This is a genomic window from Aeromonas sp. QDB63, assembly GCF_027707425.1.
GTDB lineage: Bacteria > Pseudomonadota > Gammaproteobacteria > Enterobacterales > Aeromonadaceae > Aeromonas > Aeromonas caviae.
The window spans coordinates 1-55,793 of the sequence record NZ_JAPCIS010000028.1; the positions used below are offsets into that span (position 1 = coordinate 1).

General features: G+C 64.1%; 49 protein-coding genes (1 of these 49 running past the window's edge). 24 read left to right on the forward strand and 25 right to left on the reverse strand.

Annotated elements, in window-relative coordinates:
- Positions 1–176: 176 nt before the first annotated feature.
- Complete coding sequence (locus PG879_RS15600) at positions 177–509, reverse strand: cupin domain-containing protein (RefSeq protein ID WP_270830384.1); 333 nt, start codon at positions 507–509, stop codon at positions 177–179.
- A 206-nt stretch (positions 510–715) separates the two neighbouring features.
- On the opposite strand from PG879_RS15600, the gene PG879_RS15605 reads away from it, so the two are divergent.
- From PG879_RS15605 to dhaM, 4 genes are all read left to right on the forward strand, one after another.
- Positions 716–2,074, forward strand: coding sequence for an NCS2 family permease (locus PG879_RS15605; RefSeq protein WP_010675944.1), 1,359 nt, complete (start codon positions 716–718; stop codon positions 2,072–2,074).
- A 228-nt stretch (positions 2,075–2,302) separates the two neighbouring features.
- Complete coding sequence (gene dhaK / locus PG879_RS15610; RefSeq protein WP_270830386.1) at positions 2,303–3,373, forward strand: dihydroxyacetone kinase subunit DhaK; 1,071 nt, start codon at positions 2,303–2,305, stop codon at positions 3,371–3,373.
- A 9-nt stretch (positions 3,374–3,382) separates the two neighbouring features.
- Entirely contained in the window at positions 3,383–4,012 is a 630-nt protein-coding gene (gene dhaL, locus PG879_RS15615) for a dihydroxyacetone kinase subunit DhaL (RefSeq protein WP_005306235.1), read from the forward strand.
- 2 nt (positions 4,013–4,014) lie between these two features.
- Complete coding sequence (gene dhaM / locus PG879_RS15620; protein WP_270830387.1) at positions 4,015–4,731, forward strand: dihydroxyacetone kinase phosphoryl donor subunit DhaM; 717 nt, start codon at positions 4,015–4,017, stop codon at positions 4,729–4,731.
- A 60-nt stretch (positions 4,732–4,791) separates the two neighbouring features.
- Here dhaM and dhaR read toward each other — a convergent pair whose 3' ends face one another.
- Entirely contained in the window at positions 4,792–6,693 is a 1,902-nt protein-coding gene (gene dhaR, locus PG879_RS15625; protein WP_270830407.1) for a dihydroxyacetone kinase operon transcriptional regulator DhaR, read from the reverse strand.
- 72 nt (positions 6,694–6,765) lie between these two features.
- Positions 6,766–7,659 carry a LysR family transcriptional regulator gene (locus tag PG879_RS15630; protein ID WP_270830388.1) on the reverse strand — a complete coding sequence of 298 codons (894 nt, stop codon included), beginning with the start codon at positions 7,657–7,659 and terminating at the stop codon, positions 6,766–6,768.
- A gap of 116 nt (positions 7,660–7,775) precedes the next feature.
- Between PG879_RS15630 and PG879_RS15635 the strand changes: the two genes are divergently transcribed.
- The 4 genes from PG879_RS15635 (at position 7,776) to PG879_RS15650 (ending at position 12,104) form a co-directional block, all read left to right on the forward strand.
- Complete coding sequence (locus PG879_RS15635; RefSeq protein ID WP_183149024.1) at positions 7,776–8,828, forward strand: agmatine deiminase family protein; 1,053 nt, start codon at positions 7,776–7,778, stop codon at positions 8,826–8,828.
- A gap of 132 nt (positions 8,829–8,960) precedes the next feature.
- Entirely contained in the window at positions 8,961–9,860 is a 900-nt protein-coding gene (gene aguB / locus PG879_RS15640; RefSeq protein WP_270830389.1) for an N-carbamoylputrescine amidase, read from the forward strand.
- Positions 9,857–10,966, forward strand: a complete 1,110-nt coding sequence (locus PG879_RS15645; RefSeq protein WP_201927725.1) for an extracellular solute-binding protein — start codon at positions 9,857–9,859, stop codon at positions 10,964–10,966. Before aguB ends, PG879_RS15645 begins: the two co-directional genes overlap by 4 nt.
- Before the next feature lie 16 nt (positions 10,967–10,982).
- Complete coding sequence (locus PG879_RS15650; protein WP_042016492.1) at positions 10,983–12,104, forward strand: agmatine deiminase family protein; 1,122 nt, start codon at positions 10,983–10,985, stop codon at positions 12,102–12,104.
- A 90-nt stretch (positions 12,105–12,194) separates the two neighbouring features.
- Here the strand turns inward: PG879_RS15650 and PG879_RS15655 are convergent, their stop codons facing one another.
- The 3 genes from PG879_RS15655 to PG879_RS15665 all read right to left on the reverse strand — a co-directional run bounded on the left by PG879_RS15655 (position 12,195) and on the right by PG879_RS15665 (position 15,736).
- Entirely contained in the window at positions 12,195–12,899 is a 705-nt protein-coding gene (locus tag PG879_RS15655) for an SDR family oxidoreductase (protein WP_270830390.1), read from the reverse strand.
- A 365-nt stretch (positions 12,900–13,264) separates the two neighbouring features.
- Positions 13,265–14,350, reverse strand: coding sequence for an AI-2E family transporter YdiK (ydiK, locus tag PG879_RS15660; protein WP_161646895.1), 1,086 nt, complete (start codon positions 14,348–14,350; stop codon positions 13,265–13,267).
- A gap of 9 nt (positions 14,351–14,359) precedes the next feature.
- Positions 14,360–15,736, reverse strand: a complete 1,377-nt coding sequence (locus PG879_RS15665; RefSeq protein ID WP_270830391.1) for a bifunctional NUDIX hydrolase/phosphatase PAP2 family protein — start codon at positions 15,734–15,736, stop codon at positions 14,360–14,362.
- A gap of 172 nt (positions 15,737–15,908) precedes the next feature.
- Here PG879_RS15665 and PG879_RS15670 point away from each other — a divergent pair, with 172 nt between their 5' ends.
- Positions 15,909–16,286 carry a hypothetical protein gene (locus tag PG879_RS15670; protein ID WP_270830392.1) on the forward strand — a complete coding sequence of 126 codons (378 nt, stop codon included), beginning with the start codon at positions 15,909–15,911 and terminating at the stop codon, positions 16,284–16,286.
- A gap of 80 nt (positions 16,287–16,366) precedes the next feature.
- Here PG879_RS15670 and PG879_RS15675 read toward each other — a convergent pair whose 3' ends face one another.
- Complete coding sequence (locus PG879_RS15675; RefSeq protein WP_270830393.1) at positions 16,367–17,728, reverse strand: hypothetical protein; 1,362 nt, start codon at positions 17,726–17,728, stop codon at positions 16,367–16,369.
- A gap of 219 nt (positions 17,729–17,947) precedes the next feature.
- On the opposite strand from PG879_RS15675, the gene PG879_RS15680 reads away from it, so the two are divergent.
- On the forward strand, positions 17,948–18,265 hold the full coding sequence (locus PG879_RS15680; RefSeq protein ID WP_039040821.1) for a DUF1496 domain-containing protein: 318 nt from the start codon (positions 17,948–17,950) through the stop codon (positions 18,263–18,265).
- A 700-nt stretch (positions 18,266–18,965) separates the two neighbouring features.
- On the opposite strand, the gene PG879_RS15685 is transcribed toward PG879_RS15680, so the two are convergent.
- Positions 18,966–20,414 carry a catalase gene (locus PG879_RS15685; RefSeq protein ID WP_270830394.1) on the reverse strand — a complete coding sequence of 483 codons (1,449 nt, stop codon included), beginning with the start codon at positions 20,412–20,414 and terminating at the stop codon, positions 18,966–18,968.
- Positions 20,415–20,566: 152 nt separating this feature from the next.
- Here PG879_RS15685 and PG879_RS15690 point away from each other — a divergent pair, with 152 nt between their 5' ends.
- Together PG879_RS15690 and PG879_RS15695 are read left to right on the forward strand one after the other, a co-directional pair.
- On the forward strand, positions 20,567–21,055 hold the full coding sequence (locus tag PG879_RS15690) for a GNAT family N-acetyltransferase (RefSeq protein WP_202043441.1): 489 nt from the start codon (positions 20,567–20,569) through the stop codon (positions 21,053–21,055).
- Positions 21,052–21,909 (forward strand): AraC family transcriptional regulator, encoded by an 858-nt coding sequence (locus PG879_RS15695; protein ID WP_270830395.1) that lies wholly within the window; start codon positions 21,052–21,054, stop codon positions 21,907–21,909. The genes PG879_RS15690 and PG879_RS15695 overlap by 4 nt, the downstream gene beginning before the upstream one ends.
- 69 nt (positions 21,910–21,978) lie before the next feature.
- Here PG879_RS15695 and PG879_RS15700 read toward each other — a convergent pair whose 3' ends face one another.
- Both PG879_RS15700 and PG879_RS15705 read right to left on the reverse strand, forming a co-directional pair.
- Positions 21,979–22,878, reverse strand: a complete 900-nt coding sequence (locus PG879_RS15700; RefSeq protein ID WP_041214059.1) for a DMT family transporter — start codon at positions 22,876–22,878, stop codon at positions 21,979–21,981.
- A gap of 109 nt (positions 22,879–22,987) precedes the next feature.
- Positions 22,988–23,428 (reverse strand): DUF2214 family protein, encoded by a 441-nt coding sequence (locus PG879_RS15705; protein WP_039040139.1) that lies wholly within the window; start codon positions 23,426–23,428, stop codon positions 22,988–22,990.
- A gap of 110 nt (positions 23,429–23,538) precedes the next feature.
- Between PG879_RS15705 and PG879_RS15710 the strand changes: the two genes are divergently transcribed.
- Positions 23,539–25,143, forward strand: coding sequence for a sensor domain-containing diguanylate cyclase (locus tag PG879_RS15710; RefSeq protein WP_052815311.1), 1,605 nt, complete (start codon positions 23,539–23,541; stop codon positions 25,141–25,143).
- A gap of 23 nt (positions 25,144–25,166) precedes the next feature.
- Here the strand turns inward: PG879_RS15710 and PG879_RS15715 are convergent, their stop codons facing one another.
- The 6 genes from PG879_RS15715 to PG879_RS15740 form a co-directional block, all read right to left on the reverse strand.
- The gene (locus PG879_RS15715) at positions 25,167–25,826 is read right to left on the reverse strand and encodes an HAD family hydrolase (RefSeq protein WP_010675920.1); all 660 of its coding nucleotides are present in this window, start codon (positions 25,824–25,826) and stop codon (positions 25,167–25,169) included.
- A gap of 65 nt (positions 25,827–25,891) precedes the next feature.
- Entirely contained in the window at positions 25,892–26,899 is a 1,008-nt protein-coding gene (locus tag PG879_RS15720; RefSeq protein ID WP_270830396.1) for an ABC transporter ATP-binding protein, read from the reverse strand.
- Positions 26,900–26,905: 6 nt separating this feature from the next.
- Entirely contained in the window at positions 26,906–27,682 is a 777-nt protein-coding gene (locus tag PG879_RS15725) for an ABC transporter permease (RefSeq protein WP_042648076.1), read from the reverse strand.
- A complete protein-coding gene (locus tag PG879_RS15730; protein ID WP_270830397.1) occupies positions 27,675–28,571 on the reverse strand; it encodes an ABC transporter permease in 897 nt (298 codons plus the stop codon). The genes PG879_RS15725 and PG879_RS15730 overlap by 8 nt, the downstream gene beginning before the upstream one ends.
- On the reverse strand, positions 28,571–29,404 hold the full coding sequence (locus PG879_RS15735) for an alkaline phosphatase family protein (protein WP_270830398.1): 834 nt from the start codon (positions 29,402–29,404) through the stop codon (positions 28,571–28,573). Before PG879_RS15735 ends, PG879_RS15730 begins: the two co-directional genes overlap by 1 nt.
- A 10-nt stretch (positions 29,405–29,414) precedes the next feature.
- Entirely contained in the window at positions 29,415–30,461 is a 1,047-nt protein-coding gene (locus tag PG879_RS15740; protein ID WP_010675915.1) for an ABC transporter substrate-binding protein, read from the reverse strand.
- 183 nt (positions 30,462–30,644) lie between these two features.
- Here PG879_RS15740 and PG879_RS15745 point away from each other — a divergent pair, with 183 nt between their 5' ends.
- Entirely contained in the window at positions 30,645–31,457 is an 813-nt protein-coding gene (locus PG879_RS15745; protein WP_270830399.1) for a UTRA domain-containing protein, read from the forward strand.
- A gap of 46 nt (positions 31,458–31,503) precedes the next feature.
- On the opposite strand, the gene PG879_RS15750 is transcribed toward PG879_RS15745, so the two are convergent.
- Positions 31,504–32,268, reverse strand: a complete 765-nt coding sequence (locus PG879_RS15750) for a helix-turn-helix domain-containing protein (RefSeq protein WP_010675913.1) — start codon at positions 32,266–32,268, stop codon at positions 31,504–31,506.
- Positions 32,269–32,711: 443 nt separating this feature from the next.
- Entirely contained in the window at positions 32,712–33,626 is a 915-nt protein-coding gene (locus PG879_RS15755) for a LysR family transcriptional regulator (protein ID WP_010675912.1), read from the reverse strand.
- 257 nt (positions 33,627–33,883) lie between these two features.
- Between PG879_RS15755 and PG879_RS15760 the strand changes: the two genes are divergently transcribed.
- From PG879_RS15760 to recD, 6 genes are all read left to right on the forward strand, one after another.
- Positions 33,884–34,216: a hypothetical protein gene (locus tag PG879_RS15760; RefSeq protein ID WP_041211883.1), complete on the forward strand. Its 333-nt coding sequence runs from the start codon at positions 33,884–33,886 to the stop codon at positions 34,214–34,216.
- 30 nt (positions 34,217–34,246) lie between these two features.
- Entirely contained in the window at positions 34,247–34,933 is a 687-nt protein-coding gene (locus PG879_RS15765; protein WP_010675910.1) for a pirin family protein, read from the forward strand.
- A gap of 83 nt (positions 34,934–35,016) precedes the next feature.
- Positions 35,017–35,409, forward strand: coding sequence for a DoxX family protein (locus PG879_RS15770; protein WP_010675909.1), 393 nt, complete (start codon positions 35,017–35,019; stop codon positions 35,407–35,409).
- A 232-nt stretch (positions 35,410–35,641) separates the two neighbouring features.
- Positions 35,642–38,998, forward strand: a complete 3,357-nt coding sequence (gene recC, locus PG879_RS15775; RefSeq protein ID WP_270830400.1) for an exodeoxyribonuclease V subunit gamma — start codon at positions 35,642–35,644, stop codon at positions 38,996–38,998.
- Positions 38,998–42,612: an exodeoxyribonuclease V subunit beta gene (gene recB, locus PG879_RS15780; protein WP_270830401.1), complete on the forward strand. Its 3,615-nt coding sequence runs from the start codon at positions 38,998–39,000 to the stop codon at positions 42,610–42,612. Before recC ends, recB begins: the two co-directional genes overlap by 1 nt.
- An 8-nt stretch (positions 42,613–42,620) precedes the next feature.
- The gene (gene recD / locus PG879_RS15785; protein WP_270830402.1) at positions 42,621–44,672 is read left to right on the forward strand and encodes an exodeoxyribonuclease V subunit alpha; all 2,052 of its coding nucleotides are present in this window, start codon (positions 42,621–42,623) and stop codon (positions 44,670–44,672) included.
- A 27-nt stretch (positions 44,673–44,699) separates the two neighbouring features.
- Here the strand turns inward: recD and PG879_RS15790 are convergent, their stop codons facing one another.
- From PG879_RS15790 to glnK, 4 genes are all read right to left on the reverse strand, one after another.
- Positions 44,700–45,071, reverse strand: a complete 372-nt coding sequence (locus PG879_RS15790) for a hypothetical protein (RefSeq protein ID WP_270830403.1) — start codon at positions 45,069–45,071, stop codon at positions 44,700–44,702.
- The gene (gene drt2, locus PG879_RS15795; RefSeq protein ID WP_270830404.1) at positions 45,068–45,994 is read right to left on the reverse strand and encodes an antiviral reverse transcriptase Drt2; all 927 of its coding nucleotides are present in this window, start codon (positions 45,992–45,994) and stop codon (positions 45,068–45,070) included. The genes PG879_RS15790 and drt2 overlap by 4 nt, the downstream gene beginning before the upstream one ends.
- 835 nt (positions 45,995–46,829) lie before the next feature.
- A complete protein-coding gene (locus PG879_RS15800) occupies positions 46,830–48,071 on the reverse strand; it encodes an ammonium transporter (RefSeq protein WP_042864817.1) in 1,242 nt (413 codons plus the stop codon).
- 25 nt (positions 48,072–48,096) lie between these two features.
- The gene (gene glnK / locus PG879_RS15805; RefSeq protein ID WP_039040122.1) at positions 48,097–48,435 is read right to left on the reverse strand and encodes a P-II family nitrogen regulator; all 339 of its coding nucleotides are present in this window, start codon (positions 48,433–48,435) and stop codon (positions 48,097–48,099) included.
- Between the two features lie 386 nt (positions 48,436–48,821).
- Between glnK and PG879_RS15810 the strand changes: the two genes are divergently transcribed.
- Positions 48,822–49,823, forward strand: coding sequence for a sensor domain-containing diguanylate cyclase (locus PG879_RS15810; protein WP_039040121.1), 1,002 nt, complete (start codon positions 48,822–48,824; stop codon positions 49,821–49,823).
- Positions 49,824–49,953: 130 nt separating this feature from the next.
- Positions 49,954–50,367 carry a hypothetical protein gene (locus PG879_RS15815; RefSeq protein ID WP_010675902.1) on the forward strand — a complete coding sequence of 138 codons (414 nt, stop codon included), beginning with the start codon at positions 49,954–49,956 and terminating at the stop codon, positions 50,365–50,367.
- Positions 50,368–50,429: 62 nt separating this feature from the next.
- On the opposite strand, the gene PG879_RS15820 is transcribed toward PG879_RS15815, so the two are convergent.
- On the reverse strand, positions 50,430–52,424 hold the full coding sequence (locus PG879_RS15820; RefSeq protein ID WP_270830405.1) for a methyl-accepting chemotaxis protein: 1,995 nt from the start codon (positions 52,422–52,424) through the stop codon (positions 50,430–50,432).
- Between the two features lie 407 nt (positions 52,425–52,831).
- Positions 52,832–53,188 carry a hypothetical protein gene (locus tag PG879_RS15825; protein WP_010675900.1) on the reverse strand — a complete coding sequence of 119 codons (357 nt, stop codon included), beginning with the start codon at positions 53,186–53,188 and terminating at the stop codon, positions 52,832–52,834.
- Positions 53,189–53,387: 199 nt separating this feature from the next.
- Here PG879_RS15825 and PG879_RS15830 point away from each other — a divergent pair, with 199 nt between their 5' ends.
- Entirely contained in the window at positions 53,388–54,110 is a 723-nt protein-coding gene (locus tag PG879_RS15830; protein ID WP_270830406.1) for a response regulator, read from the forward strand.
- Between the two features lie 7 nt (positions 54,111–54,117).
- Positions 54,118–55,503, forward strand: coding sequence for an ATP-binding protein (locus PG879_RS15835; protein ID WP_010675898.1), 1,386 nt, complete (start codon positions 54,118–54,120; stop codon positions 55,501–55,503).
- Between the two features lie 177 nt (positions 55,504–55,680).
- Here PG879_RS15835 and cspE read toward each other — a convergent pair whose 3' ends face one another.
- A protein-coding gene (cspE, locus tag PG879_RS15840) for a transcription antiterminator/RNA stability regulator CspE (RefSeq protein ID WP_010675897.1) crosses the window boundary here: on the reverse strand, positions 55,681–55,793 show its 3' portion. The gene runs 97 nt beyond the window's last position; 113 of the gene's 210 nt are visible here — the last part of the coding sequence; the start codon falls outside the window, past its right edge; the stop codon is at positions 55,681–55,683.

The following is a 55,793-nucleotide window of genomic DNA, read 5'->3' on the forward strand; positions in this document are numbered from 1 at the left end:
GCGGTAGTTCAGTCGGTTAGAATACCGGCCTGTCACGCCGGGGGTCGCGGGTTCGAGTCCCGTCCGCTCCGCCACTACTTAAGAAGCCCAGTCGACAGACTGGGCTTTTTTTCGTCTCCACGGTCTCCTCTTCGATCTTCGCAGCAGAAGCATTGCCTTCTTGAGCCGTGAGCTTGCTAGTAATAGACGCAGAGCCAGACGGTTGTCTCGGTCGGATGGGTCCACTCCACCCTGTGCTGAAGGTGCGCCGGGATGTTGATGTAATCCCCCGGCCCCAGATGGACGCGTTCCTGTACCTCGGTATCCGGTGTGATGAAGACCAGGATGGCCTCTCCCTGCACCAGCAATACCCATTCGTGTTCATCCTGATCGAACCACTCTCCGGTAGGGGTCTGCTGTCCCTGGGAGAGAATGCGCTCGATACGAACATTGTTGGTGCTGACCAGATCCGCGAACACTTCACTGGGCAGGGGGGAGGGGATCTGGCCAAGCAGGTTGCCTGTGTGCATGGGCTTCTCTCCGGTAGATGGGAACGTGGCTAGCTAAGAGTGTAGAAGCTTGGGATGGGCCGCTCTCATGGAAAATGAGGCCTCCAACGAGCCCTTTTATGAAAAACTTCGGGGAAATGGAGGCTTATCCGCTGCAATCTCGCCAAATTCTTGCTATTTTGCGCGCCAGCAAGCAAACGATTTCCTTCACATTTTCAGGATGAACTATGGCAACGCAACAAACGACGGCCCGCGCCGGCAATGGCGGGTTTCTGGATTCCTATTTCTCCATCAGCCAGCGTGGCAGCACGGTGCGACAGGAGCTGCTGGCCGGGTTGACCACCTTCCTGGCGATGGTCTACAGCATCATCGTCGTGCCGAACATGCTGGGCGCAGCCGGTTTTGAGCAGGGCCCGGTGTTTGTGGCGACCTGTCTGATCGCCGCCTTCGGCTCCCTGCTGATGGGGCTCTGGGCCAAGCTGCCGATGGCCATCGGTTGTGCCATCTCTCTCACCGCCTTTACCGCCTTCAGCCTGGTGCTGGGTCAGGGGCTGAGCATTCCGGTTGCCCTTGGCGCCATCTTCCTGATGGGGGTGCTGTTCACCCTGATCAGTGTCACCGGCGTGCGCCAGTGGATCCTGGACAACCTCCCCTCCGGCATCGCCCACGGTACCGGCATCGGTATCGGCCTGTTCCTGCTGCTGATCGCCACCAACGGGGTCGGCATGGTGATCAAGAATGAAGGGGCTGGCCTGCCGGTGCAGCTCGGCGAGATCACCGCCTTCCCGGTCATCATGACGGTGCTGGGTCTGGCTGCCATCTTCGGCCTGGAGCGCCGCAAGGTGCCGGGCGGCATCCTGATGGTGATCATCGCCATCTCCATCCTCGGCCTTATCTTCGATCCGAAAGTGACCTGGCAGGGCTTCTTCGCCATGCCGAGCCTGAGTGGCGAGAATGGCTCCCTGGTGGGCAGCATGGATCTGCTGGGCGCCCTCAATCCGGTAGTGATTCCGACCGTGTTGGCCCTGGTGATGACCGCCGTGTTTGACGCCACCGGCACCATCCGTGCCGTGGCCGGTCAGGCTGGCCTCATCAACGAGCGTGGTCACATCATCAGCGGTGGCAAGGCCCTGACTGCGGACTCCGTCAGCAGCATGGTGGCGGGCGTGGTAGGTGGTGCTCCGGCAGCCGTCTACATCGAATCCGCCGCAGGGACCGCTGCCGGCGGCAAGACAGGTCTGACCGCCACTCTGGTCGGCGTGCTCTTCCTGCTGATGATCTTCCTCTCCCCACTGAGCTATCTGGTACCGGCCTACGCCACCGCACCGGCCCTGATGTATGTGGGCCTGCTGATGCTGGGCAACGTCACCAAGCTGGACTTCAACGACTCGGTCGATGCCCTCTCCGGCATGCTGTGCGCCGTCTTCATCGTGCTCACCTGCAACATCGTCACCGGCATCATGCTGGGCTTCGTGGCCCTGGTGGTCGGCCGCCTGTTTGCCGCCGAGTGGAAGAAGCTCAACATCGGTACCGTCATCATCGCCGTGGCCCTGGTGATCTTCTACGCCGGTGGCTGGGCCATCTAATCTTCATACTATCGAGAAGGGCCCTGCGGGGCCCTTTTTCATGGCTGTGAGGCGGCTAACACTTTCCCGGATCTTCCCCATCCGCTCGTTTCAGATTGAAACGTCAGGCTTTGTTTGCTGTTTCAGATCCGAACCGAAACCCCTGTCATTTTTATCCCCCTATGGCTCGCTAGACTGGCTCCATCAACCATCTGTCCACCCGTGTGGTGGCAAGCCAAGGAGTGAGCCATGAAGAAGCTGATCAATGCCGTCGATGCCGTGGTCCGTGAACAACTGATGGGGGTGGCCGCTGCCCACCCCGAGCTCAAGGTGCGAATCGAACCCCACTACATCACCCGCGCCGATTCCCCCGTGACGGGCAAGGTGGCGCTGGTCTCCGGTGGCGGCAGCGGCCACGAGCCCATGCACGGTGGCCTGGTGGGCAAAGGAATGCTGGATGGTGCCTGCCCCGGCGAGATCTTCACGTCCCCGACCCCGGATCAGATGTACGAGTGCGGTCAGGCCGTCGACGGCGGTGCCGGCGTGCTGTTTCTGGTGAAGAACTACACCGGCGACGTGCTCAACTTCGAGACGGCGGTCGAGCTGCTGCACGGTGACGGGGTCAAGGTGGGCTTCGCCCTCATCGATGACGACGTGGCGGTGAAGGACAGCCTCTACACCGCTGGCCGCCGCGGGGTTGCCACGACAGTGCTGTGCGAGAAGCTGGTCGGTGCCGGCGCCGAGTCGGGCTACGATCTGGCGCGCTGCGAGGCGTTGGCCCGCCGGATCAACAACCAGAGCCGCACCATAGGCGTGGCCATGCACGCCTGCACCGTCCCTGCTGCCGGCAAGCCCTCCTTCACCCTGGCTGACAACGAGGTGGAGTTCGGCGTCGGCATCCACGGCGAGCCGGGCATCGAGCGCCGTCCCTTCACCGACCTCAACGCTCTGGTGGACGACATGTTCAAGGAGCTGACCGACAACAGCCCCTATGGCCGCACCCTGCGTCACTGGGATCGTGCCTCCGGCAGCTGGCAGGAGGAGCACACCTTTATCGAGCCGCTCAATGGGGGTGACAGGGTCATCGTCCTGGTCAACAGCCTCGGCGGCACCCCCATCTCCGAGCTCTACGGCGTCTATGGTCGCCTCGCCACCCTGTGCGAAGAGGCGGGCATCCATCTGGTGCGCAACCTCATCGGCCCCTACTGTACCTCCCTCGACATGACCGGCATCTCCATCACCCTGCTCAAGGTGGATGACGAGCTGATGACCCTGTGGGATGCCCCCGTTCACACCCCGGCCCTGCGGCGCGGCTGCTGAGGAATATTCATGTTAAGCAAGCATCAGATCGTCAACTGGCTGCTCGACTGCGAGCACATCTTCACCGAGCAGCGTGACTACCTCACGGCGCTGGATACCGACATCGGCGACGGCGACCACGGCCTCAACATGCAGCGCGGCTTTGCCAAGGTGGCGGAGAAGCTGCCCGCGGTGGCGGACAAGGACATCGGCCAGGTGCTCAAAACCACCGGCATGACGTTGCTCTCCTCGGTCGGCGGCGCCAGCGGACCCCTCTACGGCACCTTCTTCATCCGGGCCGCGGCCAGCAGCGATGCCTGCCAGAGCCTGACCCTCGGCCAACTCGGCAAGATGCTGAGCGACGGGGTGGAGGGGATCGTCTCCCGTGGCCGCGCCGAGCCGGGTGACAAGACCATGTGCGACGCCTGGTGGCCCGCTCTGGCTGCCCTGCAGCAGGCGGAACAACAGGGCCTGCCGCTCCCCGAGGCGCTGGACAAGGCGGTGGCTGCCGCCGCAGCCGGCACCGAGGCCACCATCCAGATGCAGGCCCGCAAGGGGCGCGCCAGCTATCTTGGTGAGCGCAGCATCGGCCATCAGGATGCGGGGGCCACCTCGACCCTGCTGCTGCTGACCGCCCTGCGTGACAGAGCGAGGTTGTAAACATGATCGGCATCGTAGTGGTCTCTCACAGCGCCATGCTTGCGGCCGGTTTGAAAGCCCTGGCCGATCAGCTCGGCAGCCCGGCGAAGCTGTTGCTGGCAGCCGGGGTCGATGACCCCGCCCATCCCATCGGCACCGACGCCATCGCCGTGATGAGTGCGATGGAAGAGGCGGATGACGGCAGCGGGGTGCTGGTGCTGATGGACTTGGGCAGCGCCCTCCTGAGCGCCGAGACCGCCCTCGAGCTGCTGCCCCCCGAGCTGAGCGCCCGGGTGCGGCTCAGCCCCGCCCCGCTGGTCGAGGGCACTCTGGCCGCCGTGGTGGCCGCTGGCGCAGGCCTGACGCTGGACGAGGTAGCCGCCGAGGCGCTTGGCGCCCTGGGCCCGAAACAGGGAATGCTGCCTGCCAGTGCGGCGCAGGCTACCACGGAGGCAGCCCCTGTTGCCGACGACGGCTGGCTGCGCTGCGAGGTGGTGGTGGAGAATCCCCACGGCCTGCATGTGCGCCCCGCGGCCCGACTGGTCGCGGCACTCAAGCCCTTTGCCGCTGAACTCAAGCTGCAAAAGGGGGAGAAAGAGGCGAATCCCCGCAGCCTGAGCCGGCTCGCGATGCTCGATGTGCGCCAGGGGGACAGGCTCATCCTGCTGGCGCGAGGGGAGGATGCCGGGGCGGCGCTGAGCTGCTTCCAGCAACTGGCGCAGGCTCGCTTCGGCGACTGACACATTCCCCCATCCGGGCCCCGTCACGACGGGGCCCGCTTTTTTTGAGGGGCGTTCTGGTCAGTGGTGGTAGTCGGCGGGATCGATGTCGAGCAGTTTGAGCCGCCGCCAGAGGGTGGTGCGGCTGATCCCGAGCTGGCGCGCCATCTGGCTGACCTGGCCCTTGCTGGCACGGGCGGCCCGCAGGATCGCCTGATGCTCCAGCTCCGCCAGGGTGAGCAGCGGCTGTCCCACCACCTCGTCCGCCAGCAGGCAATGGCCCTGGCGGATGGCGGCCGGGAGCGCCCGGGGCGGGATCTGTGCCTCACTGCAATGAAGCTGGGCGTACTCGATGGCGCTGCGCAGCTCGCCCAGGTTGCCGGGCCAGGGGTAGGCCAGCAGGCAGTCGAGGGCGTCAGGGGTGAACTGGCGCCCCGGCTCGCCCCCCTGCACCGCCAGGTGCTGGCGGATGAGTCCGGGCAGATCGGCGCTGCGCTCCCGCAGGCTCGGCAGCCAGAGTTCGCACCCTTGCAGCGCATAGAGCAGCTGGCGACCGAATTCCCCCTCCTGCACCCGCTGCTCCAGCGGGGCGCTGCTGGTCGCGATGATCCTCACCCTGAGGGGCAGGATGCGGGCGGAGTCGAAGCGCTGGATGCGCCCCGTCTTGAGCAGTTGCAGCAGGGCGGCCTGCATGGGGGCAGGCAGGCACTCCACCTGCTCCAGCACCAGGGTGCCACCGTGAGCCAGCTCGAACTTGCCGGCCCGCTCCTGCCCCGCCTCGTCGGACCCCATGAGTTCCAGCGCCATCCGCTCCCTCGGCCATGCCTGGCAGTTGAAGATGACCAGGGGGCCGGCGGCTCGCTCGCTGCCAAAGTGGATGGCCTCCGCCAGCTGGGCCTTGCCCACCTCCTCCTCCCCTCGCAGCAGGACGGGGCCCTGTCCCCTGGCCGCCTGGCGGGCGTGGCGAAGCAGTTTGCGCATGGCGCTCGACTCCCCCACCAGGGCGGAGAGCTCGGGCACCGTCTGGCGCAATTGATGAATGGCGCGCAATCGATCGGTGGGATGGAGCAGGACGATGAAGCTGACCCCGTCCGGCCCCGGCAGGGGCTTGAGGCTCACCAGGGCGTCGATGAAGGCCTCGCCCCGGGTCTCCCGCCGCTCCAGCGTCACCTCCACATGGCTCAGGGGGGTCATCTCCGCGATGGCCAGACGCAGGCGCTGGGGCAACAGCAGATGGTGATCGAGGGGCTGGCCCAGGCAGACAGCCGGGTCGAGTTGCAGCCGACTGGCCGCCAGGGCGTTGAGGTAGCGCAGCCGCCCCTGGGGATCCCAGGCCAGCACGCCGTCTTCCATGCCATCCAACAGGGCATAGAGCTCGCTCAAGTGGTGCTGGGACTCCTGCATCAGGCGCTCCATCTGCAGCAGATTGGCCAGCTCGCGGCCGGCGCTGACGGTGAGCGCGAGATCCCCCGGCGCGGCCTCCTTCACCCGGCAGATCAGGGCCACGATCGCCACCTGGCGACCCGTGCTGTTGTAGACAGGGCTGGCACAGCAGTGCCAGGGGTGGAGACGCTGGTTGAAGTGCTGGGGGCCGCTGACGCAGAGCGGCACCCCCTCCAGGGCCGCCAGGTTGATGGCATTGGTGCCGATGCGTCCCTCGCTGAAAAACGCGCCTGGGCCAAAACCGAGTGCCGCCAGCGCCTGCAGGGTATCGGGGTGGCCGGTCCGGGCCAGCAGGCAACCGCTCTCGTCGGTGAGCAGCAGGGCGCAGGGGCGCCCCTCCATGAACTCGTAGAGATCCTCCAGCGCCATCTCGCCGGTGGTGAGCAGGTCCCGTTTGCGCTGGCGCAGGCTCTCCAGGGTCTGCCCTCTGGCGCAGTGGGGAGGATGCCAGAGGGACGCGCTGGTCTGGTGGGCACAGCGCAGCCAGGAGGCCTGCAGGTGCTCGGGCCAGGACGAGAGGGGCTGGGGAACGGATGGCATGGTCACGGCGATATCCGGCAAAAGGGAAGGGGCCATTTAATCACCCTTGCCGCCCCGATTCAGTGACCGCTCTCAGAGTGTCGCGTCCTGGTCCCGGGTGGCAGCCTCTGCGGCAAACTGCTGCTGGAGCCATTGGCTCACCGCCCGGCACTGGGGGCTGGCTTCGCTCGCCTGATGGATCAGCATGTTCCAGTTCGGCCCGGCCACCCGGTGGGACGAGAGGGGCAGCAGCAACCCCTGTCGGCGTGCGTCGCGAGAGAGCAGCTCGCTCGCCAGCGCCACCCCGAGCCCGGCGCTGGCCGCATCCTGCAACAAGCCGGGATCGGAGAAGTTGAGCCCCTGGGTCTGCAGGTGCAGATCGTCGCCGCCCTTGAGGGTCCAGTGGTGCCAGTCCATCTCCCGCTCCCCGTGCAGGGTGGTGCGCTCCTGCGCGGGCTGTGCCAGCACGGCCGGGCTCGCCACCGGCAGCAGCCGATCCGCCAGCAGCGGCTGATGGCGGCATTCCGCCTGGGGAGCCAGCCCCCAGCGCAGCGAAATGTCGATGGTCTGCTCGGCCATGTTCGGCGTGTCGTCGCTGGTGAACAGCCAGAGATCGATGCCCGGATGCTGACGGTGAAGGTCGGCCAGCCGGGGCAGCAGCCAGAGGCGGGCGATGGTGGTGCTGGTGTTGAGCACAAGCTGGTTCGGCTTGCGGTACTGCTCGAGGCGCTGTATTCCCACCGCCAGTTGCAGCAGCACCTGCTGGGTCGTCTCCAGCAGATCCTGGCCCGCGTCGGTCAGGGCGACGGAACGTCCCTGGCGGTGAAACAGAGGCTGGCCAAGCAGCTCCTCCAGCGAGCGGATCTGCTGACTGATGGCAGACTGGGTGAGGTGCAGCTCCTGGGCCGCCTGATGAAAGCTGCCGAGCCTGGCCGCCGCCTCGAAGCCGCGCAGCACGTTGAGAGGGGGCCAGTGTTTGAACATCATTGATTAGCTCCACTTATCACTTTTATCGAAAATCGATCGTTTGTTACCCATCAGCGGGGAGAATAGTCTATTCCCATCGTCAATAACCTTAATAGTACCTAATCAGAGAGGCTGAGATGCGCGAGCAGGGAATGAGGGCTGTGGGCTGGTTCATGCCAGCGGAGTGGTGCCGGCACGCGGCGACCTGGATGGTCTGGCCGCACAACAAGGCGCTGTGGGAAAACGGCTGGGGCGTAACCCTGCCCCAGGTCCAGCAGGACTTCGCCCGGGTGGTCAATGCCATCGCCCGCTTCGAACCGGTGAACCTGGTGGTGGATCCCGCCGCACAGGCGGAGGCTCGCACCCTGTGCGGCGACGGGGTGCGCTTCATTCCCCTGCCGGTGGATGACAGCTGGTGCCGTGACTCCGGCCCCACCTTCATCTGCCATCCCGAGCTTGGCACCGCCGGGATCAGCTGGCGTTTCAACGCCTGGGGCGGCAAGTCGGCCCACGGTCTGGATGAGGGGCTGGCGCGACGCGTGCTCAACAGCCTGGAGCTGGAGTGCATCGGCAGCTTCCTCGCCAACGAAGGGGGCGCCATCCATGTGGATGGGGAGGGCACCCTGATCACCACGGAGTCGGTGCTGCTCAACAGCAACCGCAACCCCGGCATGACCAAAGTGGAGATCGAACGGATCTTCAGCCGCCTGCTCGGCATCGAGAAGACTATCTGGCTGCCGGGGGATCCGGACCACGTCACCGGCGACATGACGGACGGTCATGTGGACGGGGTCTGCGCCTTCAGCCGCCCCGGCCACCTGCTGGTGGACGCCACCCTGGACGGGCACTCCACCTATGGCCGCGTGGTGCGGGAGAACCGCCGAGCCCTGGCCCTGGCCACCGATGCGAGAGGTCGCTCCTTCGAGTGCCTCGAGCTGTTCGAGGCGAGCGAGGCGGTGGATGCCGAGGCGGAGGTGTTCTGCGCCTCCTACACCAACTTCTACATCGCCAACGGCGCCATCATCATGCCCGCCTACGGCGTAGGCGCGGACGAGGCGGCGGGGGAAGTGCTGAGGCGCGCCTTCCCGAACAGGCAGCTGGTGCCGGTGCGCATCAACCAGTTGGCCCACGGCGGGGGCGGCATTCACTGCATCACCCAGCAGCAGCCGGCCTGGCCGGTGCAGGGGTAAGCGTTTGGAGCGGCCTCGTCAGGCGTCTGCGAGGCCTCATGACGGGATCAGGGAGGAGAGATTCATGAACAAGGTCGTCGCAACCATGCAGTTTGCCTGTCAGGGGGAACGCGTGTCAGGGAGGGTATCCGGATGAGCAAGATCGTCGTCGCCACCACACAATTCGCTTGCAGCTGGGAGCTGGAGCGCAATCTGGACACAGCGGAGAGCCTGGTACGGGACGCCGCCGCCAGGGGGGCCAACCTGGTGCTGTTGCAGGAGCTCTTCGCCACCCCCTATTTCTGCATCGAGCAATACCACGGTCATCTGGCGCTGGCGGAGTCGTTCGAGCAGAGCCGGGTGCTGCGCCGCTTCTCGGCCCTGGCGCGGGAGCTGGGGGTGGTGCTGCCCATCAGCTGGTTCGAGCGCGCGGGCAACGCCTGCTTCAACTCCCTGGCGGTGGCGGATGCGGATGGTCGCCTGCTCGGGGTCTATCGCAAGACCCATATCCCGAACGCCATCGGCTATCAGGAGAAGGAGTATTTCAGCCCGGGGGACACGGGGTTTCGGGTCTGGGACACGGCCGCCGGCCGAATCGGGGTCGGCATCTGCTGGGATCAGTGGTTCCCGGAGGCGGCCCGCGCCATGGCGCTGCAAGGGGCCGAGCTGCTGCTCTATCCCACCGCCATCGGCTCGGAGCCGGGGGCAGAGGGGCTCGATTCCCGGGATCACTGGCAACTGACCCAGCGCGGCCACGCCGCCGCCAACATCATGCCGGTGATCGCCGCCAACCGCATCGGACGCGAGGTGGCGACCCGGGATCCCGCGTTGCAGATGCGCTTCTATGGCTCCTCCTTCATCACGGATCACAAGGGGGCTCTGCTGGCCGAGGCGGACAGGGATACCCCGGGCGTGCTGGTGCGGGAGCTGGATCTCGCCGCCATGGCCGAGGAGCGGCTGGCCTGGGGCATCTACCGGGATCGCCGCCCCGAGATGTATGGCGCCTTGCTGAGCCTGGATGGGCAGGGCCAGCGGGGAGGGCGTCCATCATGAGCGCCTTGACCAAGATAGCCACGGCACTGGCCCTGCTGCTGGGTCTGGGGGCCCAGGCCGCAGAAGGGGCGGGGGAGGCGACAGAGGAGAAGGTGCTGCGCCTCTACAACTGGTCCGATTATTTCGCCCCCGATACCCTGAGCGAATTCACCCGGGAGACCGGGATCCGGGTCATCTACGACGTGATGGACAGCAGCGAGACCCTGGAGGCCAAGCTGATGGCGGGTCGCAGCGGGTATGACCTCATCTTCCCGGGGGACACGGTGGCGGAGCGGCTGATGCGGGCGGGCAGCCTGCAGCCCCTCGACAAGGGCAAGCTGCAACACCTGGGGGACATAGACCCCGGCCTGGCGCGGTTGCAGCAGGCCTATCCCCATGCGAAGGAGGCCGTGGTGCCCTACACCTGGGGCACCATAGGGCTCACCTACAATGCGGACGCTATCAAGCAGCGGATGCCGGATGCCCCGGTCAGCAGCCTGGACATGCTGTTCAAGCCCGAGCTGGCGGCGAAATTTGCAGATTGCGGCATCTCGGTCATCGACTCCCCGGACGAGGTGCTGGCGGTGGTGCTGCACTATCTTGGGCGGGATCCCCGCAGCGGCAAGGCGGACGATCTGGAGGCGGCCCTGGCCCTGCTCAAGGGGATCAAGCCCTATATCCGCAAGTTCCAGTCCCAGCCGGTAACCCAGCTGGTGAACGGGGATCTCTGCCTCTCCCTGGGCTACAGCGGCGACATGACCCAGGCCAGGCGCGCCGCCGCCGAGGCGGGCAAGCGGGTCGACTTCGAATACCGATTGCCGAAGGAGGGGAGCACCATCTGGATGGACACCATGGCGATCCCGGCGGATGCCCCCCATCCTGACTATGCCTATGCCTTTATCAACTTCGTGATGCGCCCGGCCAACATGGCAGCCATCACCAACAGCACCGGTTATCCGACTGCCAGTGCCAAGGCCAGACCCATGGTGGATGCCACCATGACGGCCAACCCGGATATCTACCTGGACGAGGCCAGCTACCAGCGGCTCATTCCGGGTCAGGATATAGCACAATCCCAGATGCGTGCCCGCATGCGAGCCTGGACTCGCTTCAAGAGCAGCCTCTGAACCCAGGAGTAGAACGATGTTTTCCCGACGCCACGTATTGAAACAACTGGTCGCCCTCGGCGCCATTGCCGGGTTTGGCAGCCTGCCCGGTGCCCGCGCGGCCTTCGCCGCCGGCGAACCCGGCGCCGCCGCTCGCTACCACATGCCGGAGGAGTCCTCCCCCCAGGCCCTGGTGTGGGTGGCCTTCGGGGCCACCAGCGAGATCTGGGGTCGCCACTACAAGGAGGTGCAGGCCACCATAGGGCGGCTGGTGCAGGCCATGGTGCCTTACACCCGGGTCAACGTGCTCTGCCACGAGGATGACGAGGCGCTGGCGCGCCAGTTGTGCGGCGAGCGCAACACCCACTTCGTCCACGCCGAGATGGATGACATCTGGCTGCGGGATACCGGCGGCGTCTTCGTGCAGGACGAGCAGGGAGGGCTCGGGCTGGTGGACTTCAACTTCAACGGCTGGGGTGACAAGCAGGAGCACAGCCATGACGCCAGGGTCGCCGCCCTGGTGGGCCGGCAGACGGATGCCTATTACCTGCAGAGCGAGCTCATCGGTGAGGGGGGCGGCATCGAGGTGGACGGCAACGGCACCGCCATCATGACCGAGAGCAGCTGGATCAACAGCAACCGCAACCCCGGCCTCACCAAGGCGCAGGTGGAGGCGGAGCTCAAGGCCAACCTGGGGCTGCGCAAGATCATCTGGCTGCCGGGGATCAAGGGCCGCGACATCACGGATGCCCACGTGGACTTCTACGCCCGCTTCGTGCGCCCCGGGGTGGTGGTGATCAACATGGACAACGATCCCGACTCCTACGACTACAAGGTGACCCGCCAGCACCTCGCCATCCTGCAGCAGGCGACGGACGCCGACGGCAACAAGCTGGAGCTGCATCAGCTGCCGCCGCCCCTGGGCGGGCGGGACAACAAGTTCAGCCGCAGCCCGGACTTTGCCGCCGGTTACATCAACTACCTGCCCATCAACGGCGCCGTCATCGCTCCCCAGTTCGGGGATGCCAGGGCCGACCGCCATTGCCGGGATCTGCTGGCCAGCCTCTATCCGGGGCGCAAGATAGTGCAGATAGACATAGACCCCGTGGCCGCCGGGGGTGGTGGTATCCACTGCATCACCCTCCATCAACCTGCCTGATCTTACGCGCAGGCCGCCTCTGGCGGTGTGACGCAGAACAAGGGGCGCCTCGGCGCCCCTTGTCCTTGCTGGCGTTCCATGGCGCCTCGCTCAGATCCCCGTCATGCCGATCTCGTCGAGCTGGACGTGAGCGGGTTGGCGCAGGGTGTAGAGCACGGCCTCGGCCAGATCCTCCACCTGCAGCCAGCCGGGCTTGCGATCGCCCGGGCAGGCCGGGGGCGGCACCTGCACCAGCCCGGGACAGAGGGTGTGGACCCGGATGCCTTGATGCTGCACCTCTTCCCGCAGTGCCCTGGCGAACCCCAGCACCGCAAACTTGGCAGCGCAGTAGACGCTGGCCCTGGCATAGCCGTGCCTGGCGGCCTGGGAGGCGATGTTGATGACGGTGCCGTGGCGGTTTGCCAGCATGTCCGGCAGGCAGGCCCGGGTCAGCAGGAAGGTGCCCTTGGCACAGGTATCCATCACCCTGTCCCACTCCGATTCCGGCAGATCCTGCACCAGGTGGTCGCTGCCGACCCCGCTGTTGTTGATGAGCAGATCGACGGGGCCGAGCCGCTCCCGGATCCGGGCATGGCCGTCCCGCACCTGATCGCCGTCGCACACATCCAGCGCCAGTGCCATGACTCGCACCCCGTATCGCGCCTCCAGTCTGGCCGCTTCCTGCTCCAGCAGCCCCAGGCGGCGGGAAGCCAGGATCAGCTCCACCCCCTGGCTGGCCAGGACCTCGGCGATGGCCAGTCCAATGCCGCTGGCGCCGCCGCTGATGAGGGCCCGTGTTGCTCTCAGTTCGTTCATCTTGTCTTCTCCTCCAATGGTGCAGGCATTGTGGCGGGCGCCTTCGGCAGGGAACAGGGGAGGGGAAGGAGTGATTCGAACCCTGGTTCGTGTTTTGGCGTTCCGGTTCGAACTTTGGTTCTAAACGCCGCGACCGGCCGTTGGTTCGATTAGCCGTAAGGGGGAATCGGACGTTCGCGTAAATCAATTCTCCCGATATAACAGCCATCCATATTTCCCTGCTGCAGATGCCGATGATTCATGGGCACACCGGACAGCGGCATCTCGATCGTCCGATTACGCTTCGCTAATCGAACCTGCATGGGACGGTAATAAACAAAAGAGCCGCCCTGGGGCGGCTCTTTGCATCGGGGATGAATGAATCGTCACGGCGCCTTGGGCGGCTCCACCAGAGCGCTCGCCGGTTGGTCATCTTCCTTGATCCAGGCATCCAGCAGGGTGTAGCCCACCGCCAGCACCACGGGGCCGATGAAGAGACCGATGATCCCCAGTGCCAGCAGGCCGCCGATGACCCCCACCAGAATGAGGATGAGGGGCAGGTCGGCCCCGCGCTTGATGAGGAAGGGGCGCAGGAAATTGTCCATGGTGCCCGCCAGCAGGGACCAGACCAGCAGGAAGGTGCCCCAGGTGGTGTCCCCGCTCCAGTAGAGGTAGCCGACGCTGGCCAGCAGCACCGGGAAGGGGCCTATCTGGGCGACGATCAGCAGGAACATCAGCACCACCAGCACCATGACATAGGGAATGCCGGCGATGAGCAGGCCCAGGCCCGCCACCGAGGATTGCACCAGGGCGGTCACCACCACCCCCATGGCGACGGCGCGGATGGCCTGGGAGGCGAGCACCACCGCATTGTCACCGCGCTGGCCCGCCAGACGGTGGGCGAAGCGGCGAATGCCTTCTGCCGCCTTCTCCCCCGAGTGGTAGAGCAGGCCGCAGATGGCCACGGTCAGCAGGAAGTGGACGAACAGCAGGCCGAGGTTGCCCGCCTGGGCCGCCAGCCAGCGGGCGGTCTGGCCGAAGTAGGGGGCCAGCTTGGTGAACAGCACCTGGCCGCCGCTCGCCAGGATCTGCTGCCAGAACTCATAGAGCTTGTCGCCCACCAGGGGCACTTGCTGCAACCAGAGCAGCTCGGGGGGCGGGGATTGGCTGAGCTCGGTGCCCAGCTCGATGAGCATGGGGGCCTTCTCCGCCACGTTGGCAAGCGTCATGAAGAGGGGAATGACGAAGATGAGCAGCAAGATGCTGGTCATCAGCAAGGCCGCCAGGGTGCGCTTGCCCCACAGCAGGCGCTGTGCCATCTGCATCAGGGGCCAGGTGGCGATGGTGATCATGGTGGACCACACCAGGGCGGGCAGGAAGGGGCGCAAGACCATGAAGCACGAGATGATGAGCAGGCTGAGGAACAGCAAGCCCAGGGTGATCTTGGCCAAATCCACTTTTTTCATATTCATGGCATTCCCTTAACGAGGGGTTGAGCGCCCGGTTCGGGCACCGTGACGGATAGCAGACAACGACCACCAGAGCCCGGCGCTGAGCCAGAACCCCAGGCAGCCAAAGAGCCACCCTTGTCCCGCGAGGATCAGCAGAGAGCTGCTGGTGAGCGCGGGCACCAGGAACAGGAGCCCTGCCACGACCAGTCCCCCTGCCAGGGTCAGCAGCGCGGCGGGCAGGGCGGGGGTGGGGCTCCGTTCGAGTGATAGCAGATTACCCGATACCAGCCCCAGGGTGAACATGGCAAGCCCGGCCAGGGCGGTGGACTGGGTGAGCCAGGCCGAGAGGGCGCTGGCGATGAGTACCCCGGCCCAGGGGAGCGGGCGCGCCGCCAGCTTCGCCAGCGGGGCGCGCAGTGCCAGCAGCAGGGCCCCCAGGGCAAGGCCGGCCACCACATCCGAGAGGAAGTGGACCCCCAGCCAGACCCGGGCCAGCCCGGCCACGCCGGCCAGCAACAGGGCCAGCAGTGCCCCCTGCCAAACCCGCAGCGCCGGCAGCCAGCCAAGCAGCAGGCCCCAGTAGAGCAGGGTCGAGGCGGCGTGGCCGCTCGGCATGCCGAAGCCCTGGGCACTCTGGCGGGCCAGCTCGGGTTGCAGGTGGAAGGGCCTGGGCCAGCCGATGCCCGCCTTGAGCAGGTTCACCACCAGGGTGAGCAGCACCATGGCAAACAGCAGGTGGCGCAGCCTGGACCAGCCGAGCAGGGGCAGCAGCAAGGGCAGCAGCGCCAGCTGGAAGGGGGCCGAGCCCAGCAGATTGCCCGCCCTTGGCCAGAGCGCATCCGGCCCTAGCCACCGTTGCAGGCGCTGGATCAGCGGCAACTCGGCGCGGTGCAGCGCACTGGCCGCGTTGCTGAAATCCGTCACCCACAGCACCTGGCTTTCGGGCACCTCGGCCAGCCTCGGGGCTATCCAGTCGAGCTGCGCCGGGAAGCGACGCTGGTCAGGGGGCAGGTCGTCGGCCGCGATCAGCCTGGCATTCAGGATCTCGCCACCGAGATCCGGGGCCTGGAGCAGGGAGACAAACCCCGTCCCCCGCTGGACCCGCAGGGGCTCCAGGGTCTGGCAGGCGAACACCCTGGCCCGTTGCCAGCGCCCCAGCTCGCCGGTGACGCGACCCTGGAGGCCGGTCTCCTCGAACAGCTCGCGCAGGGCCGCCTGCTCCGGAGTCTCCCCCCTGTCGATGTAACCGCCGCTCAGGCTGTAGCGCGAGGAGAGCCTGTCCTGCACCAGCAGGATCCCTTGCTGGTGGCGGATCACGCAGGCGGCCGCAGAGGGAGGGGATTCGGCGCGGGAGGCGGGCAGGGCACAGCCCAGCAACAGCAGCAGGCAGAAGACGACTCGAAACATGATGACACCCAGGGGCAAGGAGTGGGGACAAGGGTCACAGAAATCAGACGGCCGGGCAATGGCTTGCAGGGGGCACCGACCCTGTGGGGGACGCAAGGATTGCCGTCTGCGCGGGCAGTCCCTAGTATTGGCGGCTATTGTTCTTCTCATTCACTACATTGTGGGGCTCTTCATGCGACAGTTCGGTTTCTTTCTGGGGATTGCCATCGGCGTCATCCTGATACTGTTTGGCAGCATCGTCATCTTCCAGGCCCTGCCTGCGGCGCTGGACGTGCTGGAGATGCCGAGCCGGATCCCCTTCGTGCGCGAGGTGTACACCTGGCTGATGAGCAGCGCCAACGGGCTCACCGCCCAACTGGAGCAGAACTTCCTGGAGGCCTTCCAGACGGTGCTCAAGCTGATCCTGCTCATCACCTTCATGTGGGTCTGCGTCAAGCTGGTCAACATGGGGGTGCTGATCATCCGGGCCGGCGTCGACCTTATCCGCACCGCCATCGAGCACAGCGGAGAGAAGGGTGCCAAGCCCACCGAGCAGGACCGCCATTTCTGATCTTCCCCTGCCACGGGTCAGATAAACAACAGGCCATCATGTGATGGCCTGTTTTTATGGTGGCATGACGCTTAAATAAGTCAGTTAAGCAGTTTTTCCAGCTCCGCTTCGGCATCCGCCCTGGCCTGATCGCTCAGGGCGCCGGAAGTCGCTTCCCGCTTCTCGCCCTGTTGCTGCACCGCCTTGGCCGCTTGCTGCTGTGCACTGGTCGCGGCACTGATGGCGGCGGCGCTGCTGGCGGCTTGTTGCTTCGCCGTGGTTGCGGCACTGCTGGCGGCCTGCTTGGCGCTGTCGCTTACCGCCTTGGCGGCTTGTTGCTGCGCCGTGGTTGCGGCACTGATGGTGGTGGCGCTGCTGACGGCCTGCTTGGCGTTGTCGCTCACCGCCTTTTCGGCTTGCTGCTGTGCGGTGGTGGCGGTACTGATGGTCGCTGCGCTGCTGGCGGCCTGTTTGGCGGTGTCGCTCACCGCCTTGGCGGCTTGTTGCTGCGCTGTGGTTGCAGCACTGATGGTCGCTGCGCTGCTGACGGCCTGCTTGGTGCTGTCGTTCACCGCCTTGGTGGCTTGCTGCTGCGCCGTGGTTGCGGCACTGATGGCGGCGGCGCTGCTGGCGGCCTGTTTGGCGCTGTCACTCACCGCCTTTTCGGCTTGCTGCTGCGCCGTGGTGGCGGCACTGATGGTCGCTGCGCTGCTGGCGGCCTGCTTGGCGCTGTCGCTCACTGCCTTGGCGGTTTGTTGCTGCGCTGTGGTTGCAGCACTGATGGTCGCTGCGCTGCTGACGGCCTGCTTGGCGCTGTCGCTCACCGCCTTGGTCGCTTGTTGCTGCGCCGTGGTGGCGGCACTGCCGATCACCTGTCTGGTGGAGTCGGACAGGGCCTTGCTGGCGCTCTGTTGCAGGCCCCCCATCATGGTGCCCAGCAGAGAACTGCCCGCGCCCGTGAGCCCCTGACCGGCACCGGTCAGGGCCGTGGCGGCCGTGGCGGCCGGGGTGGCCTGGGACTGCCAGCCCTGCATGGCGCTGGGCCAGGTCGGGGTGGCGGCCGTCAGGTTTTCCCCGAAGACCTGGGTCGCCCCGTCACCTTTTTGCACCATGACGGCGAGCTGGTTGGTGTCGGCGTTCCAGACCATGCCGGCCTGTTTGGCCACGTCCGGCACTGGGGCGTAGCGGGAGACCACGTAAAAGAGCGGCCCCTCCTGTCGCAGCTCGTCGGCGGTCTTGAGCAGCTGCATGGTGCTCTCGTAGTTGGGCCCCAGCATGGCGGTCATTCTGTCCTTGATCAGCGGCTGCTCGAACAGGTTGGCCTCGTTCGGATCGAAACCGACCAGCGGCTTGAGCAGGGCCCACATCAGCTGGCTGGTGGGGCTCATCATCAGCAGGGGGGCGACACAGGCGGACAACATCAGGCTCAGGCAGGCAGCCTTGAGCAACGGCATGATACGCATTGACAACATATCCAGTTAATTATCTGATTATTAAGGGTTATTCATTACCGCATCCCGGCGATGCCGGTGGGGGCCCACGGCAGAACCCTGACAGGCCTTTGCGGGCGCAGGCAGGCTATCATATTGCTTCCGGAATGCCAGATGAGCCGACATTTATTGGTCAAGTCGAGGGCTCTGCTGGTCGCTTTACACTTTCACTCCCCCGTGACAGGAATTCCCATGATCCGTTGTGCAGGTTGTCTGCTGGCCCTTGGCTGGCTCTTCCCCGCGTTGGCCGCCCCGGCGTCCAACACCCTCAGCCACTCGGTGGGCACCGAGCTGGTGCTGCCCCTTGGTTCGCTGCCCGAGCGGGTGTGCTGGTATCAGGATCAGAAATACTCCCAGGGGGCCCGTATCCAGCAGGGGGAGCTCTGGCTGGAGTGCGCGCCGCAACAGGCGATGGAGACCAATGGCCCCCTGATCTGGCGAGAGGTGACGACGCCGTCACAGAGTGGTGAACCGGAGGGCAACCAGCGGACGATCCGGGTGGGCCAGTGAGCCTTTTCTTGATCCAGCTACAGACACGGGCGTGATCTCTATCGCATAATGCGGCTCTTTCTTCTCTTGACTGGGATCTAAGCAATGGCTCGTCGCTCTTCCAATGCACAACGTCGTCGCAGTAGCTGGTGGTACAAACGCTTGTTGGCAAGGGAGCGGGAAGAGCGCGAAGCGCGTTCCGTCCGGGATTGATACTGCATTGAACAACGGAGCCTCGGGCTCCGTTTTTATTGGTGACTAAACGTGCATTACCGCAGGCAGGTTTATTACCACAGGTGGATAATGATGCCGCTCTGCCAGTGCACAACGTCGTTGCCGCCGTGAGCTGGCGGTACAACCCCTTGTTGGTAAGGGAGGGAAGAGCGCGAGGGCGCTGCGTCCGGGATGGATACGGCATGGAACAACGGAGCCTCGGGCTCCTTTTTTATGGGTGACTAAAAGTGCATTACCGCAGGCAGGTTTATTACCACAGGTGGATAATGGTGCCGCTCTGCCAGTGCACAACGTCGTTGCCGCCGTAAGCTGGCGGTAAAACCCTTGTTGGCAAGGGAGGGAAGCGCGCGAGGGCGCTGCGGCCGGGATGGATACGGCATTGAAATCGGAGCCTCGGGCTGCGTTTTTCATTCATCAAAGACCGTCATGCGAGAACGGGGGCCATCGGGCCCCCGTTTTGCTTTGGCAGAGGTTGGCTGCCTGCGACTCAGCGTTGCAGGGCGGCCAGGGCCAGCTCGACCCGCTTGGCGTACTCGGGGTCGGCCTGCTCGAAGTGCCTGAGCTGGGCCGCGACGATGGCGTCATCCTCCACATTGATGAGGGAGCGGGCCAGGTTGGCGGCGAGGCGGGCACGCTGCCCCTCGTCCATCAGGCGGAAGAGATCCCCCGGCTGGCTGTAGTAGTCCCTGTCGTAGTCACGAAAATCATGGTGCAGGGCAGCCCCTTCCAGACTCAGGGCCGGTTCGTGCTGCTCGCTCGGCTGCTGGGTGCCGAAGCGGTTTGGCTGGTAGTTGGGGCTGGCGCCACCGTTGCTGTCCGCCCGCATGGCGCCGTCGCGGTGGGCACCGTGGTGGAACGGGCAGCGCGGGGCGTTGACCGGCAGCAGGCCGTGGTTGACGCCGAGGCGATAGCGCTGGGTGTCACCGTAGGAGAAGAGCCGCCCCTGCAACATGCGATCCGGCGAGAAGCCGATGCCGGGCACCACGTTGGCCGGGGTGAAGGCGGCCTGCTCCACGTGGGCGAAGTAGTTGTCCGGGTTCTGGTTGAGCTCCAGCACGCCCACCGGGATGAGCGGGTAGTCCTTGTGGGGCCACACCTTGGTGAGGTCGAACGGGTGGATCGAGTAGGTCTGGGCCTCGGCCTCTGGCATCACCTGCACATAGACCTTCCAGCGCGGGAAGTCGCCCCGCTCGATGGCGTTGAACAGATCCGCCTGGCTGGTCTCTCTGTCCTGACCGACGGCGGTGGCCGCCTCTTCATCGGTGTAGAAGCGGTGGCCTTGCTCGGTCTTGAAGTGGAACTTGACCCAGAAGCGCTCGTTGGCCGAGTTGATGAAGCTGAAGGTGTGGCTGCCGTAGCCGTTCATCTCCCGCAGGCTCCTGGGGATGCCGCGATCGCTGAAGAGGATGGTGACCTGGTGCAGGGATTCCGGATGGCGGGACCAGAAATCCCAGGCGGCGGTGGCGCTGCGCAGGTTGGTGCGGGGATCCCGCTTCTGGGTGTGGATGAAGTCGGGGAATTTCAGGGGATCGCGAATGAAGAACACCGGGGTGTTGTTGCCCACCAGATCCCAGTTGCCCTGCTCGGTGTAGAACTTGAGGGCGAAGCCGCGCACGTCCCGCTCGGCATCGGCGGCCCCCTTCTCGCCAGCCACGGTGGAGAAGCGCAGGAACACCGGGGTCTGCTTGCCGACGGCGTTGAACAGGTCGGCCTTGCTGAAGGCGCTGATGTCGTGGGTCACGGTGAAGGTGCCGTAGGCGCCCGAGCCCTTGGCGTGCACCACCCGCTCGGGAATGCGCTCGCGGTCGAAGTGGGCGAGTTTCTCCATCAACCAGATGTCTTGCATCAGGACGGGGCCGCGGGGGCCGGCGGTGAGGCTGTTGTTGTTGTCGACGACGGGGGCGCCGTTGGCGCTGCGCAGGGTCTTGTCGGTCATGGCAGGTCTCCTTGTGATGAGTCGCCAGACTAGGTGAAGTGGGGGAGCGGCTCCAATGGAGTGTGCCTAACCCTTTGATTGGTTTCGCTGATGGGGGTGGAAACAGACGCCAGCCTTGCGGCAAGATGGGATTCAGCCAATCAGGAGGTCTCATGTCCATCACCATTCGCCGCGCCGGGCCGGAAGATGCCGCCGCCCTGCGGGATCTTCACGCCATGCCCCATGCCCAGGCGGGCACCCTGCAACTTCCCTTCCCCTCCTTGCAGCAGTGGGAGCAGAAGCTGACCCCGCGGGATGGCATCTACAGCCTGCTGGCGGAGTGGGAGGGGGAGGTGGCGGGCGCGCTGGTCCTGATGGTGGAGCCGGCCCCCCGTCGCCGCCACGTGGCGAGCATCGGCATGGCGGTACACGATGACTGGGCCGGGCGCGGGGTGGGCACCGCCCTGATGCAGGCTGCGCTGGATCTGGCGGACAACTGGCTCGGCTTGACGCGGGTGGAGCTGACGGTCTGGGCCGACAATCAGGCAGCCCTGGCCCTCTATCGCAAGGCGGGCTTTGTGGAGGAGGGCATTGCCCGGGATTACGGCCTGCGTCATGGGGTGCTGGTGGATGCCCTCTACATGGCCAGGGTGCGCCGATGATCGACTATCGCGAGCGCCTGACGCCGGTGCTGCGGGCACTGGAGCGGGATCCGGATCTCTCCATCGAGGCGCTGGCGAGTCGCGCCTGCCTCTCCCTCTACCACTTCCATCGGGTGTTCACCGCCGTGGTGGGGGAGGCCCCCGGCGAGATGTGCCGCCGCCTGCGGATGCAGCGGGCGGCCTGGCAGCTCTGCTACACCGATGCCAGCGTCACCGCCATCGCCCTGGGGGCGGGGCTTGGCAGCTCCCAGGCTTTCGCCAAGGCGTTTCGCCGCCACTATGGCTGCACCCCGGGGGCGTTTCGCCGCGACAAGGGCAAGAACGGACACCTGGATCGCAAGGAAGGACACGCATGGCAAGGGGCACTCCCTTATGCTGAAGGCCACTCATCAGCAAGGAGCAACACCATGAACACCGTCGAGATGGACGCCCGCACCCTGGCCTATATCCGCGTGACCGGCCCCTATGGCGAAGGGTATGACGCCGTCTGCCATCGCCTTCACCAGTGGGCCGCGCCCCGTGGCCTGGAAGGAGGCGAGTGGATCTTCATCTACCACGACAACCCCGAGGTGACGCCGCCGGCCCAGTGCCGCACCGATATCGGTATCAGCGTGCCGGTGGGCACCCTGGGGACGGGGGAGGTGGAAATTCAGCTCATCCCCGCCGGGCGCTACGCCCAGTCCCGCTACCTCATCACGGATCGCAGCCAGTACGGGGAGCGCTGGCAGGAGCACATCGGCGATATCGTCGCGGCCGGGCTCGCCTTTGGGGACGGCCCCTGCTTCGAGCTCTATCACAGCGTGAGCAATGACCCCCTGCGCGATGACGTGAGCTTCTGCTCCAGCGTGCGCTAGGCAGGCGGCAATAAAACGAGGCGCCCAAGGGCGCCTCGTTTTATTTGGGACCAATGACCACCGCAGATATCAGGACTGGCTGGGCACCTTGTTGCGGCGGGACTTCCACCACCAGCGCAGGCGGATCTGGGAGATGAGCATCCCCGCCAGCATCAGGGCGCAGCCGACCACGGCCCGTTCGTCCAGATGTTCCCCCAGCAGAAGGACACCGCCGATGGCGGCGAACACCGTCTCCAGGCTGAGGATGATGGCGGCATGGGCCGGATGGGCACCGCGCTGCCCCACCACCTGCAGGGTATAGCCGATGCCGACCGAGACCAGACCGGCGTAGAGCAGCGCCTGCCAGCCCGCCACGGCACCACTCGCCGTCGGGGTCTCGATGACGAAGGCCGTGGCCAGGCTGAGCAGACCGCACACCACGAACTGCACCCCGGCAAGGCGAATGGGGGCGACCCGGTTCGAGTAGTGATCCAGCACCAGCAGGTGCACGGCCCAGAACAGGGCCCCGATCACTTGCAGCAGATCGCCGTAGCCGATGGTGAACTCCTCGGTGACGCTGAGGTAGTAGAGCCCGGCCATGGCGATAAGGGCGCCTACCCAGGTGTTGGCCCCGGTCTTGTGGCGCAGGGCCAGGCCGATGACGGGGACCAGGATGATGTAGAGGCCGGTGATGAAGCCCGCCTTGGCGGCCGTGGTGTAGAGCAGCCCCACCTGTTGCAGGGAGGCGGCGGAGAAGAGCACGGTGCCGGCGATGAGGCCCCCGGTCAGCAGCAGGCGGTGATCACCGGCAGGCTGGGGCGGCTGGCGTGACTTGAGCCACCACAAGAGCGGCAGCAGGGAGAGGGCGCCCAGCAGGAAGCGCAGGCCGTTGAAGGTGAAGGGCCCCATGTGATCCATCCCCAGACGCTGGGCGACGAAGCCCAGCCCCCAGATGGCGGCGGCCATCAATAACATCATGTTTGAACGCATACGGAATCATCCCTGAGAAAGAGTCTCGGCGGCACTCGGGCCCCGCCATTACGATACCTGCGAGAAGGGGCGTTTGTCGTCAGCCATTTGTTGCCGGGCGAGGGCAGGATCAGCGGCTGGCCAGCTTGGCGAGCAGGGGCAGCAGGGCGAGCAGCAGCAGGTTGCCCCTAAGGATCCAGATCACCCAGAACTGCTGCTGGGTGGAGACAAGGGGAGCCCGTCCCTGGCGCAAGGATCGGCGCCAGTGGTGGAACAGCCGGCTGGGGTAGCCAAAGCTGATGGCCATGGCGAAGAACATCAGCAGCTTAGTGCGGTAACCCGGATTGGCAAGCAGGATGGCCGGTGGCTGGGGATGGGCGACCACCAGCAGCACGCCCGTGATGAAGATGAGCAGCAGGGCCAGGGCGGCCAGGCTGTCAGCCAGCAGCAGCTTGCGCACCTGCTCGATGGACATGCCGCGCCGGAACAGGAAATACTCCGAGGTGATGGCACCGGTCAGGGTGATCACGGCGCAGTAATGGAGGGCAGTCAGCAGTTCCGGTTTCAACATCCAGGCCAGTTCCTTCTCGTTGGCCACCTGATGCGCTTCCCTTTGGACGCCATCAGGTGGGGCTGATATTCTGACACTACACGATGTCAGGGGATAGCATGGAGTCAGGGTTGGATAAGCGAGCAGTCTCCAAAAAGACCTGGTCCCTGGTGGCACGGATGCGCCTGGGCCTGCTTCTGCTCTTCATTCCCGTCCTGATGCTGGGTGCCATCTACTACCTGCACATGGAGCGCAGCCTGCAGCGAGAGCTGCAACAGCGCCTGCTCGCCACCAATCACCAGTTGCGCCATGTCTTCATCGAGCCCTACCTGAACGAGATGGAGCGTCAGTTCTCCCTCATCTACGACCAGATCAAGGTGGAGGACATCAGCGGCCCCCGTCTGCGCAACACCGACTCCTATCTCAGGGAGTGGCGCCTCTACAAGGGGGTGATGGCGGATCTCATCTACATCTATGTGGGCACCGCCGAGCGCCAGATGCTGATCTACCCCGAATGGCAGGCGGATGCGGACTTCGATCCCAGGGTGCGCCCCTGGTATCAGCTGGCCAGCCAGCATGTGGGCAAGATGGTCTGGACCGAACCCTACTACGACTACACCAACGGCACGCTGGTGATCGCCCTGGCGCGGGCCATCACCGACAAGGAGGGCAAGGTGCGGGGGGTCTTCGCGGTGGATGCCATCCTGGCCCCCTTCTCCGCCCAGCTGAACCGGCAGTGGAACAGCGGCTACCAGATGATCGTCAACCAGTCGGGCAAGGTGCTGGCCCACCCCGATCCCTCACAACTGCTCAAGCCCATGACCCACCCGACCTGGCTCTCCCGCTTCAGCGGAGAGGACGGCATCTTCCTGGATCAGGCGTCTCGCCAGTTCGTGGCCTACAGCCGCCTGCCTGACCACAACTGGGTGCTGATCAGCGTGTTGCCCGCCTCCAGCATCCAGGCGGTGGTGGCGAGCGCCTCCCTCAACGTGCTCGGGATCATCGTGCTGGCCAGCGTGCTCTACATGGTGCTGGCACTGATCTGGTCCCGTTATTTCAGGCGGATGCTGGACGAGATCTCCACCGTGATCCGGGCCAGCCGGACCCAGCCTGACGAGGTGCACCAGGGGGGGATGCGCGAGCTCAGGCACGTCTATGCCGAGCTGGCGGAGGTGAGCAAGGATTATCACGAGGTGCGCCAGCAGGCGAACCTCGACAAGCTGACCGGCCTTTACAACCGGCGCTTCTTCGACGAGCGGTTGAATCGGCTGCTGCTCGATCAGGACCGCTTCTGCCTGGCCATGATCGATCTGGACGGTTTCAAGCGGATCAATGACACCTATGGTCACCAGACCGGGGACGTGGTGCTCAAGCGGGTGGCCAGCTTTGGCGCCAAGCTGCTGGGGGATCATGGCTGGGTATGCCGCTATGGCGGGGAAGAGCTGGTGGTGCTGTTTGCCAATCCCGATATCCACTTCTGCCAGATGCTGCTGGAGCAGTACAGGATTGGGGTGGCCTCCCTGCACTGGCGTGAACCCGGTCTTGGGATCACCTTCAGCGGCGGCCTGGTGGCGAGTGCCCCCGGGCTTGGGGCCAGGAGCCTGCTGACCATGGTCGATGCCGAGGTCTATCGCGCCAAGGGTGACGGCAAGAATCGCATCTACATGGTGGATCCCCTGGCTCCCCGGGACGACTCGCCATCAGGGGATGGCATGTTGAGCAAAGAAGAGGCCTGAGGGCCTCTTCTTCATTGCGCGGATCAAGGGTGCAACTGCCAGGTCCAGAGGGGCCAGCCCAGCTCCTCGGCGCACTGGCGCAGGGCGGGGGCCGGATTGACCGCATGGGGATGGCTCACCGCCTGCAGCATGGGCAGATCGTTGTGGGAATCGCTGTAGCCGAAGCTCTCCTGCCAGAGGTGTTCCTTTCCGGCAAAGAGCTGGTTGATGCGGGCCACCTTGCCTTCGCGAAAACTCAGGGTGCCGCGGGTCTGGCCGGTCAGCATGCCGGCTTCCTCGTCGAGCAGGATGGCCACGCAGTGATCCATCCCCAGCATCTGCGCCATGGGGGCCACCAGATGCTCGCCGGAGGCGGAGATGAGCACCAGCTCGTCGCCACGCTGGCGGTGCCACTCGATGCGGGCCAGCCCCTCGGGGTAGAGGCGCTCCCGCAGCACCTGTTCGGCAAAGCGGGTGCAGAGGGAGTCGAGCCACTGGCGCGTCCTGCCTGCCAGCGGTTGCAGGGTGAAGGCCATGTACTGGTGCATGTCCATCTTGCCCTGATGGTAGAGGGACATCATGGCCTGCTCCTCGGCCACCATGCCCGCCGGGGCCAGCTCCTGGGCCACCATGTACTCCAGCCAGAGGCTGGCGGAATCCCCCGCTATCAGGGTCTCGTCCAGATCAAACAGTGCCAGGGCCATGGCTGCTCCTCGGGTTGGCTGCCAGCATCGGGGTACTGGCTGAAAAATGAATGGGATTCATGGCGTTATGCTACCTCACAGAGTTGATCCCGGGCCACCACCAGGGTCACGGCGCTGCCTACCGGCAGCAGATCGCCGGCACGGCGGTTGAGGCTATCCACCGTCAACAGCCCTGCCTCGCACTCCACCTGATAGCGGATGACGTTGCCGAGCAGCTGCTGCTGGCGAACGATGCCGGGCAGGCTGGGCTCGTGGCTGACCGCCCCGGCGGGCAGCAGGGTGATGGACTCCGGCCGCAGCGCCAGCTTGCCGCGAAAGCGCGGGCCGAACAGGGATTTGGCCTGCTCGCCACCCAGCAGGTTGTAGTTGCCGATAAAGCCCGCCACGAACTCGCTGGCGGGGCGGGTGTAGATCTGCTCTGGCGTGCCGCTCTGGACGATGGACCCCTTGTTCATCAGGAAGATCCGATCCGACAGGGTCAGCGCCTCCTCCTGATCGTGAGTCACGAAGATGGTAGTGAGCTCAAGGCGCTGCTGGATCTCGCGGATCTGCTGGCGCAGGCTGCGGCGGATGCGGGCATCCAGCGCCGAGAGCGGCTCGTCCAGCAGCAGGATCCGCGGCTGCACCACCAGAGCCCGGGCCAGCGCTACCCGCTGGCGCTGGCCACCGGAAAGCTCGGCCGGATAGCGGCGTTCGAAACCGATCAGCTCCACCAGCGCCAGCGCCTCCTGCACGCTGGCGGCGAGATCCCGCCCCGGCTGGGGTTTCATCTTGAGGCCGAAGGCAACGTTGTCCCACACCGTCATGTTGGGGAAGAGCGCATAGCTCTGGAACACCATGCCGATACCCCGCTTCTGGGGTTCCTGCCAGGTGATATCTTCACCAGCCACCCGCACCTGACCGCCATCCACCGGGGTGAGCCCGGCCAGCGCCCGCAGCAGGGTTGACTTGCCACAGCCGGAGGGGCCAAGCAGGGTCACCAGCTCCCCCTTGCGAATGCCGAATTCGATCCCCTCGAACACTTTGGTGTCGCCATAGGATTTGTGCAATTGATTCACTTCTAGATGGAACATGTTGATTCACCGATGAAATCTGTTGGCCGCCCAGGTGAGCAGCAGGGTCAGCAGGAAGTAGCTCATCACCAGCGCACTGGTGAAGTGGCCCGAGGTGGCGCGCATGTTGTAGAGGTAGACCTGCAGGGTCTCGTAACGGGTGCCCACCAGCATGTTGGCAAACACGAACTCGCCGAGCAGGAAGGAGAGCGAGAGAAACAGCGCCGCCAGCAATCCCTTGCGCAGGCAGGGGATCACCACCAGCAGAAAGGCGCGGCGGCTGCTCGCCCCCAGCAGGTGGGCGGCATCCATCAGATCCTTCAGCGGCACGCCCTGCAGGCTGTTGGCCAGCGCCCGGTACATAAAGGGGAGCACCACGGTGAACCAGGTGCCGATCAGGATCCACGGCGTGCCGATGATGGGCAGAACGCCGTCAGCGTAGATCTGCAACAGCCCGACTGAGGAGACCACAGGCGGCACCGCAAAGGGGAGCAGGATCAGCAGGTTCATCCAGGGATCCAGCTTGGGGAAGTAGTAGGCCACCACCAGCACGGTCGGCACCAGCACCAGGGTCCCCAGCAGCAGGGTGGCGAAGCAGACCAGGAGGCTGCGGCCAAAGGCCGCCAGAAAGCGCGGGTCGCCCCACAGTTTGAGATACCAGTCGAGAGTGAAGCCATCCGGCAGCAGGGTCGCCCCCCAGCGGGTGGAGATGGAGTAGAGAAACGTGGCCAGCAGCGGTAACAGCAGGGTGGCGACCAGCCCACCCAGCACCCACTTGGGCCAGCGCGGCGTCAAATCATGCATGGGATTGCCCCTTGTTCACATAGCTCTTTTTCAGCAGCCACTGGTTGGCGGCCGTCACTACCCCCAGCAGCACCATCAGGATCACCGCCAGCGCCGCCGCCATATTGGGTTCGAGGAAGATGTCGCCGGAGACCAGACTGGCCACCCGGATGGTCACCAGATTGAAGTTGCCGGTAGTGAGGGCGTAGGCAGAGGCATAGGCCCCCACCGCGTTGGCAAACAGGATGATCAGGGTGCCGAGCAGCGCAGGCGTCAGCACCGGCAGCGCCACGTGCCACACATACTGCCCCTTGCTCGCCCCCAGCAACGCGGCCGCTTGCGGCCACTCATCCTGCAGCGCATCGAAGGCCGGATAGAGCAGCAGCAGGGCGAGCGGGATCTGGAAGTAGGTGTAGATGAGGATAAGGCCGCTGCCCGAGTAGAGGTTGAAGCCGTCGATAAGGCCCCAGGATTTCAGCAGCAGGGTCACCGCACCGTTGATGCCGAGAATGATGATGAAGGCGAATGCCAGCGGCACACCGCTGAAGTTGCCGGTCATGGTGACGAAAGCCAGCAGCACCCGCTTGACCCGCTCGCCACAGTGGCGCAGCGCCGCGGCCCCGAGGGTGCCGATGGCGAGCCCCGCCAGGCTGGCGATGCCGGCGATGCGCAACGAGTTGCCGAAGGATTGCAGATAGAAGGGGGAGCTCAAAATCTCCCGGTAGTGGTCGAGACCCCAGCCATCGGGGGTCTGGACGCTGCCCACCAGCACCCACACCATGGGGGCGAGCTGGAACAGGATCATCAATAGGACAAAGGGCAGCAGCACCAGGGCCGGCAGCCAGTGGCGGCGCACCCGGCGTGGCTTCACCTGTTGATCCGCGAGGATCTCGGTGGTGGCAGGCATCATCAGTGCACCTCGCGCATAAAGGCCGCCTTGAGCAGCGGGGGGGCTGCCGGCTTGTCGTGGGGAACCCCCAGCAGATCCGCCATCAGGGCGCAGAGCTGGGCCTGGGCGATCGCCACCCCATCCGGCCAGCGCTCGACGAAGGCATCGCCAAAGAGCCAGAGCGGCACGGTGCGCTCCTCGGCCAGGGTGCCGCCATGGCTGAGATCGTTGTTCATGCCGTGATCCGAGGTGATCACCACCTGATACCCCTCCGCCAGCCACTGGGGCAGCAGGTCGGCCAGCAGGCTGTCCATGCGGCGCGCCTGATTGCGGTACTGGCGGGAATCGAGACCGAACTGGTGGCCCGCATCGTCCACCCCCATGGGGTGGATCAGCAGAAAATCGGGGTCGTACTGGCTGCGCAGCCACTCGCCGTCCATCAGCAGGTGGCTGTCGGGGTAGGCGTCATCCCAGTAGAAGCAGCCGTGCTGGATGGGCAGTTGCTCGTCATGGGTGAAGCGATCGCGGGCCGCCAGCCAGGGGCTCTGGTTGTAGAGCTCGCTCACCCAGTGGTAGGCCGCCGCTGCGGTGCGTTTGCCCGCGGCCCTGGCCAGATGGAAGATGGAGTCGTGTTGGCTCAGGCGCGTCACCCCGTTGTGGGTAATACCGCTCGCCACCGGCGGCACGCCGGTCAGGATGCACTCGTAGAGAGGGCGGGAGAGGGAGGGCAGGGCGGCACTCAGGGTCGTATGCAGGCCGCGCTCTGCCTCCACCATGCCACAGAGGTAGCCCATGCAATGGGCTACCTCTGCTGCCAGGCCATCCACAAGTACCACTATCACCTTGTGTTGCACTGGCCACTCCTTACTGCATGTTGATCATGACGGTTTCCTGCCACTGGCGCGGCAGGGCCTTGGAGCTCTGCTCCCAGGCGGCGTGATCCTGCACCGGCTTGGCGTTGGCATACTGCTCGGCCGGCAGCAGCTTGGCCTTGACGTCATCCGGCAGGGTCACGTTGCTGCGAATGGGGCGGGCGTAGCCACGGGCCAGGTTGATTTGACCGGCATCGGAGAGGATGTATTCCCGCGCCAACTTGGCGGCGTTGGGGTTCTTGGCCCACTTGTTGATGATGGTGGTGTAGCCGGCGATGACGGAGCCGTCGCTCGGGATCACCACATCAAACTTCTTGGGGTCGATCTGGTCGCGGTAGTTGAGGGCGTTGAAGTCCCACAGCACCCCCACTTCCACTTCGCCTTTCTCGATGTTGGCGATGGTCGGGTCGTTCAGCGACAGACGGCCCTGCTTGGCCAGCTTGCCGAACAGATCCAGGGCGGGTTTCAGATTCTTCTCGCTGCCGCCGGTGGCATAGGCCGCCGCCAGCACGCCGTTGTTGGCCTGGGAGGCGACGCCCACGTCACCCAGGGTCACCTTGTAGTCGCCACCCAGCAGGGATTGCCAGCTGGTGGGGGCGGCCTTGACCAGATCCTTGTTGATCAGGAAGGCGATGGTGCCGGTATAGGCCAGCATCCAGTGACCGTCCGCATCCTTGGCCCAGTTGGGAATGTCGGCCCAGGTGGAGGGCTTGTAGGGCTGGGTGACCCCCTGCTTGACCGCCACCGGGCCGAAGGCGCCGCCCACGTCGCCGATGTCGGCGGTGGCGTTGGCCTTCTCGGCGGCGAACTTGGCGATCTCCTGGGCGGAGCTCATGTCGGTATCCTGATGCTTGATGCCGTAGATGCTGCCGAGCTGCTGCCAGGTATCCTTCCAGTTGGCCCAGCTGTCCGGCATGCCGACGCTCTGGAGCTGGCCCTCACCGCGGGCGGCTTTTTCGAGATCCGCGATGTTCTCGGCGGCAAACAGCGGTTGACTGATGGCCACCAGGGCCAGTGCACTTGCGATCACGCTTTTCATCATCCCATCCCTCTGGACTAGGTCAGTTAAGGTTCGAGAGGGATGCTAGAGGGGAAATATGACGGTGGCGGGGCGCTTTGATGGCAGTTTCGTGACAATCGCCCTGTCATGGCGCTGTCATCAGGGGCGGTTACAACTCGGGGTCGACAACCTCTGGTCTACTCCAGTGGTGTGCAAACCCGAATGACCGACAGGGACGTGACAGTGACAGAGCGATTGAGTGAACAGGGGATGGCCGATGGCCGCACACCCTCCAAGTGCGAACAGATTTGCCGGACCCTGCGCCGCTATATCGGCAGCGGACACCTGGCGGCGGGGCAGCAGCTGCCCGCCGAACGGGCCCTGAGCGAGCGATTCGCCACCACCCGCATCACCATCAAGGAGGCGCTCTCCAGCCTCGAGGCGGACGGCCTCATCTACCGGGCCGAGCGGCGCGGCTGGTTCGTGGCGCCGCCTCGCCTCACCTACGATCCCGCCATCCACACCCACTTTCACCAGTGGATTGGCGAGCAGCAGCGCACCGCCGAGACCCGGGTGCTGGCCCATGGCAACCAGCTTGCCAGCAGCGAGTTGTGCCGCTGGATGGGTCTGGAACCCTTTACGCCGCTCTACGAGATCCGCCGCCAGCGGCTGATCGACGGTCGCCCCGTGCTCCACGTCAGCCATCACCTGCTGGCGAGCCGCTTCCCCGGCATCGCCAGCGCTCCTCTGGCCAGCTCCCTCACCGAGCTTTACCGGCAGCGCTATGGCATAGGCCAGGGCTGGGCGAGCCTCGAGATCACCCCCTCGGCGGCCCGGGGAGAGATAGCCCGCGCCCTCAACCTGGCCCAGGGGAGCGCCGTGCTGCGCTTGGTGCGGGTCAATCATGACGAGGAGGGGAAGCTGGTGGATTGCGACATCGAGCACTGGCGACCGGACGCCATCCGCATCTGCCTGGATACCCGGGCACTGCAACCGCTCGCCATGGGCGCGCGGCAGGTGCAACTGGCAGAGTAGCGGCGTTCTGGCGCTGACATGGCGGATCCCGCAGGATCCACCGGGATCAGTTGTCGATGTTGGGGATCAGATCGTCGAAGCTCTGGTAGCCGCAGTCGGCCAGTTGCAGCGACATGGTGTAGGTCTTGCTGCCCTCCCGCTGGCCGATGGCGGGGCGGTTGAGCTTGAGCTCCTGATGCCAGTACTCCTTCATGCGATCGATCAGCGCCATGGCCTCGCTCTCCCCCAGATGGAGCTGGCACAGCGCCATGTAGTTGTTGGGCCTGTGCATGTTCTCCACCAGATAGTCCCCCAGCACCGACATGGCCTGGCGCGCCTGCTGGCGGGCGAAACGGCTGTGCTGCTCGAAGCTGATGCGCTCGCTGATGAGGAAGTGGTAGCTGTTGTCGATGCCAAGCTGCAGGATGCCGAGCTTCTCCAGCTTGCGCAGATAGAGGTAGCAGGAGGCATCGGTCAGGCCGTACTCCCGCTTGAGATCGATAAGGGTCTTGTCGCGCCAGAAGATGTTGGCGAGGAAGGCATAAAGCCCCGGCTCCTTGTGAAACGCCTCATCCTGCTCCTGGGTAAAGACGGCCCGGCGGCTCTGGGCATCCTGGGTCCGGTCCAGCAGCTCTTCGAAGGAGAGTCCCACCAGATGGCAGATCTCCAGCAGGGTGTCGAACGGCAGGGAGGGCTTGTTCATCATGCGCTTCACGGTGGCGATGGAAACCCCCATGGCTTCTGCCAGGGTCTGATAGCGGATCCCCTTGTCGGTCAGGGTTTTCTTCAGGGTGTCGAGGATGTGATTGGCCAGTGTCTGGCTGTAGGTCATGCAACTATTCCTTTATCTGCATTTTTAGTCGTGTCAGAAATTGAGTGGTTTGTCTGTATCGGGCTCAAATTTTGACACCTAGAAAAACCAGAGCAGGGTAACCCGGTGATAATGGCGGAAATGGCCTGACCAGTTGTGGTGCAAGGTGGCAGAAAGTGACACTCGGTGGTGCATATCCTTCAACCTTTCAACATTTTGCTGGTGATGCATATTACATCGCACATAATTCAACACGAATCGGATTCAATACCTTCCTGGTTGAGAAAACGATTGTTTGCTTCCAATTTAAGGGTTTTTTTAACCGCAAGGTTTTATTCTTTCCTGGCATTGAGCGGAACTCGCAAGAGGTCCGCTTTTTTTCTTTTCTCCGAATCTGAGCCCGTCGTCAAGAATGGGGCGCAGTTTTGGTACTTCCTGCGCCACCGACCCCGGAAGGCAGTCCTTTATTCCCCCTGACCGGCAAACAGCTTGGGGATCTCCCGCACCAGCCAGCTCTTGGCCTTACCCATGGTGTCTCGCCGCCAGGCCAGCACGACCTGGATCTGGTGGCGATATTCGGGACTGATCACTTTGAGTCTGCCCGCCTTGATGTCCTCTTCAATCCAGCGTTGCGGCATGGTGCCGATGCCGAGCCCCGCCAGCAGGGCGTCCCGCTTCTCCCCCATGGTGCTGACGGTCAGGCGCGGCTGCTTGTCGAGCAGGCGGTAGGTGAGCACCGGCTTGCGCAGTGCCGTGTCGGCCACCGCGATGGCGCGATAGCGGCGCAGGGTCTCGTCCGCCAGGGGCTCGGGTTCCTGATGCAGGGGGTGATCGGGGTGGGCGACGTAGAGCATCACCTCCTCCCTGAGCACCTGGTGCTTGATGCCGGTCATGGCGATATCGGCATTGAGGGAGGAGATGAGCAGGTCGGCGCGGCCATCTTCCAGGCACTCCCAACTGCCCGCCAGCACCTCGGCGCGAAACCTCAGCCGGGTATCGGTCTGTTCGGCCAGCCGATCCACCAGGGGGTAGAGAGCCTGTACCGGCATCAAGGCATCGACGGCGATGGTGATGTCGGTCTCCCAGCCACGGGAGAGGGCCCGGGTCTCCCCCACCAGGTGTTCGGCCGCCTCCAGCAGCACCCGGCCCCGCTCCAGCAGCATGCGGCCCGCCGGGGTGAACTTGGTCCTGTGGCCGCTGCGGTCGAACAGCATGGCGTCCAGCTCGTCTTCCAGCTTTTGTACCGTGTAGCTCAGCGCCGAAGGCACCTTGCCCAGCTCGTCGGCCGCCGCCGCGAAGCTGCCACGGCGGTCGATGGCGTCCAGCACCCGGATCGCCTCCAGGGTCAGCGCCCGCTCCTTGTTCGATTCCTTGGCCATATCCAACCTTCAATTTTTTTGAATGTGTTTACCAGATTATCTCGCTAACAACTTAGGGGAAGTCACTTTAATATTCAATCAACGCTTAGGCAGGAACGCCTGGCAGCCAAATAAAAGGTAGTTCCGGGCTGAGACATCCCCAAACACGATGTCTGATGTCAGCAAAAGAACAACATAGTATTTGAATGATCTCTTGCATGGATGCATTGATTCGGGCCCAAGGGGCCTTGGCAATGACATAAAACCCAAGAGAGTGAATGAACATGAAAAACGTAATCAAGATGCTGGCCGTTGCAGGCCTGATGACCGCAGGTGCCGCCCAGGCTTCCGTTCCCGCTGACTTCAATGCCGCCCCGGGCGTGCTGTTCGTCAACTGGAGCGCCACCGCCGCGATGGACGGCAAGGCCAACCCCATGCTGGAGGTGCGCGACGAGTCCGGTGATCTGCTGGCTTCTGTCCACGCCAACCTGATGGGCACCCAGCAGGTCGCCATCCCGAGCCGCACCCAGGGCAAGCTGACGGTGAGCCTGGGCAACGAAAGCAGCAGCTACCGCATCCCCTTCGGTCTGGGTGACGGTCGCCAGCGTTAATGAACCAACTTGGTCAGTGAGGAGCACACCATGATGAAATTGAGAGCCGCAGAAGCACGGGGCAAGGCCAACTTTGGCTGGCTGGATGCCCGTCACAGCTTCTCCTTCGGTCACTACTATGACCCGGAATGGATGGGACACTCTGCCCTGCGGGTCATCAATCAGGATCGGGTGGCGCCGGGTGGCGGTTTCGCGACCCACCCTCACGCCAACATGGAGATCCTCACCTGCGTGCTGCAAGGCACCATAGAGCACAAGGACAGCCTCGGCCACGCCGAGCAGATCCCGGCGGGGGATTTCCAGCTGATGAGCGCAGGGTCCGGCATCCGGCACAGCGAGTACAACCCCTCGCAGACCGAGCCGCTCTCCCTGCTGCAAATCTGGATCGAGCCGAATGAACACGGCACGACCCCGGGTTATCAGCAGAAGAAGATTGAAAACAAGCCCGGGATGACGCTGGTGGCGTCACCGGACGGCGAGGCGGGATCCTTCAGGATCCGCCAGCAGGCCAGAGTGTGGCGTCTGCAGCTCGCAGAAGGGGAGACCCTGGAGTGGGCACTGCAAGGGCGTCATGGTTACCTGCACATGATTTCAGGGGAGCTGACCGGCAACGGTCTGGCTGCCCGACCCGGCGACGGGCTGCTCAGCCGCGACGAGTCGAGCTGGGTGCTCACCGCCTCCAGGGGGAGTGAAGCCCTGCTGTTTGACCTGCCTTGATAGAAAAATCTTGGCGAAATGAATGAGTTAACAATTAGCTTTTACACTGTAAATACCATGATGGTAAGCAAAGGAATATGACGATGGACAAGATGAAAGATGTGGCACTGCTGGTGGGTCGTGTACTGCTGGCGCTGATGTTCGTGATGGCTGGCTGGGGCAAGATCGGCGGTTACGCCGGTACCCAGGGTTACATGGAAGCCATGGGCGTGCCCGGGTTCATGCTGCCCCTGGTGATCCTGCTGGAGCTGGGTGGCGGTCTTGCCATCATGCTGGGCCTGTTTACCCGCAGCCTCTCCGTGCTGCTGGCCGGTTTCACCCTGATGGCCGCCTTCATCTTCCACTATCAGCCTGCCGAGCAGATGCAGATGCTGATGTTCATGAAGAACGTCTCCGTGGCCGGTGGTTTCCTGGCCCTGGCGGCGGCCGGTGCAGGGGCTTTCAGCCTGGATGCCCGCCTCGGCAAGCACTGGTAATACCCTGACGTTTCAAGTTTTCCAACGCCTTTTGGCCGGTGCCCTGCACCGGCTTTTTTGTGCCTGCTTCCCGGGGATGTCATCTGCGTGACGGCGCGCAGCCCGGAGGCCACAAGTGCCTTTTGCATCTTATCCCCCGATCCCCGACAATCCCGATTCGCGTGCCGTGACGGGAATGCCAGAGAGTGTCCCCCCGCGCACCCCCTCTTCATGAAATTGGCGGGAGTCGTCCATGTTTACCCTCTACCACTCCAATCAGCTGGATCTGCTCAAGGAGCTGCTGGTGAGCCGCATCCGGCAGGCTCCGCTCTCCCACCCCTTCGATCGGGAGCAGATCCTGGTGCAGAGTCCCGGCATGGCCCAGTGGCTCAAGCTGGAGCTGGCCAAGGCGTTCGGCATCGCCGCCAACATCGACTTTCCCCTGCCCGCGAGTTTCATCTGGGAGATGTTCACCCGGGTGCTGGCGGACGTGCCCCGCCAGAGCCCCTACAACAAGGGGGCCATGAGTTGGCACCTGATGACCATTCTGCCCACCCTGCTCGGCAGACCCGCCTTTGCGCCCCTCGCGGCCTATCTGGGGGGCAGTGACGGGGCGGCGCCGGAGCAGGTGCGGCTCTGGCAGCTCTGCCAGAAGGTGGCGGATCTGTTCGACCAGTATCTGGTCTACCGGCCGGACTGGATCGCCCGCTGGGAAGAGGGGGAAGGATTGAGCCAGGAGCTGGCCGGAGTGAGCGGTCAGGATTGGCAGCCCGAGCTCTGGCGCGAGCTGGTGGCCCGCACCCTGGCCCTCAGCCCCAGCGGCTACCACCGCGCCAACCTCTACGAGGCCTTCATCCACGAGCTGGAGCGCACCCGGGAGCTGCCGGGCAGGTTGCCGCAACGGGTCTTCGTGTTCGGCATCTCGGCCCTGCCGCCCCGCTACGTGGAGGCCCTGCTGGCCCTCGGCAGCCGCCCCGAGGTGGAGGTACACCTGTTTGTGACCAACCCCTGCCGCTACTACTGGGGGGACTTGCTCGATCGCAAGACCCTGGCGCGCCTCGAAAACAAGCTCAAGCCCGGCACGGATCTCGAGACCCTGCAGGGTCCCGCCAACCCCTTGCTCGCCTCCATGGGCAAGCTGGGGCGCGACTACCTGCACCAGCTGATGGAGCTGGAGGTGCCGCAGATCGAGGCCTTCGTCGACATCGAGGATCGCGACGATGAGGGCAAGGTCACCTTGCTGCGGGCCATCCAGAAAGACGTGCTGGAGCTGGCGGAACGGGGGGCCGGCGAGTTCAATCTCGACGCCAGCCATCACAAGAGCTCTGTCAGCCTGGATGACGGCACTTTGCAGATCCACGCCTGCCACGGCCCCATGCGGGAGCTCGAGGTGCTGCACGACCGGCTGCTGGCCCTGTTCGAGCAGGATCCCACCCTCACCCCCAAAGACGTGGTGGTGATGATGCCGGACGTCAACAGCTACGGCCCCTACATCCAGGCCGTCTTTGGCAAGGAGGGCGGCAAGGGGCGGGGCGGGGCCCGCGGCCAGATCCCCTTTGCGATCTCCGATCGGGCGGCGAGCCAGGAGAGCCCGCTGCTGCAAAGTTTCCTCGCCCTGCTCAGGCTGCCGAACGCCCGCTTCGGGGCGGGGGAGCTGCTCGCCATCCTGGAGGTGCCCGCCGTGCTGCGCCGCTTCGAGCTGGACGACGACGAGTTCAACGTGCTGCGGCGCTGGGTGCAGGAGACCGGCATCCGCTGGGGGCTGGATGACGACTATCCCGAGCGCTTCGCGCTGCCGCGTCTGTCCGGCAACAGTTGGCTGTTCGGCTTGCGGCGCATGCTGCTGGGCTTTGCCATGGGGGACGGGGAGCCGGTGGCGGGGATCCTGCCTTATGCGGACATCGAAGGGCAGCAGGGGCTGATCCTCGGCAAGCTAGCCTGGTTCGTCGACTCCCTGGCGGAGTTTCTGCCCAGGCTGCAACAGGCGCAGCCGCTGGCTGAGTGGCACGCCTGCCTGCTGGCGCTGCTGGAGCGCTTCTATCTCGCCGACGAGGATGAAGAGCGCCAGCTCCAGCTCATTCGCAGCCAGCTCATCGACTGGCAGGCCCAGCTCGGCGAGGCCCGCTTCGAGCAGGCCATCAGTGCCGACCTGTTGCAGGACTACCTCGGCAGCGTGCTGGGGGAGTCCCGCTCCAGCCAGCGCTTCCTCGCCGGTCAGGTCAACTTTTGCACCCTGATGCCGATGCGCTCCATCCCCTTCCGCCAGGTCTGCCTGCTCGGCATGAACGACGGCGTCTACCCGCGCACCCTGCCCCCCATGGGCTTCGATCTGATGGCGGTGGCCTCGCGGCGCGGGGACCGATCCCGCCGGGATGACGACCGCTACCTCTTCCTCGAGGCGCTCCTCAGTGCCCAGCAGGGGCTCTACATCAGCTATCAGGGGTTCAGCGCCCAGGACAACAGCGAGAAGGTGCCCTCCGTGCTGCTGGCGGAGCTCATCGACTACGTGCGCCAGGGCTTCGTGCTGGCGGGGGATGAAGATCTCGACGACGACACCTCGGGCCGGCGGCTGCTCGAACACCTGATCGTGGCGCACCCCCTCACCCCCTACAGCCCGGCTTACTTTTACCCCGAGCCCGGCTCCGGTCTCTTCACCTATGCCGCCGACTGGCTGCCGGCCCTGAGCCCGGAGCGGGGGGCCGCCAACTTCCAGAGCGGCGATCTGCCCCTGCCTGCGGAGTGGGGCAGGGAGCAGGGGCTGGAGCTGGCGGAGCTGCTGCGCTTCTATCGCCAGCCCGCCAGGTACTTCCTCAACCGACGCCTCAAGGTATGGTTCGAGCTGGAGGAGGCGACCATCGAAGACAGCGAGCCCTTCGAGCTGGACGGCCTGCAGCACTATCAGCTCAAGGCGCTGCTGCTGGATGCCCATCTGACCGAAGGGGAGAGCGAGGCCCGTCGCCACCGGCTGCAACTCTCCGGCCTGTTGCCGCAAGGGTGGTTCGGCAGCCTGCTGCTGGAGGAGATCGACGGCGAGATGGGCAAGCTGGCGGCGCGGCTGCGCCCCTGGACGGGGGACAAACAGGCGGTGGAGATCGACATCGCTCTGGCCCAGGGGCAGCTTCAGGGCTGGATAGACACCCAGAAGGGACGAGCGCTGGTGGTCAAACCCGGCAGCTTCAACGGCAAGGATCTGCTGCTGGCCTGGATCCAGCACCTCTGCCTCTCCTTGAGCAGCGCCCCCGGCGACACCCTGTTGTTCGATGCCAAACAGAGTCTGCGGCTGCCAAGGCTTGCGGCGGACGAGGCGCGGCCCAGGTTGGCGGCCCTGGTGGCCCTCTGGACCCAGGGGATGAAGCGGCCGCTGCCCTTCTTCCCGAGCACCGCCTGGGAGTGGCTCAAGGGGATCGAGAAGGATCCGGCAAAGCCGGAGGAGGCCGACAAGGCGGCGCTTGCCCGCTTCAACGGCGGCTACATGGTGACGGGAGAGGGGCAGGACGTCTATGTCGCCCGCTGCTTCCCGGAACTCGATGACGAGGTGCTGGCCCAGTTGCAGGGGCTGGCCCGTGAACACCTGACCCCGCTCCATCAGGTGCTGGAGGAGTTGCAATAATGGCTAACCCGCTCAATCCCCTGCGTTTTCCCCTCTATGGCGAGCGGCTGATCGAGGCCTCCGCCGGGACCGGCAAGACCTATACCATCGCGGGCCTCTACCTGCGCCTCTTGCTGGGCCACGGCCCGGTTATCGAACAAGCAGGCGAAGAGGGGGGAGACGCCGGTCAGCCCTGTGCCCACGAGCGGCCCCTGTCGGTGACCGAGATCCTGGTGGTGACCTTTACCGAGGCGGCCACCGCCGAACTGAGGGGGCGGATCCGCGCCCGCATCCACGAGGCGCGTCTCGCCTTTATGCGCGGTCACAGCACGGATACCCTGCTGGCCCAACTGCTGGTGGAGGTGGAGGATCACGACCTGGCGGCCCGTCGCCTGCTGGCCGCCGAGCGGCAGATGGACGAGGCGGCGGTCTTCACCATCCACGGCTTCTGCCAGCGGATGCTCAGGCAGAACGCCTTCGAGTCGGGCGCCCTCTTTGAAACCGAATTTTTGACCGACGACAGCCGGCTCCGGCTGCAGGCGGTGAGTGACTACTGGCGCGCCGAGTTCTATCCGGTGGATCAGCCCCTGGCCCGGGCGGTGCGAAGACTCTGGCCGAGCCCCGCCGCCCTGCTGCGGGAGATGGGGAGCTGGCTCGACAACGACGAGCTGGAGATCCGCCCGGTGGCGGGGGACGAGACCCTGGCGGCGCGGCACAGCGTCGCCATGGCCCGCATCGGGGCGGTGAAAGCCGGGTGGTTGGCGCAGACGGACGAGATCCGCCGCCAGACCGAGGGGCAGATCAGCCGCTACACCGGCAAGAACTATGAGGGCTGGCTTGCCAAGATTGGCGACTGGGCGCAGGACGAGACCAGCGGCTACGTCCTCCCCAAGGAGCTGGAGCGCTTCGGCCAGCAGGTGCTGGAGGAGAACCTCAAGAAGGGGGGAACGGTGCCCACCCTGCCGCTCTTTGGTGAGATAGACGCCCTACTGGCGAGCCGACCCGGCATCCGGGATCTCGTCTTGCAGCGGGCGGCCAGGGTGGTGCGCAGCCGAATGCAGGAGAGCAAGCGCCAGGCCCATCAGCTCTCCTTCGACGATCTGCTGCGGGATCTCGACGGGGCGCTCGGCTCGGGCCTGGGGGAGCGGCTGTGCGAGCGCATCCGCGCCACCTACCGGGTCGCCATGATCGATGAATTCCAGGATACCGACCCCCAGCAGTACCGCATCTTCCATCGCCTTTACGGCGGTCACCAGGACACGGCGCTCCTGATGATCGGCGACCCCAAGCAGGCCATCTACGGCTTTCGTGGCGCCGACATCTTTACCTACATCCAGGCGCGGCGAAATGTGAGCGCCCACTACACCTTGGGGCGCAACTGGCGCTCAAGCCGCGCCCTGGTGGCGGCGGTCAACGGCCTGTTCGAGCGGGCGAAGGATCCCTTCATCTACGAGGCGGACATCCCTTTCCTGCCGGTGGAGGCGCAGGGCAAGAGCCGGGCACTGCTGATCGAGGGGCAGACCGCCCCCGTGCTGCACTGCTGGCAGCTCACCGGTCAGCCCACCTTCAACAAGGGGGAGTACCAGAGCAGGATGGCCCGCGCCACGGCGGCGGAGATCCATCGCCTGCTCACGCTGGCCCGGGAGGGCAAGGCGATGCTCGGCAGCGAGCCGGTCAGGGCCGGGGATATCGCCGTGCTGGTGCGCACCGGCGCCGAGGGCAAGCTGGTGCAGCAGGAGCTGGCGCGCCTTGCCATCGCCTCCGTCTATCTGTCGAACCGCGAGAGCGTGCTGGCCCAGGTGGAGGCGCGGGAGATCCTGCTGATCCTGCACGCCTGCCAGAACCCGAGCGATGAGCGAAGCCTTAGGGCGGCGCTCGCCACCGGCCTGTTCGATCTCGATGCCAGGGCCCTGGACGCGCTGGCCTCGGACGAGCGAGCCTGGGAGAGCGCGGTGCAGGAGTTCATGGGATACCGCGCGGTCTGGCATCGCCACGGGGTGCTGGCCATGCTGCGGGCCCTGATGCACGGGCGCAACCTCGCCGCCTCCCTGCTGGCGAGCCCCTACGGGGAGCGGCGGCTGACCAATTTCCTCCATCTCGGCGAGCTGCTGCAACAGGCGAGCGGCGAGCTGGACGGGGAGTACGCCCTGCTGCGCTGGCTCGGGGAGGCGGTGAGCCAGCCCAACGGCCAGGACGGGGAGCAGATACTTCGCCTGGAGTCCGAGCGCAAGCTGGTGCAGATCGTCACCATCCACAAATCCAAGGGGCTGGAGTACCCGCTGGTCTTCCTGCCGTTCATTTGCAGCCACCGCGCCGCCGACACCCCCCTGTTCCACGAAACGGGGGAGGCGGGCAATCGTACCGTGCTCGATCTCACCGGCGCCGAAGAGTCCCTGGCCGAGGCCGACAAGGAGCGCCTCGCCGAAGACTTGCGCCTGCTCTACGTGGCCCTGACCCGGGGGGTCTATGCCACCTGGCTCGGGCTGGCGCCGGTGCGTTCCGGGGCGGGCAAGTCGGAGAAGACCGACCTGCACCGCACCGCCATCGGCTACCTGCTGCAAAAGGGGGAGGAAGGGGACGCCGGGACACTGGCGACCGCCCTCACCGACCTGGCCCAGGCCCTGCCGGGGGTGGCTGTCGGTGAGCCCTCGCTCACCCGCCCGGCCCCGCTGCCCGCCGAAGCGGAGAAGCCGGGGGAGCCCACCGTGCGTGCGTTCCAGGGGCAGCTTGAGCGGGACTGGTGGATCAGCTCCTACTCCGGGCTCGCGGCCCAGGGCAACGGCCACGGCAAGGGGGTGCTGGCCAACCCCGGCTTCGACGACGAGGTGGCCACCGAGGCCGCCGTCACCGTGCAGGAAGAGGAGGCGCCCGCCCCTTCCATCTTCACCTTCCCGAAAGGGGCGCGTCCCGGCACCCTGCTCCACAGCCTGTTCGAGACCATCGACTTCGAGCACGCGAAGGGCGAGTCGCTGGCACAGCACATCGCCGCCCTGCTGACCCAGGAGGGGTTCGACGAAGGCTGGGCCCCCGTGCTGCAACAGCAGGTGGAGGCGGTGCTGGATACTCCCCTTGAGACCGGCCTTGGGGATCCGGTGCGGCTGCGGGATCTGGCCCCCGAGTGCAAACAGGTGGAGCTGGAGTTCTTCCTGCCCATGGGGCGGGTGACGGCACCGGCGCTGACCGCACTCTGCCAGCAGCACGACCCCCTGTCGCAGGGCGGCAAGCCGCTCGGTTTTGCCACCGTGCAGGGGATGCTCAAGGGCTTTATCGACCTGGTGTTCGAGTGGCAGGGGCGCTGGTATCTGCTCGACTACAAATCGAACCACCTTGGCATGAACCCCGCCGATTACGGCCGCCCGGCCCTGGAGCGGGCCATGCGCGAGCATCGCTACGATCTGCAATACCAGCTCTATTCGCTGGCCCTGCACCGGCTGCTCGCCTTGCGGCTGCCGGGCTACGATTTCGACCGGCATTTTGGCGGGGTCTTCTATCTCTTCCTGCGCGGCATGCCCCAGGGGGGCATTTTCCATGCCCGGCCCAGCCGGGAACTGGTGCTGGGGCTGGACGAGTTGTTTAGTAAAGGTGTGACGTCTGACGATCATCGTTTAGAAAAATCGAACAAGGCAGAGGCATGAGGGGCGAGATGAAGGGCGAAACCATGATAGAGCGGCTGAAAGCCTTGGCGCTGGCGGGGCGCATCCGCCAGCTTGACCTGCAATTTGCCAGGCTGGTGGCCGACCTGGGCGGCAGCCCCGAGCTGGTGCTGGGGGCCGCGCTCGCCTGCCATGAGCTGGGGCGCGGCCATGTCTGCCTGCCGCTGGCGATGCTCGCTCAGGGCGGTGACGGGCAGGGATCCTCGCGCCCCTTCGGGCTGGATCCGGATCAGAGCCGGGATCTGCTGGCGGATCTCGCGGATCCTGCAAGCTGGCCCGCCCTCTTTGCGGCCAGCCCCCTGGTGGGGAGCGAACAGGAGGAGGGAGAGCCCCCCCGCTGGCCCCTGCGGCTCTGGGGGGATCGCCTCTACCTCACCCGCTACCACGACTTTGAGCTGGGGGTGGCCCGCCACCTTAGCGCCTTGAGTGAACGGGCCGAATGGCCGGAGATTGCCCCGGCCCTGTCACGCCTCTTTGCCCGCGACTACGGCCTGGTGTTCGGGGCCCTGCTCAAGGCCCGCCTCGCGCCGGATTTCTCCGTCCGCCACTTTGTGGAGAAGTACCTGGATCTGGTCTTCCCCCATGAGGTGGAGTGGCCCGCCGTCGAGACCCTGCTAAAGAGCGCCCAGGCGGCCAGCGAGCTGGAGCGGCTGGATACCCTGGTGCCCGAGGCGCTCTGCTGCAACGGTCAGAAGCTGGCGGCGGCCACGGCGGCGGCGCGCCCCTTCGCGGTCATCTCCGGCGGCCCCGGCACCGGCAAGACCACCACGGTGGCCAAGCTCCTCGCCATCCTGGTGGAGACCGGCCTGCAAGGGGGCAAGGCCCCGGCTATCCGGCTGGTGGCCCCCACCGGCAAGGCGGCGGCGCGTCTGACCGAGAGTATCGGCGCTGCCCTGCAGGCCCTGGACTTGCCCCCCGAGTGGGTACAGGCCATCCCCACCGAGGCGGGCACCCTGCACCGGCTGCTCGGGGTGATCCCCGGGCGCAGCCAGTTCCGCCATCACAGAGGCAACCCGCTGCACCTCGACCTGCTGGTGGTGGATGAGGCCTCCATGGTGGACCTGCCCATGATGGCGCGCCTGCTGGATGCGCTGCCGAGCCATGCCCGCCTCATCCTGCTCGGCGACAAGGATCAGCTCGCCTCGGTGGAGGCGGGGGCCGTGCTCGGGGATATCTGCAGCTTTATCGAACAGGGCATCAGCCCGGCGCAGGCGGATTGGCTCTCCCGCCAGACCGGCTATCGCCTGCAAGGCACGCCAGCGGGGGCCAGCGTGCGCGACAGCCTCTGTTTGCTCTCCAAGAGCTGGCGCTTTGACCAGCATTCGGGCATCGGCCAGTTGGCGCGGGCCTGCAACAGCGGCGACGGGGCGGCGGTGGAGGCGGTCTGGAGCGCAGGATTTGGCGACATCCGCCTGCATCCCTGGGCAGGGGAGGCCTACAACGCCTTGATCGCCGAGGGGGTCGCCGGTTACGGCAGCTACCTCAAGGCGGCCCGGGCCGGCGAGGATCCGGCGGCGGTGTTCAAGGCGTTCAACGGCTTCCAGATCCTCTGCGCCCTGCGGGACGGCCCCTTCGGGGTGACGGGGCTCAACGAGCGCCTCGAACTGGCCCTCGCCAAGGCAGGGCTGATCGCCCTCGACGGCGACTGGTATGCTGGCCGCCCGGTGATGGTGGTGCGCAACGACCACGGGGTGGGCCTCTACAACGGCGACATGGGGCTCTGCCTGCCGGACGAAAGCGGGCGGTTAAAGGTCTGGTTCGAGCAGCCGGACGGCACCCTGCGGGCCCTGTTACCCAGCCGGTTGCCCCCCCACGAGACGGTCTACGCCATGACCATCCACAAATCCCAGGGGTCGGAGTTTGCCCACACCGTGCTGGTGCTGCCCGACAGCCCCAGCCCGCTCCTGACCCGCGAGCTGGTCTACACCGGCATCACCCGCGCCAAGGCCCGCCTCGATCTCTACGGCGATCGCGCCCTGCTGGCACAGGCTGTGCGGAAAAAGACCGAGCGTTATTCGGGATTGGCGGAGAGGTTGGGTTAATAAAAATCGGGCATGAACTCATTCACCTCACTCATGCCCTACTTTTAATGACGCTTCAATTTCCTTTGTTAAGCGATTCCAGAGAGGTTTCAGCTGTTTCTTGATGGCTTTTGATTTCATGGTTTTTGCAGCCATATGACCATAAGTAATAAAATTCTTCTTGCCAAGATGTGAATAACGTTCGTAAATTTTCCTCTTGAATAAAGGCGTTTTTAAAATGCCAATTTCTTCTTCCAGCAAATTTGCTTTGGCATGATTTTTCTTTGCTAGCCTTACACCTGACTTCATTCTCCCAGAGAATTTAGCGAGTGCTGCAGATCTTATTAGTTTTCTTTCCCCATCGAAAGTGAATCCTAGGTATTGCAATGGTTTATCGCACTTCTGAACGCCACCATTCATATAAAAATTACGAGTCTCAGTTTTTTTGGATTAATTTCAATTTTTAGTTTTGAAATTAACTCGATTATTGTTTTGGTCGTTATAGCCTGATGTTCAGGATTGACAATGAAAAGCATATCATCACAATATCTATAATAGTGTCCACCAAGGGAAGTGATAAATACTTTAACTTTAGAGTCAAAATCCAACATATAGATATTTGAAAGTAGTGCGCTTATAGATGTACCTTGAGGGATGCCTTTTTGTTTGATATTTGATGTGATTATTTTTGAACCCCTAACTTTATCTCGAAAGGTTTTTATATCACATAATCGGCGACCTATTTTGTGAGGATTGTTTCTTGGTAGATTTAACGTTTCGAACAAAACATCTCTCTTGACCTGAGAAAACTTGGTAAGAGATTTGAAAATGTTATAATGGTCATCAGGTAATACACTAGTGTCTAATACCTTATTCCACATGTCTTTGAGTATTTTGTGATCTAAGTTTTCAAAGAAACCTGATATGTCCATTGCAATAGCAACACAATTACCATGAGTCTTTATTTTTTCAAAAGCATCGTTAGCAAAGTCAATATTGCTTTTACTTAAAGCTCTGAAAGCCAGTATAGAGTTGTGGAGCGATGCGTCTGATAACTTGTTTTCATAAAAAACAGATAGCTTTTCTGAGTAATAAGAATATATGTGTGAATCAATATGTGAAGCATATGATATATTGCGAGATTTTTTTGTTTTCGTTAGTTTGCCATTATCATCAACAGATACTTTAAAACTGTAAATATCATATTGTATTAACGGGAGGAATGCGTGTTTAGCAACAACGTCTGGAAATTCAACTATTTTTTTAGCGTTTTCCAGCTTAACTGGTGCGTCAAAATGTAGATATCCTCTACTACGAAACCATTTATTTTCAGCATTGTCCATATGCAAGCCTTATAATGCAAAACCCAGAGAGGTTGGACAGTGGCATCCATTTTCCTCTCCGGGCTTAGGGTACGTTTAATACGCATTCACAACATCGAAATGATGCCGGCCACGAATGTCAGATATGATATATGATACCATCATCGCAGGAGTGTTCGACATGAGTCTACTAGCCATCTGCGGCCATGCAAGTCGTCTGCTAGCCAGTGTACTGGTGAGCGTTCTACTTGACAGCTTGTGATACACCTTACTTCCTAAATAAGTAAGCGAAGTCATAATAAAGTGTGGTGGGGGCAAACACAATAAAATATTGGTTATATATATTGAGCTTTGCACTTTACCTCTAACAATATTTTTTATTTTTAAAATTTTTTTGGTCTGTCTTGCTTGGATCAATACAAACCTACCGATTGCTTTGTCATAGCTGAGCGTAGCGAAGCCCAACGTTTACCGCGAAATCTCTTTTTCCTGCCCCTCATCCCCAGCCCTTCTCCTCCTTTTTTAATAAACGGGAGAAGGGAGCAATGCTGTTACCGCTGTCCGATTACGCTTCGCTAATCGAACCTACGTGGCTGCCACATCGATGTTTTGAATGGCCGCTTGCTTGCTCCTCCCCCTGCCAAGGGGGAGGCGGGGAGGGGGTTATGGCCCCATCCGTCAATCGGCACGGCATACCCCGACCTTCCCCTTGCAAAGGGGAGGGGGCAAAGCAGAGGGTTCACCGGTTGCGTGGCAGAGTGGCATCACTCGAACCGCCCTCCTGCCTTCAGGGGCGCCGAGCCGCCAAAAAAACGGGGCCCGAGGTGTCCCCCGGGCCCCGCATCCGATGGCCGTGTCAGATGCTGGATTTGACGCTGACGAACTCGGGGTAGGCATCGATGCCGCACTCGTGGACATCCACACCCATCATCTCTTCCTCTTCGCTGACCCGCAGGCCCATGGTGGCCTTGAGCAGGCTCCAGACCACGAGGGAGACGACAAAGACCCAGCCGAAGATGGTGGCAGCACCCAGCAACTGGGCACCGAAGGTGGCGCTCGTGTTGGAGAAGGGCACCACCATCAGGCCGAACAGGCCGCAGACGCCGTGTACCGAGATGGCACCGACCGGATCATCGATCTTCAGGCGATCGAAGGCGACGATGGCGTAGACCACCAGGGCACCGGCCAGGGCGCCGATCAGGCTGGCGAACAGCGGGCTGGGGGAGGCCGGGTCGGCGGTGATGGCGACCAGACCGCCGAGGGCGCCGTTGAGGATCATGGTGAGATCCGCCTTGCCCCAGGTGAGCTTGCTGACCAGCAGGGCGCCGACCACACCGGCGGCCGCGGCGGCGTTGGTGTTGACGAACACGGTGCCGATGGCGGTGGCATCAGCGGCGCTGGAGAGCGCCAGTTGGGAGCCACCGTTGAAGCCGAACCAGCCCATCCAGAGGATCAGGGTGCCCAGGGTCGCGAGCGGCAGGTTGGAGCCGGGGATGGGGTAGATCTCCCCTTGCTTGCCATATTTGCCGCGACGGGGGCCGAGCAGCAGCACGGCGGCCAGGGCAGCGGCAGCGCCCGCCATGTGGACGATGCCGGAGCCTGCGAAGTCGGAGAAGCCCGCCTCTTTCAGGAAGCCGCCACCCCAGCTCCAGTAGCCTTCCACGGGGTAGATGAAGCCGGTCATCACCACGCAGAACAGCAGGAAGGACCAGAGCTTCATCCGCTCTGCCACCGCACCTGAGATGATGGAGGTGGCGGTGGCGACGAACACCACCTGGAAGAAGAAGTCGGAGTGCAGGGAGTGGCCCGCGTCGTCCGCCTGGCTGCCCATCAGGCTGCCAAAGCTCGGCAGCCAGCCGCCGGCGCTGTTGTCCACGTACATGATGTTGTAGCCGACCAGCAGGAACATGATGCAGGCGATGGCATAGAGCAGGATGTTCTTGGTCAGGATCTCGGTGGTGTTCTTGGCGCGGACCAGGCCGGCTTCGAGCATGGCGAACCCGGCGGCCATCCACATGACCAGCACGCCGGAGATCAGCAGGTAGAAGGTGTCGAGTGCATAGCGCAGCTCGCTGACGGATGTGATCAACTCTTCCATGTCGTATTCCTCAGTTCCAGTCGTATCAAAGGGCGTCTGCGTCGGTCTCGCCGGTGCGGATGCGCACGGCGGCCTGCAGGTCATAAACGAAGATCTTGCCGTCACCTATCTTGCCGGTGTGGGCGGCCTTGCTGATGGCTTCGATGATCTGCTCGACGTTGTCGGCCAGGGTGGCGATCTCCAGCTTTACCTTGGGCAGGAAATCCACCTGGTATTCGGCACCCCGGTACAGCTCGGTGTGCCCCTTCTGGCGGCCAAACCCCTTGACCTCGGAAACCGTCAGCCCCTCGACGCCGAGGCTGGCGATGGCTTCGCGCACGTCGTCGAGTTTGAACGGCTTGATGATGGCGGTGATTAATTTCATGCAATATCCCCAATCCTTGTGGTTCACCCAGATAAAGGCAAATATTGCGCCAGAAAAGTATTTTTCTTTTTATTCATGCACTTACTTATTAATCGCAACCCTGGTCAGCGAGGCTTGCCCAATATGGGCAGGGCTGCGCCAAAGGTGTGCACCGCCGTGGTGCAATCTGGCCGGCAGAAGAACGGAAGGGAGCGTGACGGCGCGCAAGACTCGAAAGTGTGCGGGCTGCTACTGTTGTTCAACAAGAGGGCAACCTGGCCGATAACCCGTCATGACGGGGTGTCGAGGCCAGTCGCCCCCTTGAAGGCTCGACCGGCAGGCCCGGTTTTCCCGCCAGGTCAACAAGCGGATCCGTGGCGCCGAGTAGCAGAACAAGGAAGGTTTTCATGCTGCATGACAATGAGATGACAAGGCTACCGGCCCTCGACGAGGCCGTGATGAGCGGCATGCTGGAGGTCGTGAGCGACGGTCTCTGGGACTGGAATGCCAACACCGGCTATGTCCATCGCTATCCCGGCTGGTATCAGATGCTGGGGTATGAGCCCCACTCCCTCGACAACACTGTTTTTACCTGGGAGAACCTGATCCACCCGGACGATCTGGCGCAGGTCATGGAGAGCTTCGATGCCTGCCTGAGTGGGCGGGCGGCGGACTACCGGGCCGAATACCGCTGCCGTTGCCGTAACGGTGACTACCTCTGGGTGGCGGATTGTGGCCGCATCGTCGCACGCAACCCGGACGGCAGTGTCGCCAGGATGGTGGGGGCACACCGCAACATCCACGCCCAGCGGGAACTCTACGCCAGGCTGGAGCTGCAAAACCGCACCCTGGAGCAGCAGGTGGCGCAGCGTACCGCCGAACTGGAGCGGCTCAACCAGGCATTGCAGTTCCAGGTGGAGGAGAACCGCCGCCTGGCGGAGACGGACTCCCTGACCGGCGCGGCCAGCCGCTATCGGCTGGAGCAGGCGGTGCGGCTGGAGCATGAGCGCGCCAAGCGCTTCAAGGAGCCCTTTGCCGTGATCGCCATGGACGTGGACGACTTCAAGCAGATCAACGATCGCCATGGCCACGGGGTGGGGGACCAGACCCTGATCGATATCGTGCAGCTGACCCGGGGCTGCATCCGCGAGATCGATCTGCTGGCCCGCTGGGGGGGTGACGAGTTCATGCTGGTGCTTCCCAATACCCGGTTGCCCGACGCCCGGGTGGTGGCCGAAAAGCTGAGGCAGCGCCTGAGCCATGCCAGGGTCAAGGGGATCGAGCCCGTGACCTTGAGTTTCGGGCTGGTGGAGTCCGACCCCGACGAGCAGGTGTCCCACCTGATGGCACGGGTCGACAGGGCGCTCTACCGGGCCAAGCTGGCGGGCAAGGACCAGCTCAGCGGCTGACAAGGGCACTGGTCGGAGCCGCTACGGGGCTTTTCCCCCCCGAATACGGCTTGACCAAGGGATTTTCTTGACTCCAATTCATCCCGCTGGTTTCATGCGCGCTCTTTTCATTCTTGCGAGATGTATCTTCATGAAAAAGTCCTTGCTGATTGCCCTGACCGCCCTGCCTCTGGTTGCCCACGCCGGCCTGATGGATTCCCTGACCGACACCGTGACCAGCAGCGTTACCAGCACCGCCAAAGAGATGGCTGGCAACGCCATGGACACCGCTTCCAACGAAGCGATCAAGAAGGCTCTGGACATCAAGGAAGGCGGTTCCAACAAGCAGGCCATCAAGGACAAGCTGGGCGCCCCGGCCAGCACCAAGACCGACGCCGGTCTGGAAGTGTGGACCTATGACCTGGACGCTCTGAACAAGGCCTCCCCGCTGCTGGCCGAGACTACCAAGTCCCTGCTGAAAGACTCCGAAGTGGCCCAGAAGAACGTGGTCATCAAGTTCGAAGGCGAGACCGTGAAGACCCTGAACCTGGCCAACAAGGCCTGAGTCCTGGCAAGGTGAATGAAAAAGGGGCCCGCGGGCCCCTTTTTGCTGCCTGGTGTTCAGGCTCACACCTTGAAGCGGTGTACCAGAGCCAGCAACTGGCGGTTGGACCCCAGCAGGGTGGCGGCGCTCTGCTCCGTGTTGCCGCCGTTCTCCACCAGGAGGTTCAGCATGTCGCGAATGCTCACCATGTTGCGGTTGATCTCCTCGGTCACCCGGCTCTGCTCCTCGGCAGCGGTGGCGATCTGGCTGCTGAGATCGTGGATCTGCACCACGGCGTCGGCCATGGTGTCGAGGCCGCCGGTGACCTGCCCCGTGGTGTCGGCCGCCGCCTGGCAACTGCGCTTGGTCTGCTCCATGGCGAGCACGGCCTCGGCGACCCCCTGGGTGAGCCGTGACAACATGCTGCCCACTTCGGCGGTGCTGTTCTGGGTGCGTGCCGCGAGGGCACGCACCTCGTCGGCCACTACCGCGAAGCCCCGGCCCTGTTCACCGGCCCGGGCCGCCTCGATGGCGGCGTTGAGCGCCAGCAGGTTGGTCTGGGCGGCGATGCCGCCGATCACCCCGAGCACGCTGCCGATCTGCTGGGCATCTTCCTGCATCTCCAGCACCTTGGCGGCGGCGAGATCCACCTCGTCGATGAGGGCCACCACGCTGGCGGAGGCTGACCCCACCACCTTGCGGGAGCTGGCCGCCTGACCGTTGGCGGCCTCGGTGAAGCTGGCGGAGTCGTTGGCGTGGCGGGCAACGCTGTCGGCGGTGGAGCTGAGTTCGTTGAGGGCGGTGACGACCTGATCGGTTTCGCTGGCGTGTTCTCCCAGGATCCGCCTGGCCTGCCCGGTCTGCTGATCGAGCTGGGCCAGCTCGCGGGTGATGAGGTCGGTGGCGGCGGTCACCTGCACCATCATCTGTTGCAGGAAGGCGATGAAGCGGTTGACCGACAGGGCGATGTTGTCCAGCTCGTCATGCCCTTTCACCTGGATGCGGGCGGTCAGATCGGCGTCGCCGGCGCTGAGGGCGTCGATGTTGAGCTTGAGGGTCTGCAGGCGGCTGCCAAGCTGGCTGATGGCCAGCACCATGAGCACGAACAGCAGCCCCGCCAGGGGGAGCTGGATGCTCGCCAGGGTGGCGAGCACATCCCGGCTGTCCTGGGTCAGGGTGCGGGTCGGCAGGGCGGCGGCCAGCAGCCAGGGGGTCCCTTTGATGGCCTCCATCAGCAGGGTCTGTTCCTCACCCTGATCCTGGAAGGTGGTGCGCAGCTGCCCCTTGCTCGCATCCTGGCCCAGCAGGCCGCTGATGGCGAGGGCGAAGGGATAGTCGGCGTGGGCGGAGAGGTTGCCGAGCACCACATCCCCGGTCAGACGGGCGTTGCGGCTCAGGATCTTGCCGTCAGCCTCGATGATCATCACCTGACCGCCGATCTCCTGCTCTTTCTTGGCCACCAGGTCGTTGAAGAAGCCCAGGGTGACGTCTATGGTCGACACCCCGTAGAGGGTGCCATCCTGGTAGATCCCCATGGCGCAGTTGGTTCTCGGCTGCTGGCTCGCGCCATCCTTGTAGGCGGCGGCCCAGGCACAGACGCCACGGGGCGCGTGCTGGCCAGCCTTGTGCCAGGGCTGATCGAAATAGTTGGGCGCCTCTGCCGAGTTCCAGTAGGTATTGGGAATGAGGGCGTTGGACGCATCCCTGTGGAAGAAGGTGCTGAACTTGGCGCGCCCCGCCTCCCGCTTGTCCGGCAGGGGCCAGATGCCGCCACCGAAGACCATGCCGTTGCCGTACTGGTCGATGAGGGCCGGGAGCTGGGCATCTATCTGCTCGCTCGGCAGTTGTGCCACCAGCTGGGTAATGCTGCGCGACTGGGTCTGCACCCCGTTGAGCTGGTCACGGATGTCGGTCGCTATCTCGCCGACTCGCAGCGCCACGTTCTCCTCCCCCGCTTTTTGCAGGGCGGGGGTGATCCAGATCTGGATGCCGATCACCGTCAGGGCGCACACCAGCGCCATGAAGCCCAGAAAAACGGCGGTATAGCGCCCCTTGATTGTGCCCAGATTCCATCCCATAACGACTCCTGTCCACTGTGCCCGGGATCGTGCCCGCGTCTGTTGTGTGAGGGACCATTATGATTTATTTCGAAAGTGAAACGTTTGTTATCGCTCACATAACATGATGCGGCCAGGCAGGAAAAGGTGAAAAAACTGGGGGGTGGAGACAAAAAAGGGTGGCTTGCGCCACCCTGTTGTATTCGCCGGTGTCGGGGCAGGGCCCCGCCGGATCACGGGTCTGCTTCGGCAAACCGCTTCATTACGTCGCCTTACTGGTTTGCTTCTGCGAGCAGCTTGATCACCTCGACTTACTGGTCTGCTTCGGCAAACGGCTTCATTACTTCGATTTACTGGTTTGCTTCTGCGAACAGCTTGATCATCTCGACTTACTGGTCTGCTTCGGCAAACGGCTTCATTACTTCGATTTACTGGTTTGCTTCTGCGAACTGCTTCATCACCTCGGCGTGCTTGATCATGCCGTCGGCACGCAGACCAAGGTTCTTCACGAACTCCGCCTTCTTGGCCGGATCTTCAATCTTGTCGTAGCGCTGTTGCAGATGGGCCTGGATCTGTTCCGGGGTCATGTTCTTCATGCGGGCCATCTTGTCGTGGCGGCCGCCATGATGTTTGCCGCCCATCATGCCGGTACCGTCCATGGGGCAACCGGTCGCCGTGGCCTGGGTCGGTTGTGCGGTGGAGACCGCCTCGCTGGCGGCATAGGCGCCCAGCGGCAGGCCGAGGATCAGGGTGGCGGTCAGCAGGGTCTTGGTCAGCTTTTTCATGGGTAACTCCTGTCGGATGTGTACGGGTAGAGGCTCTTTCGCCTTGGTATCCAGTAAACACCGTGGAAGTGTCTGAAATTTGCCAGTAGAGGCCTATTTTGTAGCAGAGTGTGGCACAGGGGCGTGCTGGCACACTTTGACACAACCCGCCCGGTTGATTTTCGTATAATCGCCCCAGCCCGATAACGGAGAGATGATGATGAACCAAAGCAGCCCTCATATTCTGGTGGTCGATGACCACAGCGAGATCCGCGATCTGCTCAAGCGCTTTCTGGAGCAGCATGGCATGCGCGTCAGTTGCGCCCGCGATGGCAAGGAGATGAAGCGGCTGCTGGATGAGCGGGAGTTCGACCTGCTGGTGCTGGATCTGATGATGCCGGGGGAGGATGGCCTCACCCTGTGCCGCGAGCTCAGGGTCAAATCCCGCCTGCCGATCATCATGCTGACCGCCATGGGGGAGGAGACGGACCGCATCATCGGCCTGGAGATGGGGGCGGACGACTACCTCTCCAAGCCGTTCAACCCGCGGGAGCTGCTGGCCCGCATCAAGGCGGTGATGCGCCGTACCCAGGCGGAGAGCCTGCCCGTGCCGGAGACCCTGACCCGGGATCTGCGCTTCGATCGCTGGCTGCTCGACGTCAATCGCCGGGAGCTGGTGGACGAGGAGGGGGTGGGGATGAGCCTCTCCACCGCCGAGTTCGATCTGCTCAAGGTGTTTCTGGAGCGGCCCCAGCGGGTGCTGAGCCGGGATCAGTTGCTGGATCTGGCCCGTGGCCGGGAGGCGGTGGCCTTCGATCGCGCCATCGATACCCTGGTGAGCCGACTGCGGCGCAAGCTGGAGAGGGATCCCAAGAATCCCGAGCTCATCAAGACCATCTGGGGTGGCGGTTACCTGTTCGCCGCCGACGTGACCCAGGAGTGAGGCCGACATGATCAAGCGCGTCTTCGCCAGGCTGCTGCCCAAGGGGTTGACCGGCCAGATAGTGCTGGTGGCCCTGGCGGGGCTGGTGCTGATCCAGCTGCTCAGTATCCAGATCTACCGTTCGGACAGGGAGGAGGCCCTCGGTTACGTCAACAGCCGCAACGCCATGCAGCGCATCATCTCCGTGGTGCGCCTGCTCTCCCTCTCCCCTCCTTCCCTCTATCACGAGATCCTCAAGGCGAGCCGCAGCGAGACCCTGCTGCTGCGTCTGGCCGACGAGCCGTTGCAGCCGGACAACCGCAGCCCCCGCTTCGAGAAGCTGGTGCGGGCCAAGCTCGGCTATCCATCCTCCCTGGCGGTGGAGATCAGCGCCGAGCTGAAGCAGGACATCCAGCGCAGCCGGGCCTGGCAGCACCACAACCGCATGATGAAGGATCGCAACGGCATGCCGCCGCCACAGGACATGCGGCTCTACGGCTCCATCGAACTGCCCAACGGCGGCTGGCTCCAGTTCAGCTCCCTGGTGGACAAGGAGACGGCGAGCTGGTCCTGGCAGACCACCCTCAACCTGCTGCTGGTGGCGAGCCTGGTGATCGGCCTGATGATCTGGCTGTTCCGCCGGGCGACCCGTCCCCTCAAGCAACTGGCCGCCAACGCCGACAGGCTGGGGCGTGGTGAGGACATCGAGCCCCTGCGCGAGGAGGGGCCCACCGAGATCCGCGAGTCCATCCAGGCCTTCAACCGGATGCACACCCGGCTCGATCGCTTCGTGCAGGACAGAACCCGGATGCTGGCCGCCATCTCCCACGACCTGCGCACCCCCATCACCAGCCTGCGGCTGCGCAGCGAGTTTCTGGCGGACGGGGAAGACAAGGAGCGCTTCCAGCAGACCCTGCAGCAGATGGAGCAGATGCTGGCGGCGACCCTGAGCTTTGCCCGGGAGGAGGGGCAGCAGGAGGCGACCCGGGAGCTGGATCTGGTCAGCCTGCTGGAGAGCCTGTGTGACGACTATGCCGACATGGGCCAGCCCGTCACCTGCCTGGCCGAGGGTAAACAGGTTTACGCCTGCCGCGCCAACACCCTGCGCCGGGTGCTGCAAAACCTCATCGGCAACGCCATCAAGTACGCAGGGGGGGCCGAGGTCTCTCTGGTGCGCGGTGACGGCGAGTTGCTGATCCTGGTTCGCGATCAGGGGCCGGGGATTGCGGAGAGCCAGTTGGAGGAGGTGTTCAAGCCCTTCGTGCGCCTGGATGAAGCCCGCAACACCGAGTCTGGCAGCGTGGGACTGGGGCTCGCCATCGCCCGCACCCTGGTGCACCAGCACGGCGGTGAGCTCAGCCTTCACAATCGCCAGGAGGGGGGGCTGGAGGCGCGGATCAGCCTGCCCCTGTAAGGAACCTGACCAGGAAATGGGGCACCACCAGGGTGCCCTTTTTGCTCCCCGTGGCGAAAGGGAAGCAGGGCAACACGCCGGTCACCCGGAAACGGGCAACAAAAAACCCGCCGAAGCGGGTTTTTTCAATTCTTGCTGAGGCCCTTGCCCAAAGAGGGGAAGGTGCTCCGGCTTGAATTACTGCGGAACGACGTTCGCAGCAGCCGGGCCTTTCTGGCCTTGCTCGATGGTGAACTCAACGCGCTGACCTTCTTCCAGGGTTTTGAAACCGTTGGACTGGATGGCGGAGA

Excerpts from the sequence above, each read along its gene's own strand:
- PG879_RS15740 (WP_010675915.1), bottom strand. The coding sequence starts at position 30,461 with ATGAAAAGCGTGATCGCAAGTGCACTGGCCCTGGTGGCCATCAGTCAA.
- PG879_RS15835 (WP_010675898.1), top strand. The coding sequence starts at position 54,118 with ATGATCAAGCGCGTCTTCGCCAGGCTGCTGCCCAAGGGGTTGACCGGC.
- PG879_RS15650 (WP_042016492.1), top strand. The coding sequence starts at position 10,983 with ATGTTTTCCCGACGCCACGTATTGAAACAACTGGTCGCCCTCGGCGCC.
- PG879_RS15810 (WP_039040121.1), top strand. The coding sequence starts at position 48,822 with ATGCTGCATGACAATGAGATGACAAGGCTACCGGCCCTCGACGAGGCC.
- drt2 (WP_270830404.1), bottom strand. The coding sequence starts at position 45,994 with ATGGACAATGCTGAAAATAAATGGTTTCGTAGTAGAGGATATCTACAT.
- PG879_RS15655 (WP_270830390.1), bottom strand. The coding sequence starts at position 12,899 with ATGAACGAACTGAGAGCAACACGGGCCCTCATCAGCGGCGGCGCCAGC.
- PG879_RS15830 (WP_270830406.1), top strand. The coding sequence starts at position 53,388 with ATGAACCAAAGCAGCCCTCATATTCTGGTGGTCGATGACCACAGCGAG.
- PG879_RS15790 (WP_270830403.1), bottom strand. The coding sequence starts at position 45,071 with ATGAATGGTGGCGTTCAGAAGTGCGATAAACCATTGCAATACCTAGGA.
- PG879_RS15720 (WP_270830396.1), bottom strand. The coding sequence starts at position 26,899 with ATGTTCCATCTAGAAGTGAATCAATTGCACAAATCCTATGGCGACACC.
- PG879_RS15705 (WP_039040139.1), bottom strand. The coding sequence starts at position 23,428 with ATGTTGAAACCGGAACTGCTGACTGCCCTCCATTACTGCGCCGTGATC.
- PG879_RS15600 (WP_270830384.1), bottom strand. The coding sequence starts at position 509 with ATGCACACAGGCAACCTGCTTGGCCAGATCCCCTCCCCCCTGCCCAGT.
- PG879_RS15715 (WP_010675920.1), bottom strand. The coding sequence starts at position 25,826 with ATGGCCCTGGCACTGTTTGATCTGGACGAGACCCTGATAGCGGGGGAT.
- glnK (WP_039040122.1), bottom strand. The coding sequence starts at position 48,435 with ATGAAATTAATCACCGCCATCATCAAGCCGTTCAAACTCGACGACGTG.
- PG879_RS15630 (WP_270830388.1), bottom strand. The coding sequence starts at position 7,659 with ATGATGTTCAAACACTGGCCCCCTCTCAACGTGCTGCGCGGCTTCGAG.
- PG879_RS15680 (WP_039040821.1), top strand. The coding sequence starts at position 17,948 with ATGATCCGTTGTGCAGGTTGTCTGCTGGCCCTTGGCTGGCTCTTCCCC.
- PG879_RS15800 (WP_042864817.1), bottom strand. The coding sequence starts at position 48,071 with ATGGAAGAGTTGATCACATCCGTCAGCGAGCTGCGCTATGCACTCGAC.
- PG879_RS15635 (WP_183149024.1), top strand. The coding sequence starts at position 7,776 with ATGCGCGAGCAGGGAATGAGGGCTGTGGGCTGGTTCATGCCAGCGGAG.
- PG879_RS15765 (WP_010675910.1), top strand. The coding sequence starts at position 34,247 with ATGATGAAATTGAGAGCCGCAGAAGCACGGGGCAAGGCCAACTTTGGC.
- dhaR (WP_270830407.1), bottom strand. The coding sequence starts at position 6,693 with ATGCCATCCGTTCCCCAGCCCCTCTCGTCCTGGCCCGAGCACCTGCAG.
- PG879_RS15815 (WP_010675902.1), top strand. The coding sequence starts at position 49,954 with ATGAAAAAGTCCTTGCTGATTGCCCTGACCGCCCTGCCTCTGGTTGCC.
- PG879_RS15700 (WP_041214059.1), bottom strand. The coding sequence starts at position 22,878 with ATGCGTTCAAACATGATGTTATTGATGGCCGCCGCCATCTGGGGGCTG.
- recB (WP_270830401.1), top strand. The coding sequence starts at position 38,998 with ATGGCTAACCCGCTCAATCCCCTGCGTTTTCCCCTCTATGGCGAGCGG.
- PG879_RS15645 (WP_201927725.1), top strand. The coding sequence starts at position 9,857 with ATGAGCGCCTTGACCAAGATAGCCACGGCACTGGCCCTGCTGCTGGGT.
- PG879_RS15760 (WP_041211883.1), top strand. The coding sequence starts at position 33,884 with ATGAACATGAAAAACGTAATCAAGATGCTGGCCGTTGCAGGCCTGATG.
- aguB (WP_270830389.1), top strand. The coding sequence starts at position 8,961 with ATGAGCAAGATCGTCGTCGCCACCACACAATTCGCTTGCAGCTGGGAG.
- recD (WP_270830402.1), top strand. The coding sequence starts at position 42,621 with ATGAAGGGCGAAACCATGATAGAGCGGCTGAAAGCCTTGGCGCTGGCG.
- PG879_RS15825 (WP_010675900.1), bottom strand. The coding sequence starts at position 53,188 with ATGAAAAAGCTGACCAAGACCCTGCTGACCGCCACCCTGATCCTCGGC.
- dhaK (WP_270830386.1), top strand. The coding sequence starts at position 2,303 with ATGAAGAAGCTGATCAATGCCGTCGATGCCGTGGTCCGTGAACAACTG.
- PG879_RS15665 (WP_270830391.1), bottom strand. The coding sequence starts at position 15,736 with ATGTTTCGAGTCGTCTTCTGCCTGCTGCTGTTGCTGGGCTGTGCCCTG.
- PG879_RS15820 (WP_270830405.1), bottom strand. The coding sequence starts at position 52,424 with ATGGGATGGAATCTGGGCACAATCAAGGGGCGCTATACCGCCGTTTTT.
- dhaM (WP_270830387.1), top strand. The coding sequence starts at position 4,015 with ATGATCGGCATCGTAGTGGTCTCTCACAGCGCCATGCTTGCGGCCGGT.
- PG879_RS15605 (WP_010675944.1), top strand. The coding sequence starts at position 716 with ATGGCAACGCAACAAACGACGGCCCGCGCCGGCAATGGCGGGTTTCTG.
- PG879_RS15750 (WP_010675913.1), bottom strand. The coding sequence starts at position 32,268 with ATGACCTACAGCCAGACACTGGCCAATCACATCCTCGACACCCTGAAG.
- recC (WP_270830400.1), top strand. The coding sequence starts at position 35,642 with ATGTTTACCCTCTACCACTCCAATCAGCTGGATCTGCTCAAGGAGCTG.
- PG879_RS15770 (WP_010675909.1), top strand. The coding sequence starts at position 35,017 with ATGGACAAGATGAAAGATGTGGCACTGCTGGTGGGTCGTGTACTGCTG.
- PG879_RS15745 (WP_270830399.1), top strand. The coding sequence starts at position 30,645 with ATGACCGACAGGGACGTGACAGTGACAGAGCGATTGAGTGAACAGGGG.
- PG879_RS15755 (WP_010675912.1), bottom strand. The coding sequence starts at position 33,626 with ATGGCCAAGGAATCGAACAAGGAGCGGGCGCTGACCCTGGAGGCGATC.
- ydiK (WP_161646895.1), bottom strand. The coding sequence starts at position 14,350 with ATGAATATGAAAAAAGTGGATTTGGCCAAGATCACCCTGGGCTTGCTG.
- PG879_RS15695 (WP_270830395.1), top strand. The coding sequence starts at position 21,052 with ATGATCGACTATCGCGAGCGCCTGACGCCGGTGCTGCGGGCACTGGAG.
- PG879_RS15725 (WP_042648076.1), bottom strand. The coding sequence starts at position 27,682 with ATGCATGATTTGACGCCGCGCTGGCCCAAGTGGGTGCTGGGTGGGCTG.
- PG879_RS15670 (WP_270830392.1), top strand. The coding sequence starts at position 15,909 with ATGCGACAGTTCGGTTTCTTTCTGGGGATTGCCATCGGCGTCATCCTG.
- PG879_RS15730 (WP_270830397.1), bottom strand. The coding sequence starts at position 28,571 with ATGATGCCTGCCACCACCGAGATCCTCGCGGATCAACAGGTGAAGCCA.
- PG879_RS15690 (WP_202043441.1), top strand. The coding sequence starts at position 20,567 with ATGTCCATCACCATTCGCCGCGCCGGGCCGGAAGATGCCGCCGCCCTG.
- dhaL (WP_005306235.1), top strand. The coding sequence starts at position 3,383 with ATGTTAAGCAAGCATCAGATCGTCAACTGGCTGCTCGACTGCGAGCAC.
- PG879_RS15685 (WP_270830394.1), bottom strand. The coding sequence starts at position 20,414 with ATGACCGACAAGACCCTGCGCAGCGCCAACGGCGCCCCCGTCGTCGAC.
- PG879_RS15675 (WP_270830393.1), bottom strand. The coding sequence starts at position 17,728 with ATGCGTATCATGCCGTTGCTCAAGGCTGCCTGCCTGAGCCTGATGTTG.